The organism is Patescibacteria group bacterium, assembly GCA_041665345.1.
In the GTDB taxonomy this organism is placed as follows: Bacteria; Patescibacteriota; Patescibacteriia; order PEXW01; family PEXW01; genus JBAYJA01.
In genome coordinates, this window is the sequence record JBAYJA010000001.1 from 171,829 (window position 1) to 228,913 (window position 57,085).

The following is a 57,085-nucleotide window of genomic DNA, read 5'->3' on the forward strand; positions in this document are numbered from 1 at the left end:
GCTGTAAGCCTTTTTTCTTGTTATTGCGAGCTCCAGTAGGAGCGTGGCCTGTCTGCCGACGAGGCAGGCAATCTTGCGGTAATACGGAACCAAGAAGACTGACCGTGCTCTTTTTTCGCGCCTGGTTTATATAATAATGTCTCCTCGGTAAGGGTTACCACCCCCTACCCCCTCCTTATGCAAGGAGGGGACAAGTTTGCGGTTCATCCCAAACCCCACCTTCTAATTCCACTCGCCGCTACACCCAAACCCTCAACCCTGTTCGTAACAGGGTTGACGGGATGAGCGGGAACTCCTATCCTGTATGTACGAGTTATGGCGCTTTTTTCTACCCGAACTGACTACGCACTAGTGCTCCTCACTGCATTGGCACGCGAGGACGGTTTTGCGTCCCTGCGGGTGATTGCCAAACGGCATCGCTTACCCTACCGCTACGTCAGCCGATTAGCTGGGTCTTTGAAGCGGGCAAAAATTTTGAAAAGTCGGGAAGGGGTGTTGGGTGGGTACGCCCTGGCCAGGCCAGCCAAGAGTATTCGGGTAGCGGAAATTATTGAGCTCTTTGAAGGAAATTTTGGTCCTGTCCGGTGCATTCACTCGCCCGGTTCGTGTCCATTGGCCAAGGAGTGCACGTTGAAGCCACACTGGAAAGCAATGCACCAGCAGCTGATTGCCACGCTGCAGAAGTACACCATCGCGGATTTCGCCTAGGCGCGGCTATGGCGCTCGTCGTCACCAAACTCCGTGCCGGGGTGGAGGGTCGGGAGATTCTCCGCGATTTGTCGTTGACCATTCCCAGCGGGGAAGTGCACGCGCTCATGGGTCCTAATGGTTCTGGCAAATCGACCCTGGCAAATGTGCTCATGGGTCACCCAGGCTACACCCAAGCCGGCGGTATCATTGCGCTGGATGGAGTGTTACTCCAGGAGCTGAGCGCCGAAGAGCGTGCCAAGGCCGGACTTTTCCTCTCCTTTCAATACCCAGTAGAAATTCCGGGGGTGTCGTTTCTGCATTTGCTCCGTACAGCGTACGCTGCTTTGCATGGGGAAGGGATGTCAGCGGTGGAATTGCGGAAGCGAGCAGAAGCAGCCATGGAAGCCCTGGGTATGCCCGCGGCATTTTTGAAGCGGAGTGTGAACGAAGGTTTTTCGGGTGGAGAGAAGAAGCGCGCGGAAATTGTGCAGCTGGCTGTGCTGCAACCCAAGTACGCAATTTTAGACGAAACTGACTCTGGTCTGGATGTGGATGCTTTACGGACGGTGGCCGCCGGAGTAGAAAAGTTACGGGGGAGCATGGGGGTCTTGGTCATCACCCACTACTCCCGCATTTTGACGCACCTGAAACCCGACGCAGTGCACGTGATGGCGGACGGGCAGATTGTCCAAAGTGGCGGACCAGACCTGGCGCAGACCATTGAGCGGGAGGGGTATGAAAAGTACGTGCCCAAGACCTAACCATGAGTACCGCGCCAACCTTTACCGACGTCGCTAGCCAGCAACTGGCGCCCAACGCGACTGACAAGTACACGTACCTTAGCGAACCCGGCCTGTCCATACGGACTGTGGAGGCGATTTCCCATTTGAAAAATGAACCCGCCTGGATGCTGGAGATTCGGAAGCGCGCCTTGGCGACGTTCAACGCAAAAAACCTTCCCGCCTGGGGTGGACACTTAGCCGATTTAGATTTTCAAGCCATCCACTACTACATGCGGCCAACAGATGGGGTAGTGGGGAAGTGGGCCGACGTCCCCGCAGACATTCGGAAAACCTACCAAGCGCTAGGCATTCCCCAAGCGGAGCAGAAGTACTTAGCCGGGGTGATGGCGCAGTATGAGTCCGAAGCCGTGTACCACTCTTTGCGAACAAACCTTTCGGAAAAAGGTGTCATCTTTTTGGACATGGATACTGCGCTACGTGAACATCCGGACATTGTCCGGCAGTACTTTGGGACGGTGGTCCCGGCGGGGGATAACAAGTTTTCCGCTTTGAACACTGCCGTGTGGAGCGGCGGCAGTTTTGTCTACATACCCAAAGGTGTGAAGGTAGATATTCCACTGCAAGCGTACTTCCGCATCAATGCAGAGCGGGTTGGGCAGTTCGAGCGTACGTTGATTATTGCGGAGGAGGGGAGTTCGGTGCACTACGTGGAGGGTTGCACTGCACCGGTGTACGCTGCGGACAGTTTGCATAGCGCAGTGGTGGAAATTATTGTGAAACGGGGCGCACGCGTGCGATATACCACGGTGCAGAACTGGTCCAAGAATGTGTACAACCTGGTCACCAAGCGCGCCTTTGCGTACGAAGAGGCGACCATGGAATGGATTGATGGCAACCTGGGCTCCAAGCTCACCATGAAGTACCCCAGTATTTACTTGCTTGGCGAAGGTGCCAAAGGAGACGTTCTCTCTATTGCTTTTGCCGCTGATGGGCAGCATCAAGACGCTGGCGGGAAAGCTATCCATGGCGCACCAAATACCAGCTCCACCATCATTTCCAAATCCATTGCAAAAGGCAAAGGCCGCACCAGCTACCGCGGCATGATTCGCGTCCCCGTCGGCATGCGCGGGTGCAAATCTTCTGTGGTGTGCGATGCTTTGCTTTTGGATGAGCATTCTCGATCTGACACTTACCCAACCATGGATATTCGAGAATCGGACACGGCAATTTCGCACGAAGCCAGTGTGGGGAAGATTGGCGAAGAGCAACTCTTCTACTTACAATCCCGAGGCATTCCGGAAAATGTTGGACGGAGTTTGATTGTCCAAGGGTTCATTGAACCCATTGCCAAGGAACTTCCCCTGGAGTACGCCGTGGAACTTAATCGGCTTATCCAGATGGAGATGGATGGGAGTGTTGGTTAGTATGTCAGATACCCTACTCATCAAAGCAGGAGAAAGCATTTCCCGCATTGTGCCGCTGGTGGCGGGGGAAAAAGTTTTGACCATTGTGGTCGCCGAAAGTGCCGCCTTGGTACTCTCTCTACCAGGTGCAGTGGCAAATGGTGAAACGGCAAAGTGGCGCATTGAAGCGAAGGTTGGGAAGGACGCACAGCTCCACTGCATCACCTCACTTCTCCACGGCGCGGCAGTTGAAGTGGAAATCGTTATTCACCTCATGCAACCAGGAGCCGCTGCAAAAGTCACGGCTATGGCGCACTGCCGAGAAATGGAAACGCAAGTGTTCAATGTAACCATGCACCACCAGGCGCCGCACACCACCGGTGACATTGCCATTCGGGGGGTGGCCGAAGGGAAATCCAAAGCTACATTTTCTGGTTTAATAAAAATTGATCCAGTGGCGCAGCAGACCAAAAGCTACTTTCGGGATGATGTATTACTTTTGGATCAAGCGTTTGCTCGGTCACTTCCAACCTTGGAAATTGAAGCCAACGACGTGCGCGCCTCGCATGGATCCACCACCAGCCGGATCAATGCGGACCAACTTTTCTACTTGCAAAGCCGAGGGTTGGATGTGCTAACGGCTCGGCGGATGATCGTCAACGGCTTTGTGGCGCCAGTGCTGCAGCGCGTGCCAGAGGCTTTTTGCACGCCTTTTCAGGTGGTGACTGAAATTGGAATATAAAAAAGCAGGCCTGGAGTTAGCCTGCTGTAGGATTACGAGAGTTCTATTTGCAACGCGGCTCGTGCGTCACGCGGGGTTCTTGCAGTACGGACGGTGCCCTTGAGTATTTTTTGGAAGAAGTTGAGAGCTTCGTCGGTAGGCCTAAGCAAAATGACTGGTACACCAGCCTTTATTGCGAAGCACACCTCTGAAGCCGTGCCTGGGCACATGCCGACCACCAAGATGACCTTGCAGGAAAAGGCGTTGATGAGGTTACGCCCTTCGCCAAAAGTCGTGATGATGGGGATGTCAACGTACTCTGAAATGGGATGCGTTTCTGAAGGGAGTTTATGGGGTAAGATGCCAATCGTCATCCCACCTCTTTCTCGTGCACCCTTGCAGGCAGCATCCATAACCCCGTGCGCCACTCCACCGGTGAGGAGGATGCACCCGAGTTCAGCAACAATTGTGCCTAGCGCATGTGCGTCAGCTTGCTCTTCTTGCGTCGCGCTCCTTCCAGGTCCCATAATTCCAATGATCGGTTTTTGCATTTTGTCCTCCAAGTGTTTTGTACTCTTTTGCTTTTTTAGTGAATGAAGGTGCAGGATAGCAGTGTCATCGCGTGAGGTCAAACCTGGTAAAAAAGCCCCGGTTCTCGCTAGCTTTGACGGCTGGCGAGACAAGGAGTAGGTTGGAGTCAAAGAGCTATTTTTCAAGGAGGTACTCATGGGAGTCCCAAAATCTCTTGCAGCACACGCGCTTGTCCTGGGGGAAATGCCTGAGCCCGCGGTTCGGCCAACGTATGCCACAATCACGCAGTGGCACTGGCACCTGCCGTCAGCTCCTCAGCGCATTGCAGAGATCGTCGAACAAGTGGAAGCAACCCTGCAGAAGTTGCCTTTTGACACTTGGGCGATGAGCGATTTTGTCATCGCGGTTTCTGAACTCATTCAAAATGCTTTTCTGCACGCACCCGCGAATACGGAAACGCAGATTGAGGTGAGCGTGCTGTACGTCCCTACCGTTGGGGTGTTTGTGGGAGTCAGTGACGCGCTGGGCCCGGTTCCCCCAGAGGTCTTCACCCAGGATTTGCAGACGATGGATAGGATGGCAGAGCACGGCCGTGGCTTCCCCATCATGCGTACCTTTTCCTCGCTCCTGTTTTATAACCCGCACGGAGAGTGGAAGGAAATTATTTTAGGCCTTGCGCAAACGTAAAGTCATGAAGAGTACCGGTTGTCATCAGTGACGGCCGGTTTTTTGTAAATGAAAAGCCCTTCGGAAAGGAAGGGCCTGAAGAGCGTAGGATGAGCGAGCTAGCAGCTAAAAGTTGCATCCGCAAAAGTCAGATTTGCCTCGGCCAGGCGGGGCGTCAGGAAGGTAGCCAGCAGCTGGCGGAAAGTCGCTTGTTGCTTTTCGTCCAAGGGATTGTACAGTGCGCCCAATTCGACGCTGTGCTGCTCGTTGAAGTCGTAGCACTGCTGCCGGACAAACGCATCAAGGTTATCTTGGACGGTTCCTTTGGAGCGCCAAATTTTTCTGATGCTTGCGGCTAGGATAGGGACTACCATGGGAGTTCGCACCGTTACCTTGTAGGTTATTTCCCGCACCTTTGGGTTTGGCGTAATTGGCCGGACGGTCATCATTTTTGTCGTCATGCAAGCGCCCAAGGAAATGAAGGAATTATCTCTCCATGTCTTGTCTGAAACTTGAGTTTTTTTCTTGTATGTACGAATGAATTCACCACTCTGATTGAATTGGGCCGTGTTTGCTGGGGCCACTTCAGGGTCGAGGGTAGTAAAAAAACATACAAGAAAACCAAATAAACTGGCTACACACACGCTAAGCGCGATTGGCGTAATCAGACTCTCCTTCAGGCACATTGCTATGAACAATCCACCGAAAGCACAAAGGAACACCCATTGTGCTTGCCAAATTCTGTGAAATAGCATTTTTCCTCCTATATTTTTAGGTTTTTTCAATTCCGCTGAACCTATCTTAAGGCTAAACCCTTATTTGTCAAGAGAGTTGCCAGTCCTGGATTATTCGCTACACTACTACCAGTATGTCTGATCTTACTGCACTTCACCAAGATTTTCCCATCCTTTCCCGTGTCATCAACGGCAAGCCTTTGGTCTACTTGGATTCCGCCGCAACCTCGCAGCGGCCAGAAGCTGTGCTGAAGGCAATGGACGATCTGCAGCGCCACCACAACGCCAACGTGCACCGCGGCATTTACCAACTTTCCGAAGAAGCCACGGCTTTGTACGAAGGCAGCCGGGAGCGGATTGCCAAGTTCATCAACGCCAAGAGCACGCAGGAAATAATCTTCACCCGAAATGCCACCGAATCCATCAACTTGGTGGCCTTAAGCTGGGCACGCCAAAACCTAAAGACTGGGGATGAAGTGCTGACCACGGAAATGGAACACCACTCCAACATCGTGCCCTGGCAAATGCTGGCCAAGGAGCAGGGGATTGTTCTCAAATTTTTGCCAGCATTACCTGAGGCAGGAATTTTGGATATGGCCAGCCTGGATAGCCTACTCTCAGCAAAAACCAAGCTCGTCTGCGTTGGGCACATGTCAAACTTGCTGGGCACCGTCAATCCAATTAAAGAAATTGTGCAAAAGGCGCATGCCGTGGGCGCGAAAGTTTTGGTGGATGGTTGCCAGTCTGCGCCGCACATGCCCGTGGATGTCCAAGATCTTGGTTGTGATTTTTATGCGTTCTCCGGGCATAAAATGCTGGGCCCTTCTGGCATTGGCGTGCTGTGGGCACGGCAGGAAATAATGGAAAAGACGGAGCCAATTTTGGGCGGCGGGGACATGATTAAAGAAGTGACGAAAGAAGCGTCCACGTGGAATGATTTACCTTGGAAATTTGAAGCCGGGACACCGAACATTGTGGGCGTAGTGGGATTAGGCGCGGCTGTGGATTACCTTACGGAAATCGGTATGCAAAATGTTTGGCAGCATGAGCAGGACATAGCTGCGTACGTTTTACCGAAGCTTACGGCCATTGCCGGCGTTCGATTATTTGGCATTTCGCAACCAGACCCAAATCGCGGTGCTGCATTTTCTATTTGGATTGACGGCATGCACCCGCACGACATTGCCAGCATTTTTGACGAGCGGGGGATTGCCATCCGCGCCGGCCACATGTGCGCCCAACCCATGCTCGCCCGCTTGGGCAAACCCGCAGCAGCCCGGGCAAGTTTCTACCTGTACAACACCAAGGAAGAGGCTGATGCGTACTTGAACGCTATTGAAGATGCGAAGAAGGTGTTTGGAATGTAGAGGGAAGCCGCTCCGACGATTCGACGGGGTCGAATATCGGAGCCCCGACATCTCGCAAAGCGAGATCGTCGGGGTAAGCCGTAAAGCTGTAGGCCGTAAGCCAAGACCATCAAAACATCCAGAGCGGCTTTTCTAAGCCGCGGTGGTTATTTATTTCACAGAGCAGCAGAAATTTTGGTTCTCTAAAATACTTGGTTCGTGCAGACATAGTCCACCCGGTAAGGATTACCTCCCCGAACCCCTCCTTCGAAAGGAGGGGACGTGTTAGTGGTGGGATCCCAGCTCCGCCGGACGTGCTGGCACGTTGGTGGGGGAAAAATTTTGTGGGTAGTCCAAAGCCCTCGCTTTGGGTATTTGTTATGCAGTTTGAATGGGGACGTGGGTAGGTGAGGTCCCCCGCCTGCATCGCTTCTACGATTACGGCGGACAGGCTTGACCTCGCCTCACGGAGAACGCCCGGGTCAAGGGACCCGGGCTACCCATTTTTATTGACGTTTGTTCATGCTCGCACTATTCGTCCTTGACGGGACGCTTTTGATTGTGTAGATTCATGTGAATGCTCGTTGAAAATTTGTAAGGAAGGTATGGCGTGGAAAGTGGTTTTTTCTTTGGCTGGAATGCAGCGACTGTTGGTTTCATTGGGCTACTCTCGTGCACCGTCATTGAGGTATGGGGGTTGCTCCTGCAGGCGAAAACGATTTGGCGAAATCAGTCCGTACAGTCATTGTCTGTGTACATGTTGGGCTACCAGTTCATCTTTCTCATTATTGGGCTGGTGTACGGGTTTGCCATCGCGGATATTGGTGTAACCATCAACTCATTTTTGCTGGCTTTGTGCATGGCCATCATTCTCTGGGGTGTGCAGCTATTCCGAGGTTTTAGTGTAGGAGAAATTTTGTACCTCGCGGGTCTCATCGTCATACTTGTTGGTGTTACGTTACTGCCGCAGAAGGATATTTCCTTCTTCGTTTGCTCTATCGGTAGCATCCTCACCTTCTTTGCTCAACCGTACAAGATTTGGCGATGCAAGGATGCAGGTGTCGTAGAGGTGAAGCTGCTCTGGGTACTTTTCATCAGCACCGTGTTTTGGACGCTCTACGCATATGGAACCGATAACTGGGTGCTGAAAATCACTAGCCCAAGCTTCTTAGTTGTCTTGGGTCTTACTATTGGTATCTGGATTCGGTATCGCAATCCAAAGTACCGGTAGACGATGTACTACTGTTCCGTCATGTAACGGTACTACCGCGATCCCGACGGTTTCGGGTAAAACATGAACAATGGAGGTGTGCGATGAGTAATCGCATGTCTGCTGGTTGGCGACCGGACGCCCCGTCACCTGATCAGCTCAAAGAGTTCTACGCGCAGATTGCGTCTGGGCGAATCACCGCTGTTCGGTTACAGCGATTGCTAGCGGAGAAGGTTTATCAGTTTACCGTTGACGGCACTGAACCAAGTATGGATGAGCTGTTATCCAATGGTTTACAAAGCCCTCACTATCTTGGGTATACTTGTCCTTCTGCATTTCGGAAAGAGTGGGGGAAGGTTAGGGTTACCGCAATCCTGCATGAACCCAAGCGGCAGACGACGCTGCAAAGGCAGCGCGAGGAGTGCGAGGACTTAGGGCTGCCTGAACTTGATCTGGCAATGAGCGTACAATTTTTTAAGAGTTTTCGACATCAACTGCGAAAGGGGTTAGTGATTTGCCAGTGTCAAGGAGTCGGAAGTCACGCTGGTAATGACTATCAGTGTATTGTGCAGAAGAACGAAGGGTTGATGGTCATTCAGTCAACAAGTCTCGGAGTGGATTTTCCTCAGGGAGCAAGATTTGTTCGCCTCCTGGCATTATCCCTCTAAAGGATAAGTAGAATAGTATATTTTCCGCATCAACAAACGTTGGTGCGGTTTTTTATACTTGTGCATTTGGTTCGGGCCAAAGCGAGGGCTTTGGCCTACCCACGGGTGTGGCGCGTTAAGTAGACGCCCGGGTCAAACCTGCCTCGCCGGCGGGCGGGGGATCCGGGCTACTCATCTGCGTACCCTAGAAAGGGCGCTCTGGGGGTGGTAAGGTAGGAGAGTCCCTTCATGGCCTCCTTCGCTGCAGCAGCTTCGGAGGCCGAGCAAGTTCCCATCGTTGACTAGCATTCGTGTGCATCGGCGCTGAAAGGTAATCTATAACTCAATGTATTATGTATGACTCTTTGTTGTTAGATCACTACCACCACCCGCGGAACACGGGCAAAATAGACCCGGCTGATGCCCAGCACCGCGAACCTAATCCGCTGTGCGGAGATGTGATTGAAGTTTTTCTGAAGTTTGATGCAGACGGTAAAGTATTGGAAGTAAAATGGACGGGCGAAGGCTGCGCCGTGAGCCAAGCTAGTATGTCAGTAGTGTCGGATACGTTGGTTGGAAAAACCAAGACTGAATTGGGTAAGCTTGGTGTGCGTGATGTTGAGCAGGCTTTGGAAACGACCATCAACCCAGCGCGGCTGAAGTGTGCGACATTGGGTGTGGTCGCGGTGCAGAAAGCAGTGGAAGGGAAGAAGGGGTAGAGGTTTTTGTTTTTGGTGGAGGTATAGATGAATGGTTTTGGTTGATGGGTTGTATGCGGGGTCCGCTTGCTTAAAATGAATACCTCTATCCATACATCTATCTAGACCCAAACCCTCTATCTCTTTTGTACCCTGTATTGCACGCATCGGGTACATTCGCTATCCTTACCGTACTATCTCACCCTATTCGTTACATGTATGCCATTCAAGAGCATTGTGGTTGACCGGGAAAAGTGCATTTCTGCTGCAAGCTGCGTGGCCGTGGCGCCAGAAGTATTTGAATTAGATGGCGAAGGCAAGGCGATTATTAAAAATGCTACGGGGAATGATGACCAAACCATCATTGATGCGGCAAAGGCTTGTCCGACCCAAGCAATTATCATTGTTGATGAAGCTGGGAAGCAAATAGTTCCGTAGTTTCACTCTATCCTTCACCGCATATGCGTACGACCGCGCGTTTTGCCGCCGTACTCGTGGTTGGGAGCGTACTCTTGGTTGGCTGTACTGCAGCGAACACGAATTCGGCAACGAACACCATTGTTGTTTTGGATTTGGTCAATGAACCTGTAGTGAACGTGAATAGCCAGGTAAATGTGAATGCTGCGCTAGGGAACGCTAACAGCAGCGCGCAGAATAGCAATGTGCATGCAACAAACGTGAATTCTGCCCTGCAGAGTACAAAGAAAGTGACCATCACCGCTACAGGTTTTTCTCCTGCATCACTCACAATCGCGAAGGGCACGGCTATCACGTGGACCAACCGTTCAGGATCGCCCGCAAAGGTTGCGTCAAATCCTCACCCAACGTCTACAGACTTGCCTGGGCTTGTTTCCGCCATCCTTGCTGATGGTGAAACGTACAGCTATACTTTTACGCAAGTGGGCACCTGGGGGTATCATGATCATGAACATCCTACAGTGAAGGGGAGTATCATCGTTGAGTAAGTACTTCGTCACTAACCCAACGCCTATGGCATGCATCGACTGCGGCCACGAGCATGAAGCAGGAACACCGTGCACAGTAGAGGGGTGTACTTGCGGGAGTTAAGCGAAACGAACGAAAAGTGCTACGTTCCTTGGTGGACGTAGCCTTTTTTATCTCGTCGCATTGCCTTTACATGGTATACTTTGCACATGTTCATCCTTCGAGCCAAGCGTTTTGATTTGAGCACCGGCGGCCAACCTTTTGTGGTTGTACTGCGGAACGAGGACGGGAAGAATTTTGGCATTCACGCGGGTGATCGTATTGTCCTGCAGGTGGATGGGCAGAAGCTTACGGCGCAGGCTGACCTGACGCACCGGCGCGTGCGCGTGGGGGAAATTGGGTTATTCCGCGAAGTGTGGAAAGCGGGCAAGGTGAAAAATGGCCAACCCATTCGCATTGCCCCGCAAGGACGCCCGGCATCTATTGAAGCCATTAAAGCCAAGCTGTTGGGTAAGCACCTGCGGGAGCAGGACATGTTTGCCATTGTGCAGGATATCGTCAACCATCGAATTGGGACAACGGAACTCACGTACTTCGTTGCCTCCAGTTTCTTCCGGGAGTACACGCATGCAGAGCTGTACGCGTTGACGAAGGCAATTGCCGAAACCGGGGATCAGCTGCGCTTTGGACCCAAGATTGTGGCTGACAAGCACTCGGTGGGAGGTCTGGCTGGAAATCGGACGACCATGGTTGCCATTCCCATCATTGCTAGCTTGGGTATTTGCATTCCCAAGACATCGTCGCGCGCTATCACTAGCCCATCCGGCACAGCAGATACCATGGAAGTACTGGCCCCGGTTTCGCTGAGCTTGGAAAAAATTCACCGAGTGGTGAAGCAGCATCACGGCTGCCTTGTTTGGGGTGGGGGGTTGCAGCTCGCACCGGCAGACGACATTATCATCAAAGCCTCCCGCGCACTTTCCTTGGAACCGTACTCCAAGATGATTGTTTCCATTATGGCGAAGAAGGTTGCAATGGGCGTGACGCACTTGGTGATTGATATGCCGTATGGCCCAACCACCAAGATTCCTGACCTGCGTACTGCGCAACGTTTGGGGACAAAGTTCCGGTACCTGGGCAAGCGTTTTGGCATAAAGGTCCGCGTGGCAATGATTGAAGCACGGCAGCCGGTTGGCCAGGGGATTGGCCCAGCCCTGGAAGCGCGTGACGTACTCCGCGTGCTGCAGCAGAAAGAGTACCGACCCAAAGACTTGGAAGAGAAAGCCATTACCCTGGCGGGTATGCTCATTGAATTGGTTGGCATGGCGCGGAAGGGCACGGGCGCTAGCGTTGCTCGGGATCAGCTGGTGAGCCTCAAAGCCTGGAAGAGCATGCAGGGCATTATTAAGAGCCAGGGTGGGAAGGCGGATTTGGATTCTGAAGACGTGACGTTGGGAGCGAAGCGTTTGCGCGTGCACGCCACCCGTAGCGGGAAAATTCGTGCCATGAATAATCGAGCAATCGATGAACTAGCGCGCAGCTTGGGTGCGCCAGATGACAAGGTCGCTGGGCTGCACCTGCGCCATCGGTTGGGGGACAAGGTTGTGGCTGGTGAGGTGCTCTACACCTGCTACGCCAGTACCGCTGCTCGCCTGCAGTTAGCCGCTGCAGCAATGAAGCACGTGCGCGTGTATACCCTGGGGAAGTAGGGAATTTGACAAGCCGGTTGAGCTGCTACATAATGTAGTAGGCCTCTTCACTATTGCACACCTATGCAGGGAAAACGCACAGTTCCAGGGCTAGGTTCACTCGAAACCGTCATAATGGAAGCCCTGTGGAAAACCCAGGAAGCTTCGGTGCGGGACGTGCTGGAAGCAATTGGGAATGGGTATGCGTACACCACCGTCATGACCGTCATGCAACGCCTGCAAGAGAAGGGCGTGCTGCGTCGACGGCTGGTGGATGGTGCCTACCTCTACCAGGCAGTAGCAGCGCGTGACCAGTATGCGAAGGAGACGGTGCAGAAGATGCTCGACCAGCTCGTTGATGGTTTTGGTGATGTTGCCCTAGCACAATTCTTAGATACCCTAGACGAAGTATCACCCGAACGTTTGCAACGCTTGCGGACAAAGCTGCAGCAAGAAAAACGACGCAAATGAAGAGTACGCGTATACTCACATTGCAAGTCATGAGTGCTGGGTTACTACTCGGCACACTGCTTTGGTTGCTTGTGCAGTTTGTACCTCATGCTTGGACGACGCTACAGGATGTGTCGCACGGCATTGCGTACGCTTGTACTGCTGCGTGGGCGACAATCACCCAGCAGCAACTGATCTTCACCATTGTCGGCCTCAGCCTCATTGGACTTCTTGGTATTCGATTGGTAGTACAAGGATGGCAAGCAACCCGTCAGCAGCGAAAAGCATCCCCTGCGGAAGTTCCACCATCTGTTGATGTGCTGTCCGTTGCTGCTGATGCAGGTTTGGATGTGAGTCGGCTGGGCATTGTGGACGACGAGCGGCCATACGCGTACACGCGCGGCATTCGGTATCCAGAAGTTATGGTGTCTGTGGGCGCGTTGCAGCGTTTGACCCGGTCAGAATTGCGCGCTGTGTTGGAGCATGAAGGCCACCATCTACGAACTCGGGAGCCACTTCGACGTTTGCTCATTCACCTGGCAACCCGTTGGTTGCCAGTGCGTCCACTCCGGCGGCAGCTGCTCACCAGTTACGTCATTGCATCTGAGGTGGAAGCTGATCTCCAGGTCCACAACCAGCAAGCTCTGGGTGAAGCGATTCTACGTTTGGGTCAATTGCCCGGCATAGCAACAGTTACGGTTGCGGGTTTCAGCCCACTGGATGCCAGAATTGAACGGTTACTCGATGCAACGTACCGGCCATCTTCGGCACTTTCCATACGTTACGTCTTTGGGGCACTGGCTATTGCTATTGCGCTTGTCGTGGCTACTCCTAGTACACTGGCCGCATGGTTTGGCGGACAGCATATGCAGCAGACCTCTGCGCATTTGGCAGTCTGCAAGCAGGAGCATGAGCGGGCGCTCCAGTCCCAAGAGCGTGTGCAGACGTGTGGTCCGCAATCCACCCCACAATCTTGCATGGGTGTGCTTCACTAATTTCACTACACTTTCTGCGCATGCCTACAATTTTTAAACTCTCTGTTGGCAACCTGCACGATGCTGACCACGCAAAACGCATTGTTGAGCACCTACAACAGATGCCAGGGATCATGCGGGTTGATGTGAATGCCAGCAAAGGCTTGCTCCGCGTTGTCGCTGCAGCAGACGTGGTTTTTACGCAGGTGGAGCAGCGCCTCCAATCCATCGGAGTTGTGGCTACACTATTTGCATCGCCAGATATTGGTGAGCATCCCTCGCAAAAACTGGAAGTACGTATTGCCGGCATGCACTGCCGTAGCTGTGAGCTTCTGGTGGAGCGGGAATTTAAGCAGCTGCCGGGCGTGCAGAAAGTGCAGGTAAACGCAGATCGGGGGTACGCCCGTTTGACCTGTGATGCAGCTATTTTGCCTTCTCGAACTACGCTGAACAGCGTCATTGAGAAGCATGGCTACAAAGTCGCGGCGAAGCAGATTCAAAGCGAAGGACTTCCAGAAACAGAACGTCCGCGTTTTGGCCAGTTGCTTGGCATCTTTGCCTTGGTATTCGTCATTGGATTCATTCTGTCAAAAACCGGACTACTCCGCTTCAATGCTGATGTTGGCAACTCAACCGGGCTGCTCGCTATTTTCTTCCTTGGCCTCGTCGCTGCCACAAGTTCCTGCCTTGCTGTGTCGGGTGGGCTCATGCTATCGGTGGTGGCAAATTTTCGGGAGCGGTACAACCTCCAGGGTCGCGCCAGGCTTATCCCCACTGTAAGTTTTGTTGCGGGTCGAATCATTGGGTATGCCGTCTTGGGTGGAGTGATTGCTGGTATTGGTAAAGTGCTCTCGCCGTCACCACTCTTCACCGCCGTGATTACGATTATCGCGGCACTGTACATGTTCATTATGGGTTTGGATATGCTGCGCTTGGCGCCGAGTTGGCTGAAAGCGATTCTCCCCCGGATGCCCAAGGCTTTGGGTCACCGGGTCATGGACAGCAACAAGAATGTTCACTGGTTTTCCCCATTTCTCCTGGGGGCACTCACCTTCTTTTTGCCGTGTGGGTTCACGCAGTCCCTCCAGCTGTACGTCCTGACTACCGGAAACGTGCTTACTGGAGCATTGACGATGTTCGCCTTTGCTTTGGGAACTGCGCCGGCATTGCTCGCTCTCGGCTGGGTGTCACATTCACTCAAGGGCAAAGCGGGTCAGTTCTTCTTCCGGCTGGCTGGCGCAGCCGTTATCGTTCTGGGGCTGTACAATTTCAGTAATGGCTTGGCCATTGCCGGCTACCCAATTTCTTTTTCCCGTGGGTCAAGTCCTGAAACTGTGGTGCAAGGCAATGTCGCCGATCCGAACGTGATCTTTGATGGTACACGCCAAAATGTGAAGACGACCTTTACCGACTTTGGGTATAGTCCAAGCACCTTCACCGTGAAGGCTGGCGTGCCTGTGCACTGGGAAGTGGATTCTGCTGGGAAAGCGGGTGGATGTCGGTCATCTTTCCTAGTACCAAAGTTAAAGATTTCTGAATCGGTGGTGAATGGGGTAAGCATTTTTGACTTTACCCCAGACACGCCCGGCACGTACGCCTTCAGCTGTGGTATGGGCATGTACCGTGGCAGCTTCTCCGTGGTTTCTACCTAAGCATAGGTATGAAAATGCTTACCTTTCATGGAGAGTACTCGTACAACAAAGCAACCACGTATGAAGGTTTTGTCGCCCTTTGTCACTTTGAACCCTTTGATGATATTGATTTGATTCGGAAAGCCGCATTGGCGCTTGTGAAAAAAGCTGGTCGGGAGCAAATTATTGTTGTCCCATTTGCACATTTGCATAGCAAAGTTGCACCAAGCAAGGAAGGGAAATTTCTTTTTCAAACACTAGTGCACAGCATTTCTTCTCAACATCCGAAAACGGTGTCGGCACCATTTGCTGTAGAAAAAGCGTTGCATATATCTGTTCCAAAAAAAGATTCACTAATAAATTTTCTCAATTTTAAACCTACATACCTTCATGAAGTTCGGAGGCTCTATGAGGTCTACGCGGAAGATTACGATTTGCACATGATGAAAACCGGGCATTACAAAGCGCAAGAGAGAATTTATGAGGCCGTGAAGGCACACATTTATGAGCCGGTCATCGATGTTGCTTGTGGTCCTGGTTTTTTACTGACGCAAATAATGCGAGATTATTCAAAAGTGTACGCGAACGACATTTCCGAAGCAATGATTGCTCTTGCAAAAGCGCGAGTGAAAGGAAAGCATATTGCATTTTCAAAAGATGATGCGATGACCCTTGATTCTTTTGGTGGCAAAAGATTTGGAACAATTATTTCATCTAATCTTTTTTACTATATAAAAGACAGAGAAAAGGCAGTACAAGGGTGGAAAAAGTTTTTACAGGATAGTGGGAGCATTATTTTTATTGAGGAGTACCCGTTTATAAACACAAAATCGAAATATTTTGAGGGAAAAAGAAGCGGGATTACCAGTATTCTCTCACCAGTTTCACCCGATGAAATCACCGCGCTCATGAAGCACAATGGCTTTACACTGACGCTGAATACAAAAACCGCAATAGATAAACGACATGATTTATTTGGGTTGGTATTTAAAAAATAATCTATGCCTTCACATATTCCCTTTGACCCTGATTTTGACCAACCTGCACGCACGCCTTTCCCTGGGTTTCTCCGGGGCACAAGTGCACGAGTTGCGCTCATCCTCGGTATGACCATCGGAATGTCGGCCTTGAGTTTCATTGGCATTGTGCTTTTTCTGCTCTTGAAGCGTAACGGTTAGGTATGTATGTACAGCTTGTTCCATTACTGAACATGCACTGCGCGTCCTGCACAACATTGGTGCGGCTTACTTTGGAAGAAATGCCTGGCGTTATCAGTGCACAGGTTGATGAACGCGAAGCCAGGGTAGAGTTCGACCAGACGAAAGTTCGTCCAGAACAAATTACTTCTGCAGTCAAAGCGCTTGGCCACGCCTAAGTATGCAAATCCTAGGCATCATTCTCATTATTGTCATCGCTGGTCTCTTCTTCCTTTGGTTGCGTTTTCAACGTCAGCAGGAAGCAGCAGTGCAAACTTCGTCTGGGGTTCAGCAGCAAACAATTGTCGTACGTGCTGCATACAAACCGAACGTCGTATCCATTCGAACTGGCACACCTATCGAGCTCATTTTTGATCGTCAGGAGGACACGGAGTGTTCACGCTTCGTCACGTTTGAAGATTTGCACATCCGGCAAGATCTCCCCGCTTTTCAAAAAACGATCGTCAATTTACCCGCCTTACCAAAAGGGGAAGTCCTCTTTACTTGCGACATGGGTATGTACCAGGGAAAGCTCGTCATTTCTTAAACCAATGCAATCTTGCACCCTCTCACTTCGTGGTATGCACTGTGCTAGCTCGTTTCGAGCTGCACCCTTCGTGCCCGAGCTGCTGCTCGGTCACTCCGGGTTCCGCTCGAATCCTCGCTTGACCCCACAAACCCGTGCTCACTTCGTTCCGCTTCGTGTTTGTGGGGACCCGGAAGAATTTTAATATATGGCTGAGCAAATTGTACTCTCACTTCGTGGCATGCACTGTGCAAGTTGTAGTCAGTTGATTGAGTTGGCATTGCGGAAAACACCTGGCGTGCAAACAGCAACCGTGAATGTGGCTACCGAGCAAGCACACGTGGAGTACGATCCAGCTGCCGTTGACGTACCAACTTTAGAATCCGCAGTGCAGAAGATTGGTTACGGCGCTGAACGGGTAGTTGCAGCGGGGGTGGCCGCCAGTCACCAACGTGACCGTGTAGCGGAGCAGCGGAATCAAGATATGCGTCGGTTGCAGCGCTTTTTCTGGCTTGCCCTCAGCTTTTCCATCCCGGTCTTTGTCTTGAGCATGGGCATGTCGGTCTTGCCGGTTATTGAGGACATTCCTGGCCGTGCGTGGATTGTGCTTGGGCTGACGTTGCCAGTGCAGTTCTACGCGGGTTGGCAATTTTTCGTTGGGTTCTGGGGCGCCCTGCGTGCGCGAACGGCGAACATGGATTCGCTCATTGCTATTGGAACATCCGCAGCTTTTCTGTACTCACTCTTCGTGACGGTTGGTGTGGTGGAAGGGGAGCTGTACTTCGAAATTGCCGCTATTCTCATAACGTTTGTTCTCCTGGGGAAAATGTTGGAAGGCCGGGCAAAGGGGAAGGCGAGTGAAGCCATTCGGAGTCTAGCCGGCTTGCAAGCCAAGACTGCGATCGTCATCAAGAACGGGCAAGAGGTTGCGGTGCCAGTTGAAGCGGTGCAGGTTGGTGATGTGCTGCGGGTGAAGCCAGGCCAAAAAATTCCCGTGGATGGTATTGTCGAATCCGGTACGTCCAGCGTGGATGAGTCTATGGTTACCGGAGAAAGTTTGCCGGTGGAAAAGGGTGAAGGGGATGCCGTCATTGGTGCGACCATCAACGTCAACGGTAGCTTCACCTTCCGGGCAACCAAAGTCGGCGCTGCAACGATGCTCGCGGGTATTATGAAACTCGTGGAAGAAGCACAAGCAAGCAAGGCACCAATCCAGCGATTTGCCGATCGCGTGTCGGCGTACTTTGTTCCGGCGGTGATCGCGCTTGCTTTCATTACCTTTGTCAGTTGGTTTTTTCTGGCTGGTGAACCCTTTGTGGAAAGCCTGCTGGCGTTTGTCGCTGTCTTGGTCATTGCCTGCCCATGCGCTCTGGGACTAGCCACACCCACGGCGATTATTACTGGCACTGGCTTGGGCGCGCAGCGGGGGATCCTCATCAAAGGTGGTGAAGCATTGGAAGCCGCCCGGAAAATTGACGTGGTGGTGTTTGATAAAACCGGGACGCTGACGCATGGCAAGCCGGAAGTCACCGACACCCTCACTTTTTCCTCGCTGTTCACCAGTGCACAAGTCTTACGTTACGCTGCTGCGGTTGAAAAGCTATCGAGCCATCCCTTGGCTACCGCCATAGTCCGTGCCGCTGGGGAGTCTGCGTTGACACCGGAAGATTTTCAAACAGTACCTGGCCAAGGCGTGAAGGCAATTGTTGATGGACAGCACGTACTGCTTGGTAATCGGACAATGCTCTCCTCAGCACATATCGTGGTATCGTCTGAAGCCGAAACGCGCATCCAACACCTTGAGCAGGCCGGCAAGACCGTCATGCTCTTGGCTGTCGATAAGCACCTCGCAGGGAGTATCGCCGTTGCTGATACAGTAAAACCCTCGGCAAAGCCTGCCCTGGCAGCACTCCATGACTTGGGTATTCGGACCGTGATGATCACCGGTGATAACCAACGGACAGCCGAGGCAATTGCGGCATCGTTGGGGATCGGTGATGTGCAAGCCGAAGTCCTGCCCCAGCAGAAGGAGCAAGCCGTGGCGAAGTACCAAGCTCAGGGAAAGCGGGTGGCGTTTGTGGGTGATGGGATCAATGACGCGCCGGCGTTGGCGCGCGCAAACCTGGGCATTGCCATTGGCTCTGGGACAGATGTGGCAATGGAGACCGGGCAAATTGTGCTGGTGCGTGATGACTTGATGGACGTCGTCCGTGCCATCAAACTTGCCCGGGCAACCTTCCGAAAAATAGTCCAAAATTTTTTCTGGGCCCTGGGGTACAACGTCGCCGGCATTCCCATTGCCGCCGGCGCGTTTGCCTGGGCTGGCCTTACCCTGCGGCCTGAGTTTGCGGGTTTGGCAATGGCATTGTCGTCTGTGTCCGTGGTGAGTAATTCGCTGCTCCTGAAGCGTTGGAAAGGGTGAGAGGAAATGAAAATATAAACAATACTAGTAACCCTTTTGAGTAAAAGGATACTATTAGTATGGGGTTAGTATTTCTGTTAAAATGAGGCTGTTATGCACACCGAAAACCCCGGTTTCCTCAAGGAGAAGTACAGTAATTTCCACACCAGTGAGGAGGTGGAACGTGCTGCCGTGCGCACGGAAGGGCGAACCGGTGAGAAAGTCCCGCAAGACCCTGCAGCAAAGATCCAGAACTACCTTGGCCGTCTGGAACGACTGGCCATGGACTCGGAGAAGACCCAAGGCAAGAAGATGGTGGCGGGGAAATCCCGCCCCCGTGCTCTGTCTCTGCTGCGAGACATGGTCATGGAGAAGTACGTCCGCGCCAACAAGGACAAGCTGGCCGAAGGTGCGGCCCGGGTGGAAGAGCGGGCTGCCCGGAACCTAGGCATGGATGTACGGTACAACGAAGAAGCACTGGAACAGCGTGGTGAGATCGCCGTGGAAGACCTGGAGAAGTCCCTGGACAACTGGCTGCTGTACCTGTCTGATGCTAACGAGCCCTACCCCACCTGGTTCCGCTACTACGCCTTCCGGAATGTCCTGGAGATGGGTGACTTTGACAAGGACAAAGGTGAGTTCACGAAGCGTTCCCCTGGCACCACCCGTCTGTTCCCCGATGTGGACCACGGAGCCTTGGCGCACGTACAGCAGATGATCGAGGCCGCGAAAGACCCAGCTATGCTGGCACGCCTCCAGGACGCCCAGCGTGCTGCCGCGAATAACAACCTCCCCGCCGGTGAACTCCTCACCAAGGAGAAGGTCGCAGCCTTTGCCAAGCTCTCCTTTGCCAAGCAGTACGCCGAGGGTATCCGTCAGGCCGGAGAGATTACCCCAGAGATGAAGGAAGAAACCCAAGGCAAGTGGGTCACCTACCAAAAGGGCACTGACCCTACCGCCCTCTGGGCCTCCCTGCAGAATAAAGGCACGGCCTGGTGCACGAAAGGTTACGCGACGGCAGCAAAGCAGCTTGAAACAGGCGACTTCCACGTGCACTACACCCTAGACAGCCAAGGCAAGCCCACCATTCCTCGGATTGCCATTCGTATGGATGGTGACCAGATCGGCGAAGTCCGCGGTGTAGCAGACAACCAGCAAAATTTGGAAGGCAACATGATCACAATTGCCGAAGAAAAAATGGCTGGACTCCCAGGGGCAGAGGGGTACAAGAAAAAGTCTGCGGACATGAAAGCTCTCACAGAAATTGAGCAGGCAGTGAAAGCAAACAAACAGCTTACCAGCACCCAGCTCCGCTTTCTCTACGAAGTTGATTCGCCAATTGAGCAATTTGGTTTTAAACGTGACCCCCGCATCAATGAGTTGCTCGCTACAAGGAACCCTGAGGAGGATATACATCTTTACGGGTATGACATTGCACATCCAGACACGCAGGCGCTGAAGTTTATTTACGATATCGGTGATAAGCGCGTCCCTCGATCATTCCTTCCAACAATAGAAATACTTCGCCGAAGTCGTAACATCGAAGCAGACCTGCCTGTGGTGTTCGAGTGCATACCTGATCAAATCGCCCGAGATGCAGAGCATATTACCGAGGACACCAAAGCATACGTAGGGAAGCTCGTCCCCGGTATCTTCCAGATGCTCCCTGAAGGAATTGAGCATATTTACACTGCTTTCCCTGAAGGTCGGATTCGCCAAGATCCCGTGAACATTGGCGGCACAACGAAAGCAGACCTCCAACGCCAGCTGGAGGAGCAAGGTATTGGAAAAACATCCTTCGCCGATTACATGTTAGACAGTCGGGACTTTACCACGGGTACAGAAACCGAAACCGCTAACTTGGTTCGTCTTACTGTGGAGATGCTGGGCTTCCCGAAAGGCGCAACCACGAAGGAAATTTACGAGCGTGCAGAGGAGTTGGGCTTGGAACTCTGCCCTGCAGAAGTCGGCCCGCAGTACCGGCTGAAAAATACAAATCAACCGATGAATGAGTCGATTGTTATTGGCATGAAGCAAATTACAAGTTGGAACGGCAACCCGCACGTTTTCAACCTGGAGCGCGACGAAAACGGTCTGTGGTTGTACGAGAACTATGCGAAGTCTAACAAGGAGTGGAATCCGAAGTCCGAGTTTGCCTTCCGCCTCCGCAAGAAAAAGAAGGAAGCTGTGGATCAATCCGAGGTGGAAAAGTAACCCATGTCAAAAATCATTGTCGGTCTCTCAGGTGGAGTTGATTCGTCCGTAGCCGCGCTGCTCCTGAAGCGTTGGAAAGGGTAGGGCATAGTGGTACACTGAGGGCTGTGGAGACCAACACCGACAACCAACGCCACCCACAGCACGCCCAGATTCACCAAGAACTGCGGGGTGCCAGCGCGCAAGGAGGACCCGATAGTTCCGTGCTCATGCCCCCGCACGTGCACTGGTTCAAGCCGCTCATGCTTGGGTTGGCACTTTTTATCATTGTCTTCTTAGGTACAGTCATTGCCGTGGATGCCTACCGGGCGCGCCAGCAGAATGCAGATCCTTTTGCGGCTGCCACAAGCGGAACGGATGGGCAATCGACCGTGAGCAACATTCAGACTACCAATCGTTCAGCAATTCCAAAACTGGAAACCGCAGACGATCCGTTCCTGGGTCCGGAGAATGCGTCAGTCATTGTGGTGCTCTTTGCGGATTTCCAATGTCCATTTTGCAAAGAGTTTTACTCCACTTACCGGGAAGTTGCCGTGCAGTACCAAAACCGTGTGAAGTTCATTTTCCGGGACATGCCGCTTACGGATATTCACGACCGTGCGCAAGCAACGGCTGAAGCTGCAGGGTGTGCATTTGCGCAGAGTAATGAAAAATTTTGGGCATACCACGACCGGCTCTACCAAAATCAGGACGATTTGTCCGATGCCGCACTGCTCCGTGCGGCCACGCAAGTGGGTCTGGATGAAAAGCAATTTTCTGCCTGCGTTGCTTCGCATGAACGGAAAACTGAAGTGGACGAAGACTACCTGGATGGTGCGTCTGCCGGAGTTCGCGGCACGCCCACCCTGTTCTTCAACGGTCGGCGGGTGCAAGGGGTTATCCCAAAAGACAAGTTCACCAAGGCGCTGGATTTACTCTTATAATTGTAATGCTATACTGCACGCATGCTTTTCATCGGCGCTGATCACGCAGGTTTCGCCCTCAAAACCCACCTGAAAAAATTTCTCACCCGTCTGGAATACCAGGTGGAGGATGTTGGCGCGCATGCGTTAACGCCAGGAGATGATTACCCAAATTTTGCCACTGAGCTGGCCAAGCGCGTGCGCCGTACCACCGGCAGCATGGGCATTCTCATCTGCGGCAGCGGGGTGGGTATGAGCATTGTGGCGAATAAGTTCGCTGGCATCCGCGCGGTGAATGTGTGGACAGAACGGGTGGCGAAAATGGCGCGGGAAGAAGAAGATGCAAATGTGCTTGTCTTGCCCGCAAAGTTAGTGCCTCGCGCAACAGCAGAAGCAATTTGTCGGGTTTGGCTGCGCACGTCGTTCCGGCGGATTCCACGCTACCGTCGTCGCCTTAGTGAACTCGCCCGGATTGAGAATACAAATTAAACTGTATGCAAATTACACCAGCGATTTTGGAAACAGAAGCAGAAGAGTTGAAGCAGAAAGTTGCAATGGTGGAACACGCGGTGGACTTGATTCAGATTGATGTTGGTGATGGTACGTTCGTGCCAACAGTGACGGTTTTGCCGCGCGCATTGGGGGAGTTTCGACCGCTCACAGCTTTGGAAGTGCATTTGATGGTCCAACGACCAGACCGGTTTGCTGCAGACTGGGTGAACCTGGGTGCGACGAAATTCATTTTCCATGTGGAAGCGGATGGTGACTTGGAACGTTTCATTGCGCAGTGTCGGGAATTGGACTGCGACGTGGCCATTGCCTTGAATCCTGGGACGCCATTGGAGAAATTGGAACCATTCCTTGACCTGGTGGATGAAGTGTTTTTTTTGGGTGGGAAGCCTGGTGCCCAGGGGAATCCGTTCCAACCCGACGTGTTGGATGCCATCAAAGAATTTCACGCCTCGTTCCCCAGTATGCCCATTGCCTTGGATATCGGGGTGAATGAGGAAAATATACCAATGATTGCGGCAGCCGGGGTAACGCGAGTGTGCGTGGGTTCCACCCTCTGGAAGAGCGCAGACCCCGTGGCAGAATTGCAGAAGCTCAGCGCTATTCAGTAATCTATGCTCGCAACCTACCGTAACTATATCCAACGTGCATTCCGCCGACACTGGGCTGTGGGTGCGTTCAACATTTCTAACTTGGAGCAAGCCCAAGGGGTCATTTGGGCTGCCGAGAAGCTCAAAGCTCCGGTGCTGGTGAACGCCAGCGAGAAAGCGCTGGACTATGCTGGTTTGCAGCCGCTGACGGATATGGTTCGTGCGCTGGCAAAGTTGGCAAAAGTGCCGGTGACCCTCAACCTTGACCATGGCCGAACCTACGGTGTGGCCGTGCGCTGCGCCAAAGCTGGGTTTACCAGTTTGATGCTGGACGGCTCACGTTTTGGGTATAAGCAGAATGTGGCCATTACGCGGAAAGCAGTTGCGCTGGGTAAGAAGTACGGTATTCCCGTGGAAGGGGAACTGGGCGCATTGGGCGGCAAGGAAGATTACATTTCTGGACACGTGCAAATGACCGACCCCCAGCAGGCCGTAGACTTTGTGAAGCAAACTGGGGTGGACATATTGGCCGTGGCTATTGGCAATGCGCACGGCATTCAACCCGGCGAGCGCTTGGACTTTCCGCGTCTGCACGCCATTCATAAAGCCTTGCCCAAAATGCCCTTGGTGCTGCACGGAGCTTCTGGTACGCCGCCAGCAGACATTCGTCACGCCATTCGCCTGGGGGTGGTGAAAATCAACATTGACACTGACCTACGCCATGCCTTTAGTGATGCGCTGCGGAAAACTTTGGCGCATGACAAAAAAGTCTGGGATCCACGGGAGGTTGTGGCTCCAGCCCGGGAAGCCGTACAGAAAATTGTGGAGCAGAAAATCACCCTGTTTGGGAGTAAGGGGAAGGGGAGGTAGGTGTAAAGGTGTAGAGGTATAAAGCGGTAGAGATCCTGGAAGCCTGTAACAATCTGTCATTGCGAGGAACGAATCCGCGAGTGACGTGGCAATCCCGTTGTAACAAGGAACCAAGATGACTATCTGCGCTCTTTTTGCATTCCTGGTCATTTGATCCACGTCACCCCATCAGGGTTACCTCCCCCCACCCCCTCCTTGGAAAGGAGGGGAGGAGTTTGAGGTTCATTACAGACCAAAGTCTGTTTGTATCTGTCCTCCCCTTTCCAAGGGGAGGTAAGGAGGGGTAACCCTTACCGGCTAAATGTTTGTACAATATGAACCTGGCTTTTTTCAAATCAAAGCTACTTCCTCAATTTTCCCCCTCCCATTCCTATATTCGTAGCATTTTTTCGTAATTCGTAACCGTATTCGTAGAATTATAAAAAGGCACCCAGGTGAGTGGATGCCTTACGAATGATCGAATCTACTACTTAGCCAAAGGTGACTTCGACGTAATGATGTCTGTTTTTTCCCTTACCCCCATACTCCTCTACGAACCATTTGCAAGTTTTCTTATCCCAGCAAACGTGCACCAGATCCTGCAACATTATTGGTAACGTCGTCAGGTAGTCGAGGTACCTGTGAAGATGAATCGCAAATAGGTATCTGTTTCCATCCTCAAGCGCTGCCCAATGTACTGTCCCGGAGAGTTCCTTTGTTGACATACGAGGAATATCCGGAAACTTGACGAACACTGGCCGTCCAGCGGTGGGGAGGACGATATTGCACGTTGCTGGAACGAAGTCATCGTCCGAAACCTTTTTCAAGGCCCAATGCTGATTACAGCTATCGCAGATGAGAACGTCCCACTCTTCAGATGGGTGCTCCATTTTATCCATTGGTAACATAGCAATTTCAATCCTCATGCCGGGATTCTTATCAGAGCACCCTACCACTCTATACTCCGATAATGAATCATGTACAACTAGCACATGTTCACCTGGCAATGGAACATTCAATACCCAAACCATCTTTCCTCCTTAGGATTTTTTTCGTTGTATTTTGAATAGCTGACTGTACCATGTATACTTGGAAACGTCAAGCCTATGCCGCATTTCGACATCATCACCATTGGTTCAGCCACGCAAGACGTGTACTTGTTTGGCAAAGCCCTGCGCGTCAAACGTGATGCCACATCACCGACGGGTAGTACGTTGGCTGTTCCATTTGGGGCGAAAATTGAACTGGATCGGATGCTGGTGGAAGTTGGTGGTGGCGGTACGAATACTGCTGTCACGTTCTCTCGCCTGGGTCTGCGCACGGCTTGCGTGGTGAAAGTGGGTAATGATGCTGCTGGGGATCATGTGATCCGCATTCTACGAGAGCACAAAGTGTCGTCTCGGTTTGTGATACGGGACCATGATGATCCTACTGCTATGTCCACGTTCTTCCTGGCGCCAAATGGTGAGCGGACGGTGTTCGTTTTCCGGGGAGCCAGTGCAGACTTCCACGAGCGCATGGTGCCCTGGGCAGACCTGGCCGCACGTTGGTACTACGTGAGCTCCGTGGGCGGGGAACTCAATTTTATTCGACGAGCTATTGCCCATGCCAAGAAAACCCACGCGCACATTGCAGTGAATCCGGGCAAGCGTGAGTTGCAGCAACGGAGTGCAGCAATGCGCGTGCTGCGTGATGCAGACGTGCTGCTGGTGAACCAAGAAGAAGCACAGCTGTTCTTCCAGAAGAAAGGCCACGCACTCGTCAAAGCGATTTCTGCATGGCGGAAGGGGATTGTGGTGGTGACGAATGCGGAGAAGGGCTCCTGGGCGGTTACAGAGCGTGGCATGTGGCAGGTGCGCATCAAGCCGGTGAAAGCCGTGGATACCACTGGAGCCGGTGATGCCTTTGGCTCAGGCTTCGTTGCGGGTTTGGCAAAGCGGCCAGGGGATATTGCGTATGCATTACGTCTGGGTTCCATCAATGGCGCTTCGGTCGTCACGCAGCTGGGTGCCAAGCATGGTCTGATTACCCATCATATTCCACATGGTCCGTGGATGCGTGTAGTAGAACCAAAGTAAGCAATGGAAATCCTCATTATCGACATTCTGAATTTCCTCCTGAATCTAGTTGGTGCTGCAATCATAGTTTTTGGCGCTGGTGAAGCTCTCGTCAGGCTAGTGACCCAACGTCCAGCACCGTTGCAGCTTCCGCAACTTCCGCTGTTGGAAAATCTCCGCATCGCCTTTGGCCAGCGGATAATCTTTGGCTTGGAATTTTTGGTGGCAGCCGATATCCTGCGCACCCTTGAATCACGCACCTTGTCTGACTTGGCACAGCTGGGCATTCTGGTGGCTATCCGCACAACCCTGAGCTTCTTCCTGAACCATGAGACGCGTCACGCGCATACCCGGGTTATGGGTGGTTTGGCTCAGGCAACCCAGCGAAAGCCAAAGAAAAGCGGCCGGAAGCGCTAACTTGCGTGAATGCTACAGGGTGTAGTAGACTAACTGCATCGCATTTACCATACCCTTATGGACACGCCTCAGTTGCCGGAAAATCAGAGCATTTTCAACGCCCCACCCCGCACCATGTTTGCCCTGGGGATCATGGTTGGCGTTGCACTCATTAGTTTGCTTGGGTTTATCCTCTCTTTCTCCGCGTACCGCAATGCCACGTCTGACGGCACGAAGAAGGTAGCCGGCGCAGCAACGAATACGAACACTGCGGTTGCGAATACGAACACCGCTCCAGCCGGGCCAGTGGATGTTGAAGTGAAGAGCGACGACTGGATTCGTGGCAACAAGAATGCCAAAGTAACCTTGGTTGAGTTTTCTGACTTCGAATGCCCCTTCTGCGGACGTTTCAATCCAACCGTGGACCAGGTGCTGAAGGACTACAAAGATGACGTACGGGTGGTATTCAAGCACTACCCACTGACAACCATTCACCCCCAAGCGCAGAAAGCCGCGGAAGCAGCAGAATGCGCTGGCGCGCAAGGGAAGTTCTGGGAAATGCATGATAAAATGTTCACCAATCAGGCAACGCTTTCTTTGGAGAATATGAAGAAGTGGGCAAAAGAAGTTGGCGTGAAAGAAAGCACGTTCAATACATGCTTGGACAAAGGTGAAATGGCCAGCAAGGTCAGTGAAGACGTGCAAGTTGCAAACGGTTTGGGTGTTTCTGGTACGCCCACCAGCTTTGTGAACGGCATTGAAGTGTCTGGCGCGCAGACCTTTGACTACGTGAAGAGCATCATCGACCAGCAACTCGCCGCGACGTAAGATTTCTTCAGCGGAAGTTGCACCCTATGCTTGCTGCACCCCCAAGCGCGGAAATTCTCACGCTTGGTTCGGTGAGCATCCGGTGGTATGGCCTCATCCTCGCTGTCGCCCTACTCAGCGGTGTACTCCTGGCGCAACGGTTGGGAAAACGGGTGGGGATTGCTCCTGAGAAACTGGTTGACCTTGCCATCATCGCAGCCGTGTTGGGGGTTGTTGGCGCGCGGCTGGCCCACGTTGCCCAAACCTGGGGGTACTACCAAACGCACTTGCTAGAAATTCTGCAGCTTTGGAAAGGCGGGCTTGCATTCCATGGGGTTCTGGCAGGTGGACTCCTTGCGCTCTGGTTGTACAGTCGGCGACAAAGAATACCGTGGCGAACGCTTCTGGATATTTCGTTTCCCGCCTTGGCCTTGGGTCAGGTCATTGGCCGGTGGGGGAACTGGGTGAACCAGGAGCTCTACGGGCGACCAACATCCGTTCCCTGGGCACTGAACATTGATCCTGCTCACCGTTTGCCCGGGTACGAAGCCTTCAGTACTTTCCACCCACTGTTCTTGTACGAATCGCTTGCAAACGGCATAATTCTCATTATCCTGTTACTCATGTGGCGGAAGAAGGGTTTGCAGCCCGGCACAGTTGCCGCGGTGTATCTCATTCTCTCACCCAGTGTCCGGTTTGGCCTGGATTTCCTCCGCTTGCAGCAAACGCAGATCGGCACATTCACGGTTGCACAAATCCTTAGCCCCGTCCTCGTTGCTGCGGGTGTAGCGCTTCTCCTTTCGAATCGCTCCCATTCCAAAGATCAACTCTATGTCCAAAAGTAATTCCACATCACAATTTCGTTGGAAAGTTTGGGGGCCAGTCATCATCATTGTCCTCTTGGTGGGTGGCGGCATTGCTTGGGCAAGTACGCGCTCGGGTCCAGTGTATGACAATCCAGATAGTGCCCGGCCATTCCTGGGCAAAGCCGATGCGCAAGTAGTGTTGGTTGAGTTTTCTGATTTTCAATGTCCTGCTTGTGGGTCTGTGCAACCTGTGGTGAAGCAAGTGGTGGAGAAGTATGGAGACAAAATTCGTTTTGAGTACAAGCACTACCCGCTAACGAAGATTCACGTGAATGCCTACCGAGCAGCATTAGCCAGCGAATGTGCAAATGACCAAGGGAAGTTTTGGGAACTGCATGACAAAATGTTCGCCAACCAGAATGCGCTGGGGGTGGGGGATGTGAAAACCTACGCGAAAGACCTGGGTCTGGATACAGCAAAGTTTGATGCCTGTTTAGACAGCCGGGCAGAGAAGAAGATTGTGGACGCCGATATTAGCGAAGGGAATACCAAGAAAGTTGGCGGGACACCAAGCTTCTTCCTCAATGGACAGTACCTCCAGCTTGCTGCGTTCACAGATTTAGACAAAGCCGTCCAAGCTGCCTTGGGCGGGGTGCAGCAAGGGCCCGTGAAGTAGGAGAAGAGAGCCGTAAAGCCATAGAGCTGTAAGCTGCCTGCCCGCCGAAGCCTCCGGGCGTAGGAGGGTAGAGGTCTTTACGGTTACTTACGGCTTTTCCTTAGAGACTTAGTTAGTTCTGTTGAACAGGAAAAAGCCCCAACGGTCGTTGGTTGGACAGGATTCTGATTTGGTGCAGTATTTTTGAATTAGTCCGAACGCAATTCGCCGCCTGTGGCGGCGAGGAAATCCCCCTACGAAGATTCGGAAATGTGGCGGAGCCGCACCGCTAACAATTTCAAATTTTCTTTGGTGGTATTTAAAACAATTTCAAAGGAAAGAACAAAGTGCTTTTAAAAATTTATTTCTGAAAAGGTGCAAGTATTCTGCGAACTTTCATCGGTTTTTCATCAAAAAGTGTTTCGTAAATTACTTGCGCAACTTTCATTGGTTCGGCATAAATTGGTTCTTTACCGTCCCACATTTTTGTCCTTCTGCTAATTTCTTCAACTGCCTTTCTCGTGTGTGGGTTGTCGTACATTCCAGTATCTATTCCGCCAGGTCTTACATCATAAATTTCAATTCCTTCATCGGCAAGTTCTTTTTCAATCCCTTTGATGTAACCAACCAAAGCGTGTTTAGCTGCGACGTGTGTCGCCCCAAAGTGGTAACCACGCTCACCAGACATCGATGTGACCAGACAGATTTTTGCTTTTTGTCCTCTTATTAACTGTTCTCTGAAAATTGGTACCAATTTAAGCATTAGTTTGTGAGTCGCCGTCACAATTTGCAGTTCAGCATTAATTAGATCTGGAGAAATCTGTTCAAAAGGTAAATATATATTATCGTTTGGTACTTTATAAGCACCACCTCCCATGCCTATTGATTGCACCCAGTATATTTCTCGGTCTTTTGGCAAATTGTTGGTTAGTGTGGCAATGCCATCATCTGTTGTAATGTCGGTGGCAACATAAGAAATTAATTTATCATCGCAACCAAGCTCAATCAATCCTCGCTTAATTTTTTCAAGATTTTCAGCGGTGCGAGAAACCATAACAACCTCAAAACCTTTCTTACAAATACAATAAGCGGCGGCGGTGCCGATGTTCATTTTGTGTTCCTCGCCGTCAATTATAATTTGATTATGCGTTGGTTTTTCATCAAATTTATATATGTGAGCAATGGGCTTGGAGCCACATCCAGTTATTAAAATTATTGGTTTATTCATAAAAGCTTATGATTAATTTTTTTTCTCCTTTGGTGCCGCTGGTCGGAGTCGAACCGACATGGGTTTCCCCACACGATTTTGAGTCGTGCGTGTCTACCAGTTCCACCACAGCGGCGAGTTACAATTTTTTCCCTTGGGGACCCCGCAGACGAGGCGCGCAGTCCCGTTGCGGGACGAGCACGCGTCTGTGGGGCAAAGCGAGGCTTCGCACGACGGGCGGAGCGGAGACGCAGCAGCGTCTACGCGCAGCTCTGAGTGCGAAACGAGCTGGTACCGGGGGGCGGATTTGAACCGCCGACCTTGGGCTTATGAGTCCCACGCTCTAACCAACTGAGCTACCCCGGCAGATACAGCGAAAGCCGCATGGCTAGTATACCATCGTAGTACAAATGCGGAGGCTACCCCGACGATCCCGCTACGGGATGTCGGGGCTCCGACCGAAGCGTCGGAGCGGCTTTCAGCTTTCTCAAACATTCTTGGTCGCTGCTCAACGGTTTTACCGCTGAGCTGCGTTGGGTGCGGGAGCCCCGCGGCCGCGGGGCGACCTCCGGATCACCGAGGGTGAATAATCTTTCGAAAAATATCCCCGCCTTTTTGACGCTTCAGTTGCCGTTCTCTCTGGATTGCCAAAGCCCGGGATGAAAACGTTTCAGTATAAATAACTTTCCAAGGACGACGTCGGGCTGTCGATTTTACCATCCCAAGGTTATGACGGGAGAGTCGTTTAGATATAGACTCTGTTTGTCCAATGTAGTACCCCCCGTCTTTCAAACTTTGGAGGACGTATACGGTAAACATAGATTATCTGGTCACCCATTTGTGGTTTAGCCACATCTGGGTGTTGGGTGCGGGAGGGGGATTTGCACCCCCGACCTCCGGATTATGAGCCCGGCGAGCTGCTACTGCTCCATCCCGCGTAGAGCGTTTCCCTGATGTTTTCAGGAACGCTTGTATGCATATTTGTTGGGTCGTATGAGCCCGGTCCCGCGGCCGCGGGACTACTGCTCCATCCCGCGTAGGAGGGGGAGTCCCCTCAGCAATCGTAAGCAAGCGCAAATGCGCGTGTCTGTCTTTCACCATACGTAGGGCAAGCCAGATTGTCAAGCATTGACAGTCTTCTCTATGCACAGTAACGTACCAGCACTTGGGAGGTATGCATGCTAAAGTTCTTTGATTTCTGTGGGTACGTGGGAATACTTGGAGTGGGGTTCTTCCTCTTGCCAACTGCCTGGCTAACGCAGCTGGGTTGTACGGGGACAGTGTCCTTTATTGGTACGCTTTGCGCCGTCTTCTTCTTGGGCGTACCAACGTTCTTCAAACCCACAAAAGTAACATCAGAGCCTGGCACACGCTAGGCTCTTTTTCATTCCTATTTCCTTGATATTCTCTGCTATACTAAGCGTACTGTATGGCGAGAATCATTTCCGTGGTGAACCAAAAAGGGGGCGTTGGCAAAACGACTACTGCTATCAACTTGGCAGCAGAGTTGGCTGCTATGGGCAAATTCGTCTTACTCGTGGACATTGATCCGCAGGGGAATGCGTCCTCAGGTATTGGCTTAAACCACCGGCAAATTGAAAATGGGGTGTACCATGCCATCATTGGCGCGCAGCCTTTCCGCGATATTGTTCACGATACGTCTGTGGACGGATTGCGGGCCGCACCAGCCACAATGGATCTGGCCGGAGCAAACGTGGAACTAGTGCCCATGGAGCGGCGCGAGCATCGGCTGCGGGACAGTCTAGCTGAGGTACGCAACGAGTACGACTACATTCTCATTGACTGCCCGCCAAGTTTGGGTTTGCTGACGCTCAATGGCCTGGTGGCTGCCGAAGAAGTGCTCATCCCTGTCCAAACTGAGTACCTGGCTCTGGAAGGGGTTGGCCAGCTGGTGGAAACCATCAACCTTATTCGTGAGCACCTGCAGCCTGGCTTGCAGGTCTTGGGCGTGGTCATGACCATGTTCGATGAGCGGAACCGTCTGTCCCAAGCCGTGTTCCGCGATTTGTACCAGTACTTTCCAAACAAAATTTTTCGCACGGTCATTCCACGGAATGTCCGGCTAGCCGAAGCGCCAAGCTACGGCAAAGCCATCCGGCATTTTGACCCCAAGTCCCGGGGCGCTCGCGCGTACGAGAAATTAGCGCGGGAAATTGTGGAAACCGAAACTCTGCCACCTTCACCGTAACATTTATGCCAGGCACAACTCTTGGGCGTGGGCTCTCCTCGCTCATTCCGGGCGCGGATGCAAAAAACTACTGGGGCAAAGCAGACCAGAAAGCCGCTACAGCTGGTGAGCGCATTGAGCGCATCCCGGTCACCCGCATTGTGGCCAACCCGCAGCAGCCGCGCGAGCGCTTTGAGCGGCAGGGGATGGAAGACCTGGTGGCGTCCATCAAGCAGCATGGCATTCTGCAGCCCTTGGTGGTTACGGAAACGCCACGCGGGTACGAGCTCATTGCCGGTGAGCGGCGTTTGCGTGCAGCGAAGTTAGCAAACCTTCGAGAAGTCCCGGCAATTGTCCGTAGCGCTACCAACCAGGAGAAATTGGAACTGGCTTTGGTAGAAAATTTGCAACGCCGAGATTTGAACCCTGTTGAACGAGCTCGTGGCTACCAGCGCATGGTTGATGAATTCAACCTGACGCAAGATGAGGTTGCTAAAAAGGTTGGGCAAAGCCGGCCAGTGGTGGCAAACGGTTTGCGTATACTTCACTTACCCCCAGAAATGTTGGCCGCCCTGAGTGATGGGAAAATTGCGGAAGGCCATGCGAAAGTGCTCCTTGGCATCACCGATACCAAAGCCCGGCAGCAGTTATTCAAGAAAATGCTGGAGGAACACCTGAGTGTCCGCGCGGTGGAAGATCAATCCACCCAAGTGCGGGGTCACAAGCGCCGAGCCCCAGCGAGTGCCGAACTCAAAGCCAAAGCCAGCCGTATCGAAGGCGTGCTGGGGGCCAAAGTCAGCCTGAAGCCCAGCGGGAAAGGTGGGAAGATTGTCATTGACTACAACGACGCGGAAGAGCTTGAGGGGATTGTGCGGCGGATTGAACGGGGAACGTAGAACCCAGAACAGAGAACTAGAGGGGAGATAGATTGGTGTGGTTGAGGGTTTGGGATTTTGGTTGACGTACCCCTTACGCAGGAGTAGTCTTGGCGTACCGATAGTCCAGGAGGTTTTGTGGAATCGAAAGAACCGGCAAACGAAAAACCAAAAGTTGGAAAAGGGTTTTTCTGGCTCATCATTTTCGCACTTTGGGGTGTCATCATTTTTCTCCTTTGGCAGTTTCCTGAAGTTTTCAAGAGCGACATTCTCAATCATTAAGCGTACTTTCGCCCGCTTGCAAATAAGCGGGTTTTTGTTTGATTTTATTGGCCTTTTGCTGGGTAGCTCTTGACATATTTTCTGGTTCGTGTATACTCTCTGGTTAACATTCTGGGTAAGTAGGCCTAGCTACTGAACCAGCTTAACAGTTCTTTACAACCCCAACCTAGGAAGAAGGGAGTAGACATGGGAACACGTGCTGCGCCGCAAGGCACACATTGTTGCTCGGGCTTAAGAGCCGCGAGTCGTAATACCACCGAATATTCTTCGACCGCTTCGAACTGATCGCCGGCGCCGACCCAGACGCATTATAGCGTCCATGCATTGGGTCAAATGCCGACAGTTGTATACACAAACGATAGGATCTCACATGAAACGTCACTGGCGTGACAAGAAGCCATTCTACTAGCGACGCAATATGATAGAGCATCGCAAGAAGAAGACACGCCGGGTCTGAAAACGTTGAACGCAGCCTGGCATAACATTGGAGGATAGCGATGATCTTCTTCCCTTCAGGATTCGTCTAGGTTCGCACTACCAAAATTCACCTGTGCGAATACGCAAAATTTACTGCCCGAGTCAGCAATGGCTCGGGAGTTTTTTTATCCGCAGAAGAAGTGTGTTTGGATTTGCTTCGCCCTGAGTTTGGTTAAAAGGCATTCTTCGGAGATCCTTCGTCCTCGAAGACTCGTCCTCAGGATGACAGCAAAAACCTACTTCTTCCGCCCGCGCTTCTTCTTGGGTTGACCTTCGCGTTCCTTAATAAGTTCCAAGGCTTGCTCCAAGGTAATTGCCGACGGCTCTGTGCCGCGGGGGATGGTGGCATTGGTTTCACCATCCGTGACGTACGCACCAAAGCGGCCATTCTTCACTTTAATGGGTTTGCCAGAGTCTGGGTGGTTGCCCAGTTCTTTCATGGTAGCGCCACCAGCCGTGCGCTTGCGGTTTGCGGCTTTGGGCTCAGCCAAGAGCTTTTCTGCTTCTGCCAAGGTGAGGGTAATGGGGGACTGACCGTCGGTTAAGCTCCGGGTTTCCACTCCCGCTTTCACGTACGGACCAAACCTGCCATTCGCTACAACAATGTCTTCACCCGTTGGGTTTTGGCCCAGGGTTTTTGGCAGGCTCAAGAGCTGCAAGGCCTGCTCCAGGGTGAGCTCATCTGCTTTCATGTCCGGCAGCAGGGAAGCGCTCTTGGGCTTGGGTGCTTTCTCCTTCTTCTTGCCCTTCACCTTCTTGGGTGCTTCGGGTTTGTCACCCAGCTGCACGTAGGTGCCAAAGCGGCCAGTCTTCAGGTAAATAGGTAGTTTGGTTGTTGGATCTTCGCCCAGCACTTTTGCCTCAGGCAGGGGAGCGTGGTTGCCGGCTTTATCCAAGTTAATGGTGTGCTTGCAGTCAGGGTAGCCTGTGCAGGCTAGGAAAGTGCCGTAGCGGCCAAACTTCTTGATCATGGGCTTGCCGCACTTTTCACACACTTCGTCCGTGGCGCTCTCGGTCAGGTCTTTCTTGTCCAGTTCCGCGTCTTTGACCACCAGGTTTTTCTTGAACGGATCGTAGAATTCGTGGAGCACGGGTTGCCAGGCAATTTTGCCTTCGGCAATGTCGTCAAACTGCTGCTCCATTTTGGCCGTGAACTGGAAGTCTACAATGGAAGGAAAGTGTTTTACCAGGAGATCATTCACCATGTAAGCCACTTCGGTGGGTTGCAAGCGGCGCTCCATGCGCTCCACGTAGCCGCGGTCAATGATGGTGCTGATAGTCGGCGCGTAGGTGGACGGGCGACCAATGCCGTACTCCTCCATGGCCTTCACTAAACCGGCGTCGGAGTACCGCGCTGGGGGTTCAGTGAAGTGCTGAATGCCGTCAATCTTGTTGGCTTTTACACTGTCGTTGACGGCCATGATGGGCAGCAGGTTCTCCTTCACCCCGTCAGGGTAGACTTTCAGGAACCCAGGGAAGTTGATGGTGGAACCCGAGGCGCGGAACACTGCAGGGACGCTGGCTGCATGCACATCAATGCTCACGGCATCCATGATGGCGTCCGGCATTTGCGAGGCGACGGCGCGCTTCCAAATGAGTTCGTAGAGCTTTCGCTGGTCGTCTGACAAGTGCTCGGCAATAGCGTCTGGCGTGTGCTGCACATCCGTGGGGCGAATGGCTTCGTGCGCCTCTTGTGCGCCCTTGCTGCTGGTGCGGTAGTGCCGACCTTTGGGAACCACGTACTCCGAACCAAAGGTATGTTCCAAGTAGCCCCGGGTAGCAGTAACAAAGTTTTCAGAAAGTGACAGCGAGTCTGTACGCATGTAGGTAATCAACCCGGTCTGGCCTTTGCCACCCAGGTGCACACCTTCGTACAGTTGCTGCGCCAGGCGCATGGTGCGGCTGGCAGAAAAACCCAGGCGGCGGTTGGCATCCTGTTGCAAAGTTGATGTGGTGAACGGCGCAGCTGGGGAGCGCTTGGTCTGCTTCTTCTGTACATCACCAATGGTGTAGGTTGCACTTCGTAAGCGCGCCAGGACGCCATCGGCGGCTTCCTTGCTCCCTAAGAAAAATTTATCAACCGTCTTGCTGTCCAGTTTGGAAAGCCGAGCTGGGAAGTTTCCAGCTTTGTGTGCAAACTCCGCTTCCACGGTCCAGTACTCCTGGGGTTTGAAGGCTTGGATTTCTCGTTCACGTTCTACAATCAGCCGCACGGCTACAGATTGCACGCGACCAGCAGACAGCCCCCGCCGGACTTTCCGCCAGAGGAAAGGGGAGAGCTCATAGCCCACCAGACGGTCCAGGATGCGCCGGGCTTGCTGGGCATCCACGCGCTTCAGGTCCAGGGGTCTGGGTTTGGTAAAGGCGTGGCTAATGGCATCTTTGGTAATTTCGTGGAAGACCACGCGCTGCACCTTTTTGTCTGGAATGTGGAGCAATTCTGCCAGGTGCCAGGAAATGGCCTCACCTTCGCGGTCTTCGTCAGTTGCGAAGAAGACGTGGCCGGTTTTTTTGGCCAGTTGCTGCAGTTTTGCCACATGCGCTTCATCCTCCTTATCCACCACATAGGTAGGGGCAAAGTCTTTGTCCACATCCACTCCCATTTTGCTCTTGGGCAAATCCCGCACATGGCCGTAGGATGATTCCACGGCGTAGTCTTTCCCCAGGAAACGGGAAATAGTTTTGGCTTTGGTGGGGGACTCAACGATGACGAGTGCTTTGGGCATACAAACGGTTCACGGAGAAATTATTTGCGGACGTAGCGCAGGCTGCCAAGGTGTTTCACGCGGCCGCGCACTTCCAGCAACACTAAGGATGCGTTGATGACGCTTGGGTCAAGATCGCACAGTGCTGCTAATTCGTCAACGTGCATTGCCTGATCACGAAGGTTTTTGAGGATCGCGGCAATTTCTGGTGGATCATCTGGCTGGACGTCGGTAGCGCTGCGAGCAGAAGTTTTTTCAATGGCCAGCACGCGCAGGATGTCCTCAGCGCTGGTGATGGGCGTGGCGCCGTTCTTGATGAGCTCGTTGGGACCCACAGACGTTGGACGGGTAAAGTCGCCAGGCACGGCCAGCACCTCTCGGTTCTGCTCCAGGGCTTCACGCGCAGTCAGCAAAGCACCAGATTTCACCCCGGCTTCCACCACCAGTGTGGCCTGGCTCCAGCCGCAGACAATCCGGTTGCGGCGGGGGAAGGCCCCGGGTTCAGGAATCGTGCCGGGTGCAAATTCGCTGACCACTGCACCGCCGTGGGCAACAATTTCTGCCGCCAATTTGGCGTGCTGGGGTGGGTACAGCACATCCACCCCGCTCCCTAAAACCGCAACTGTTCTACCGCCAGCGTCCAAAGCCGCTTGGTGTGCGCAGCCATCAATTCCCAAAGCCAAACCGGAGACAATCACCACCTCCGCAGCTGCCACAGGTTCAATCAACTGCGCGGTGGCCACTTTGCCAAAGTTCGTGTACGCCCGTGTGCCCACCACAGCCAAGGCAGGGCGGTTGGGTTCTGGTACTGTTCCGCGAACATAGAGCACGGGTGGGGCAGCGTAAATTTCCTTCAGCAGCGTGGGGTAGTTTGCGTCGAGCAGGGTGAGAACCGACGCGCCAATTTTTTCCATCGCTGGGAGAATTGCATCCAGCTGGATTTCCTGCCGACCAGCAATGACTTCCTCCAAGCGTTTGCCTTCTAGTTCCAGCGCGGTGCGGAGTGCACTGGCTGGTGCCTGCCACGCTTCCAGCATGGAAGGAAAAGCATTGCGCAGCAAGGCAAAACGGCGTGGGCCAATGTGCGGCACGCGAAGCCACGCGCACCAGGCTGCGCGTTCTGTTTCGGTCATGGCTGGTTCAACCTCCATAGATAGGAGGAGGGTACCATAGGAGGTTGGGAGCGTGTCAAATGATAGTTACGAATTACGAAATAAAGATACGAAAATACGAATGTACGAAAGGGGATAGGAATGGGGAGAGGGAATGCAGGAAATGTAGTATTCCGAGTGCGGGTGTCCCTGCCTGCGCTCGACCGGGGATTGTTGAAAGGTGAGGGAGGTAGAGGTGTGGAGGCTTGTTTGGTCGGAGGTTTTGGGTTTGGTGGAAGAATGCAGGACACCCTCCTTCCATACCCTATACCCTAACGAGCGTCCATACCTTTTTCCGTCCCTTGACAAAACGCCCTTTTCCCCCTATACTCGGCAGTTAGAAAATCCTTTTTACCAAGGAGGGTTCCTTGCAAAAACAACCGTTATTCTGCTTAGTTTCGAACGGGACTGGAAGCATAATTGCGATTACCCGGGCGTATTCTGAGAAGCAAGCATTGTACGCCTTGAAACGTCGAGGGGTGCATGTGGACGAGTTGTCCATGGACATTTTTCCGGCAAACAAGGTGAGTGCGGAGAAGCTATTTGCTTTTCGTCGAAAGCAGCATCGTCAAATTGTTCGGGAGCATACAAAGCCTCCAACTGCTACGAAAAAGAAAATGCTCGGGCGCCAGCTGTCCCTTCTGGAAAACTAACGCCGTCCATTCCAAAAACTCACCATCTGCGGTGAGTTTTTGCTATTCCTTCTTTTTCTTCTTCGGCTCTTCCGGTGACTTCTCCTCAGCTTTCTTTTCGTCTTTGGTAAACACTTGGATAATCCGCTTGAGCGTTTCCAGCCAGTCTTTGCCCAGGTGTGGTTTATCAATTTTCACCTGATCCGCTGCCAGCTGCCAGCCCTCGGCAATGCTGAAGAGTGCAGGGAGAAACTTTGGGTCAATGGGCCGGAGGAAGCGGACAATCAAACGCTCGTTGGGCCCCAGGCGTACCAGCTGAATGTTGGTAATGTCTGTGTGCTGGGAGAGGAGTTTGAGTTCCAGGAGTTTGAAGAGGTCTTCCAAGCTCTGCGGGGCAGCACGTTCGCGCAGGAGCTGACCGTGGTAGCCCCAGAGTTCACCCACAGTGGTAATGTTTGCCAGATCCTGGTACATGCGCAGGCGGTTGCGCTCATCGGGTTCAAAGTCACGGGGGATGCCCACGGAGAGTGGCAGGTCAATGGTCACGTCATGCACGCGGGGGAGCGCAGCGCCAGATTTGAGTTCGGAAATTTCTTGGGCCAGCAAGCGGGAGTACAGCCCCAAGCCCAAGGCCGCAATGTGGCCGTGCTGCTGGCTGCCCAGAATGTTGCCTGTGCCGCGGATTTCCAAATCCCGTAAGGCAATTTGCATACCGGAGCCCAAAGCCTTGGCTTCTTCCAAACCCACCAGGCGCTGCTTCGCATCGGCCGTCAATTTCTGGCTGTGGTAGAGGAAGTACGCATGTGCTTGTCGGTCACCGCGGCCAATGCGGCCACGGAGCTGGTAGAGCTGCGCCAAGCCAAACTTCGGTGCTTGGTCCACCACCAGGGTGTTCACGTTGGGTAAGTCCAATCCGTTTTCAATAATCGTGGAGCATACTAAAAGATCCACTTTCTGCTGGTCAAAGTCGTGCATGACTTTTGCCAGTCCTTCTTCGGGCAGCTGCCCGTGCGCCACGGCAATGCGAATTTTGGGGAAGAGCTCTTTGAGTTCCGTCGCTTTTTCATGGATGGTTTCCACGTTGTTGTACAGGTAGTAGGCTTGGCCTTTGCGCGCAAACTCTCGGTCAAACGCCTCGCGGATAATCGTCTCGGAGAAGGGGGCGATGGTGGTTTCCACGGGCATGCGACCTTCGGGCGGGGTTTCAATCATGCTTACGTCACGCAGGTTGGACAGGACGAAGTTGAGCGTGCGGGGGATGGGCGTGGCGGACATGGTGAGGACGTGCGCTTGGAGGCGGAACTGCTTCAGGCGTTCCTTCTGCTCCACGCCAAAGCGTTGCTCTTCATCAATAATAATCAACCCCAGATTGCGGAAGGTGACGTCGCGCGAAAGCAGGCGGTGTGTGCCAATGACAATGTCCACGTCGCCGCGGTTCACGGCGTCAATCGTTTCCGCCTGCTCTTTGGAACTTTCGAACCGGGAGAGTAAGCCAAGCTTGGCTTTCATGCCTTGGAGGCGTTTGGTGAACGTGTCGAAGTGCTGCTGCACCAGGATAGTGGTGGGCGCCAGCACGGCAACTTGGTAGCCGTTCGCCACCGCCTTGTACGCCGCGCGGATCGCCACTTCGGTTTTCCCAAAGCCCACGTCGCCGCAGACCAGGCGGTCCATGGGCCGGTCAGTCTGCAAATCTGTAAACACTTCGGCAATGGCTCGGGACTGGTCTGGCGTTTCCTGGTAGGGGAAGGCGGCAGCCAGGGCGTGCTCCTCCTTACTCATGCTACCCATGGGCTTCACGCGCACCAGCTCTCGCGCGGCGTAGAGCTTCACCAAGCCTTTGGCCAAGGCGCGGGTATCTTCCCGCACCTTGCGCGTCACCTGGTACCAGTTGGAACCAGACAGCCGGTGCAGTGGGGGATGCGCCACCCCAATGTACTTGGAGAGTTTCTCGGCCAGTTCCACGGGCACGGACAAGCGGTCTTTCTCTGCGTACTCCAGCACGAAGTACTCCTTGGCCACGCCGTTCACCACATCCGTGCGCATCCCGCGGAAAATCCCAATGCCGTGGTCCATGTGCACGGCGTAGTCACCCGGGGTCAGTTCAGCCAGGAACGAGGTATCAATGCCTCGGGTACGGACGGCGGGGGCCTCACGCGGAAAAATTTCTCGGTCGGTGAGGACGGTGAGCTTCGCTGCCTTGGAGCTGAAGCCTGCCACCGGGGTATTGGGCGCAATGTCCCAGCATTCGGGTAAGGGGAGCTCGTGCTCTTTGAACAGCTCCGTGAGTTGTTTCTTCCGCGCTGTGAGAATGAGCGTGCGGTGGGGAGCCTTCCAGGTTTTCGCATCCGCCATCATGCGGGCATACTGGCCGGCGTACAGCGGGGCAGGTCGGGCATCCATCACCACATCTGCGTCCGTACCGCCAAAGGTCCGGACACTCAGGGTTGGTAAACGTCGAAGCGTGGCCAGTGCGGTGTCACGGTCAGAGCTGCCAGGGTCATCAGCATCTGTCACCACCACCAGAATGTCCGACGGGTTGGTGTGCAAGTAGTCGCGCAAGGTTGTATCTGGATCGCGGGCGGGCATGCGGGCGGGTGGTACCTGCGCACTGGCAATGGCTTTTGCGGTTTTGTTTGCATGGTCTACACCGTGCAAGCTCAGGAGTTCCCGGTCGCTGCATTCCAAGCGGAGTGGGCCAGTGCCGCCGACGGGGTAAATATCCACAATACCGCCCCGGCGCGCGAACTCACCAGGTCCGCCCACCATGGACTCGGCCATGTACCCGTGTGCCACAAAGTGCCGCGAGAGGTCCGTGGGGGTGGTGGCAATTCCGGGCCGAAGGGTGAGAATGCCGTTGCGGAAATTCTTTGGTGTGGGGAGGGGCGTGAGCAGAGCCCGGGGCGGAAGCACCAGTATCAGGGGTTGGTTGGTAACCAGGGCAGCGAGGGCAGGTGGGGTGAGTTCTGCGTACAGACTCCGGTCATGCGTCAGTCGCAGCGCGTGCAGGGCAGCAATGACGCGACGCTGGTGATCTTCATCATCCACCAGCCAAAGAAGGACGCGGTGGGGGACCAGGTGCAGGGCATCAGCCACCACAGCCACTTGCGCAGCAATTTCCGGCACGCCGGTAATCTGGACACGAGGAACTCCCTGCAGCTGCTTGCGGGCTGTAGGGGGAAGCGGAAGGCGAAGTGGCGCCAGAGTTTCGGGCATGCCAGAAAACGTTGCGAGACGCTCGTCCGGATAGACGCGCTAAGAAAAAAATTCAGTACTGTGGGGCTTGACAGAACGACTGACTGATGCTAGGTTAGTTGACTATCGCTGTGTATTGCCATCCTACGTCCACGTCGTGATCATGGGGTGACCCCTCCTAGAACCTCGTGGTGACTGTGAAGGATTGAACGGTTTACCGGCCAACTCTTCCTCGTGGGCGTAGGGTGCAAGTACAGAGCGAGCACCGTGAACACCGAAAGGGAAGCGCCGAAGGGCGCGTCGTGTCAAAAGCGTAGCATAGGCCAGCCCACGTGTCTACGCGGTTTTTGCGTTGATGGTGGTTGCCGCGCGTTCGGGCCCTTGGCTGAGAATCAGGGTGATGGCTTCCACAATTTTTGGCAGGAAGGCTGACTGGAGTTCGGCTTTTTGGTTAGCATCAAAATCATCCAGCACGTAGTCAGCACCGGTGTACTTGGCCATAGCCCATTCTCGTGAGTCCACCCGGCCGTCAGCATTGGTGTCCATCTGCTGTGCTCGGCCAATACCACACCGCACACGCCAGAAATTTTTGGTGTGCAGGGTTTCAATAATGGAGTCCACGCCGTTGTGCCCGGCAGCGGACGCGTTGCGTTGCAAGCGGATGGTGCCAAAGGGGAGGTCCAAATCATCATGCACCACCCACAGGTTATCTGGTGCAATGTGGTAGAAGCCGGTGAAGGCCTGCACGGACCGGCCGGAATCATTCATGTAGGTCGTGGGTTTCAGCAACCAGACGGTTTGCTGTGCGTCATTCTTGCTGGTGCTCTGCCCGTGAAACTGCTCTTGGTTCTGGAAAGCAGGCAGGTGCCAAGCCGTTGCCAGTGCATCCAGTACCATGAAGCCCAGGTTGTGCCGGGTGTTGGTGTGCTTGGCTTCTGGGTTACCAAGCCCCACAAAGCAAAAGGGTTTGCTCATACGCGTTTTGCATAAGGTTGTTGAAGGATAACTCGGATGGGTGTGCCGGGTAAGGGGAAGCTGAGGCGAATTTTCTTTTCCACGCTGCGGCGGTATGCATCGGGCAAAGCTTCGCGCTTCGTCGTGGTCAGGTGGAAGGTGGGGGGTGCCACACTCACCTGAATGAGTTTCGAAAGGATGGGCCGCTTCTTGCCCTTGCCTGCGCTGGGCCGAAGCTCGCGCTTCACGGTCCACAGAATGTGCTTCAGGGCTTCGGGTTCCACCCACTGCTGCCGGTTGTCATAGGCGGCAAAAGCCAGAGAGAGGACGCGGTGGAGGTTGTGGGGTTTGGTGGCAGACGTGCAGACCATGGGCGCCCAGCGAATGTACGGTAAATCACCCTGCACCACGCGTTCCAGCGCCACGGTCGAACGCGGGTCTTTGTACTTCGTTCGGTCCCACTGGTTGGCAATGAGAATCAGACCCTTGCCCTTCTTGGCTACTTCGCCAGCCAGGGTTTTCTCCACCAGTCCCAGGGGTTCATTCGCGTCCCACATGAGTAAGGCGACGTCTGCATTTTCCAAGGCCTCGTAGGTTGCCTTCAAGCTCATAGCTTCAATGCGGTTGGCGGTTTTCCCATGCGCGCGCACCCCGGCAGTATCAATGACCGTGCAAGTGCGCTGCTGCACGTTCAGCTGGAACGCTGCGGCATCGCGGGTGGTGTGCGGTGAATCAGCGACCACGCGCACTTCGTCTCGCAGCAAGGCATTCACCAGCGAGGACTTACCCACATTCGTCCGGCCAATGAAAACGAAGGTCGGGTTGGTACCCGGTTTTGCTATTGCCTGGGGCTCCCGAGGTCGGATGGCTTGAGCAACTGCATCCAGCAAATCACCAGAACCCCCACCATTTTTGGCCGACACTGGGATGACGGGTACCCCGCCAAAGGCAAACTTGGCCACCAGCGCATCAGCAGTCTGGCGGGCGGTGGGCTTGTCCACTTTGTTCACCGCGATGATCACCGGCAGCTTCTTCTTCAAAACGGTTTTCAGGAACGTGCGTTCCTCTGTGCGCAAACCTTGCTGGGCTTCCACTACCAAGATCACCGCAGTCGTCCCTTCCAGTGCGCGATCCACCTGCCGCAAGATTCCCGCACCAACCATGTCTGGCTTGCCAACGTCAAAGCCGCCGCTGTCGGTCAGCAAGAAGTGGGTGTGCTCCCAGGCAATCACTTCTTCTTGTAAATCGCGCGTGGTGTGCGGGGAGGGATCGGCAATGGCTAAACGGCGCCGGGTGAGCCGATTGAAGAGCGTGGATTTCCCGACATTCGTCCGACCCAGGAGCAGGACGCGTGGGGGGGTTGGCATACAGGCAGCTAGGTTGCGGAGGCGCGGGGCAGGGTCCGAGCAGCCGGAGAGAGAGTATTGTTGACGATCGTAATGGCACTTTGGCCAAGCACCACCAGCACCTCAGCTGGGCGCTGGGTGGCGGTGTTGCGGTTCAGCAGCGTTCCGGTTTGGAGCGTGAGATCCCCAGGCAGGGTTGTGGTAACGCTCGCACCAAACTTCTCTTTAAGCATGGCCACGGTTTGACTCGCGCGTCCGTTGGAGAGGTCCACAATCACCGACTGCTCGTACCGGAGGTCTTTGGGATTGGCAACTGACTCAACGTCAAAAGAGTAGGAGCGTAAGCTACGGCCCGCAATTTCAGCAATGCCGGTTTGGCCCGTGCCGTTCTGCAGCTGCACTGGAACATTTTCCTTTGCAATCGCATTGTAGGTGAAGATGTTCGTGAAGAGTTCGTGAATCTCTTGGTAGTTTCCAATGCCCAGCCGGGGCTGAATGATGTACGCCCCGTCTGTGCCGCTACTCGACTTCACCAGGCTATCAGCCTCCGTGGCATCCAGGACGCGCGTAGCAACTGCGCTGGCATTAAGGTTTTTCAGGATGCTGGCCATGCGCATGACCTCCCAGAGCTCCATGGAGCTGCCAACGTGGTTTCCTAAGGTACTTAAGAGATCAGAGATGCGGCCGGGGTTGGTGAGCGTTCCCAGTGAGAGCGCTTTTTCCCGGAAGGCGAAGAGGAGTTTCTGCTGGCGCAGGGAACGGGCAAAGTCGCTGCCTTCACCGTTCGACCCCTTGCGCGACCGGGCAAACTGCAAAGCTTTTTCCCCGGCCATTTTTTGCTCCCCAGCTTCAAACTGTATTGTTTGGTAGCCGTAATTATAGGTGGGGTAGGAGCTGTCCACAAATGGTGTATCCACGGTAATGGTAACGCCGCCCACATCATCCACCGCTTTCTTAAAACCCGTAAAGTCTACTCGGGCAAAGTAGTGAATGGGTTGGCCAATCACTTCGGACACGACACTGGAAATCAGCGCATCGCCTCCGTTTGGGTTTGCTTTGGTGCGGCCAAACGCCAAAGCGTTGTTTATTTTTCGGTAGCCGTAGTCTGGTAGGTTCGCAATGAAATCGCGGGGGATGGAGAGCGTCGCCACCTCACCTGTTTTTTGCTGCAGACTTGCCACGATGATGGTGTCGGCTAACCACGGACCTTCGTGACCATCACCACCGTGCCCAACCAGAAGAATGTTGGTTCGACCTTGGTCGTCTGCTTTCAGTTCACGATCCCCAGGCACAATGAGCCGGCCCAGTTGCTGCAGGGTCGAGCTGTTATCGTTCCCATGGAAAATGCGGGTTCCCGTGCTCACCATTTTCCAGCCAATGGCCATGATCATGAGCGCCACGGCAATGCCAGCACCTGCGGCAATGCGTCCCCAGTGGAAGTGCCAGGTGCGTTTGGTGGATTGTGACGTTGAAAGACCCGACGCAAGGTCGGGAGCGATTGGGGCTACTGGTTTGGACTGCACACCAGGCAATGCTTCGGATTGCTCCGGGGTGCGTTTTTGCTTTCTTGGCATACGGAAATATATTTGCACTGTACCGATTTTTTTTGCATTCGTCAACGCAGGGGTGAAGGAAAAAACGAACCGTTCGACCCCCTTGCGGATAGCTGTAGATGTGCTACAATTCCGCACATTCGCTAGGTTTTCTAAGGGTTTTTCCATTCGGCAGGCTTTGGTCGCTTCCTGTTGCTTCATACCTCGTTCACGTACGGGCGGGAAGCGAACGGCTGTAACATCCCCGGTACTCAGTAGGGACTTTCTTCAGGGCGCGTAGTCCCGTCCCGATGCCAGAGCATCGTGGACGTGGATCCTCGATTGCCTGCCGCAGGCAATCGGGACTCAGGCTCTCTATCCTTCAGCTGGATCGTCGGGATTGGTTAGTACATTCTTCAGGGCGCGTAGCTCAGCTGGTTAGAGCGTACGGTTCACATCCGTAAGGTCAGAGGTTCAAATCCTCTCGCGCCCACCACTCGACTCATCCCGCTGTGCGGGATTCGCTCGTGGTCTGCGACCGCTTGGTTCATAGAAACACGTTTCGTTCCATCACTCTTCGTCTGCTATGCCCACAACGTCTCCAACAAAAAAGTCCGACCTCATGACCGGTTGGCAGTTACTGTTTGAAGTGGTGAAGGTCGTTGTCATATCACTCGCAATCATTATTCCAGTCCGAGCATTCTTGCTGCAACCTTTCTACGTGAAAGGTGCGTCCATGGAACCAAACTTTGAAGACCGTGAGTACCTGCTCATTGATGAAATTAGCTATCGCATCCGTGACCCCAAACGGGGTGAAGTGGTGGTGTTCCGCTACCCCAAAGACCCTAGCCAATTCTTCATTAAGCGGGTCATTGGTTTGCCCGGAGAGTCCATCCACGTGGCGGATGACCGCATTGTGGTCAATGGCCGCGTTTTGGATGAGTCGGCGTACTTAGCCAGTGATGTGCTCACCAGCGGCACCGTGGATTTGACCCTTGGCCAAGATGAGTACATGGTTTTTGGTGATAATCGCATGGCCAGCCTTGATTCTCGAATATTCGGCGCTGTGCCGCGTTCGGACATTGTGGGGAAAGCGTGGATCCGCGCCTGGCCCTTCACCCGCATCTCGCATTTCAGTGCTCCAGTCTACCTTACCCAAGATCCCGCCGCTTCACTCCTGCGCGCCTATGCTACCCCGTAAAGCCCCACCAGTTCCCGAACCCCCAACCCCCCGAAAGGGGAAAGTGCCCGCATTGGTGCGCGGCATGAAAGATATTCTGCCTGTGGATTGGCCATGGTGGAATTTGGTTATCCAAAAAGTGATTAGCGTGGCGCAGGATTTTGGCTTTGAGCGCATTGAGACGCCGATTTTGGAAGAGCACAGCATGTTCGTGCGATCCGTAGGCAAGGAAACCGACATTGTGGAAAAGGAACTCTTCAATTTCGAAGACAAGGGCGGTGACCATGTGACAATGCGGCCAGAGAATACCGCAGGCATTGTCCGTGCGTACTTGGAGCACGGCATGGTGGCACTGCCCCAGCCAGTGAAGCTTTTCTACATTGGTCCCATGTTTCGGTACGACCGACCGCAATCTGGCCGCTACCGCCAGTTTTGGCAATTTGGCTTTGAATTAATTGGCGACGGGCATCCGGTGGTGGATGCAGAGGTGATTGCCATTGGCCACGCTATTTACCAAGAGCTGGGTATACCCACGCGCGTCCAGGTGAACTCCGTGGGGGACGCGCCCACTCGCCAAGCGTATGCCAAAGTGCTTACGGACTACTTCCGCACGCGGAAGAACCAACTCTGTGAAGACTGCAAGCGCCGGTTGCAGAAGAATCCCATGCGCGTGTTGGACTGCAAGCAGCCAGACTGCCAGCTTTTGGCGCAGGACGCACCGCCACTCATTGACCACCTGTCTGAAGCTGCACGGGAGCACTTTGTGAAAGTACTGGAGCATCTTGATGACATGGAAGTGCCCTACGATTTGAACCCGCGCATTGTCCGGGGGTTAGACTACTACACTCACACTGCGTTTGAGTATGTCCCTGCAGACGGGGTTGGCGCGGAAAAGCAGCAAGTGGCACTTGGGGGTGGCGGACGCTACGACGGGATGGTGGAATTGTTCGGTGGCCGACCCACGCCAGCCATTGGCTTTGCGGGTGGCCTGGAGCGCACCATCATGCAGCTGAAGGCGCGCGGGATACAGCCTGCTGCACCTCCACGGCCCGACGTCTTTTTGGCGCAGCTTGGTGATGGTCCGCGCAAAAAGGCAGTGAAGCTGCACCGAGAACTTCGGGCAATGGGAATTCGCGCCGCTGCAACGTTCTCCAAGACGAATATCAAGGGCCAATTGGAAACTGCGAACCGCTTGCGTGCTCCGTTTACCCTCATTCTGGGGCAGAAAGAGCTGGTGGATGGCACTATTCTGATTCGCGACATGGAAAACGGCATTCAAGAAGTGGTTGACTTCTCCAAAGTCATCTCCGAAATTCAGAAACGCATTGGGAAGACCAATGGGAATGGGAACGGCAGTGTGGTTCCAGATGCTCCAGCAGTTGCATGAGTACCCAAGATTGCATTTTCTGTTCGATTTCTGACCATGAGGCACCAGCGACAGTGGTTTGGGAGAATGAGGACGCCATGGCTTTTCAGGATATTCACCCTCGTGCCAAAGTGCACGTCCTGCTGATCCCAAAGCGACATTACACCAGTTTGGCCAACCTCAATGCGACAGATGCACCCTGGCTGGGCAAGTTGCTGGCGGCGGTCCCAGAGGTTGCGGAGAAGCTGGGCATCCGGGAGTCTGGGTTCAAGACCCTCATCCAAACAGGTGTTGATGGTGGCCAAGTGGTTGGTCACCTACACATCCACATTCTGGGCGGGGAACGGGTTGGGGAGTAGGTCTGGCATTTGACAATGTGCCCTATTCCGTGTCATATTTTGTTTACCGAATTTCTATCCAATAACACCTAAAGGAGGTGCCTGACCTGTGGTTGAAGTAAAGAAGAAAGACAACGAATCGAGCGAAAGCCTTATCCGCCGTTTCACGCGACGCGTGCAGCAGAGCGGTGTTTTGCAGCGCACGAAAAAAGCGCAGTACTTTACGGAAACGCCCAATGAGCGTTTGGTGAAGGAAAAAGCCATTCGCCGGTCCAAGATCATGGAAAAGAAGGAGTACTTGCGGAAAATTGGGAAACTGGATGACCTGATGGCGAAGACGAAAGGTCGTGGCCGCACACGTGGCCTTGTGAAACTCCTTGGCGTAAAACTGAAATAAGCATGAACCTCAAAGAACGCATTGACACAGATGTCATTGCTGCAATGAAAGCGCATGACGCAACGCGAGTTGACGTTTTGCGCTTCACGAAAAGTAGCTTGCAGAACGCGGAAAAGCAGAAGCGCGAACCACTGACTGATGCTGAAGTGGAAAAAACCTTGGCGTCGGAAGTGAAACGCAGGCACGAAGCAGCGGAGCAGTTTCGCGCTGCGAACCGCGTTGATTTAGCTGAACCAGAAGAACAAGCAGCTGCCGTACTGCAAACGTACTTGCCGCAACCCCTGACCCCTGCGGAAGTTCAGGCTATTGTGGATGAGTGCATTACTACCCTGGGCGCAAAGGGAAACCCTCAGGCCTTTGGGAAAGTTATGGGTGCGGTCATGGCCAAAGTGGGCACCCGGGCTGACGGCAAAACCATTCAAACAGCAGTCCGTTCTCTCCTCAACCCTTCCAAATAAAACCCGGCCATCTTGGCCGCGCATGTAGCTTGTCGGCACTGCGCATGAAACACAGCCAAAAAACTTTCTTCGCTTTCCTTGCGCTTGGCGTCATAGCCGGAGCGGCGCTGTTTGCGTTTGCACATGTCGCCCAAGCCCTTACGGTTGAGAATGTTGGCGGCACCCTCACTTTGGGTGACGCAGATTTGAAGCAAACAGTCATCAACGTCATCAAGTGGGCGTTGGGGCTCTTGGGTCTTGTGGCGGTCATCATCATGCTCTACGGCGGGTTCCTGTGGCTCACGTCACGGGGTGATGAAAAGCAAATTGATAAAGCCAAGCGCACGCTCATCAACGGTGCCATTGGCATTGTCATCATTCTCGTTGCCTGGGCAATTGTGCTCTTCGTCCAGCGGTTCATTACGGGGTCAACGGGCACGGCGAACGCAGCATCGTGTGGTCCAAATGTGGGTATAGGGTTTGGCCAATATGGTTGTAATGACTGCGTGGATAGCGCCCCCGTTGGGGATGGTGAGGGAATTCTTGTACCGAATCCAGCTTACTGTCAGGTACCTCCACCAGCAGATTACTGGCAATCAACGAGTCAAGTACCACCAAGGCCAACCGAAAATGTGAAATTATGTACTACCCCCACAGAGACATTTGGCGGATTACGGGATGAGGATGGTGATTCCACACCCGATGAAAACAATGCAGCAACTGGTGAATATACCGTCGAGCCACTCACGGATTTTGGTGGTGCGGTATCCGGGCCAGGAATTGTGGGTGTGACGAACAGGACGATAAGTCAATCTGCGGAGTTTATGCATATCGGTGCGGATTTCGCGAGAAACACTGTGTATCGTGTTACGCACAATACTTTTTCAAGCGCGACCGGAGCATTGCTTACTTTACCTGCCCAAAGTTGGGAGTTTAAAACAGGTGAAGAAACAGACCAAGAGCCACCCACTGTGGATGCGGTATTGCCAGATAATGGCGATACCATTCAATGCCTCATGCCAGAACTACATGTTCGATTTAGTGAGGCCATGCTTGCATCCTCAATGCATGTCGACAATGTGCGTGTAGTAGTAACCCCAGCACCACCAACACCCGTAGAACTAACTTCAATAACCCATTGGCCTGGGATGCTTGGTTTTACAGCAAATTTTGGCCAAGCACTCCCGGCAAACTCTACAGTAACGATTACATTAGATTCTCGTGAGGACACAATATTACAACCCGGGTCGCACGGTGGGCAGTATCTACCCGGATTGAAAGACGCGTGCGTGAACGCGCTAGATGGTGATGGCGATACTAACTCTGAGGGTCCGCCACAAGACAACTACTCCTGGACATTTACAATTGGAAATACAACGCAAGTAGCCTGTGATCCAAAGATTACGAATATCGAATCACCAGTATTCTACGGAAATAATGGTGCAGATGCACTACAATCTGTAACCATTTCAGGTGAAAATTTTGGCCTCAACCCCACTGTTCATTTTACGGGGATTGGAGTTATTGCAAATAACATAGGTGGTCCCACGAGCAGTTGTTTTGATGCGAATTTCAGACCCAAGCAGAATAATTCGGAACAGTGCATTCTCAATTCGAATAACAGCACGATACAGACACTCGTCCCGGCGGGACATACACCATCAGCCAATGCAAGTCTCTCAGCATCCAGTGGTGCGGTTGATGGATCTGTGGTGGTGCAGACGGGGAAGTACAGTCCTCCTTCAACTCCCATCGATGTGCAAAGCCCACATATAGACTGGGCGAATCCACCTGATGGCAAGGAAGGAACATTTGTAACGATCCACGGTTCACATTTCGGTAATAATGCAGGAACAGTGTATTTCCGCAAAGCTGATGGCTCAAGCGCGGTGAGCGCACCAATTCCAGCTTGTGCGGGAGCTAGTGGATGGACCGACACCGAGATAGTTGTACAGGTACCCGCAGGATTTGCTGTTGCCGAATTGGCCGATATTCAGGTTCGAAACATTTCTCTTCCTGAACCACGTGGTCGAAGTAATTTGTTCCGCTTTACAATTAACAATGTTGAGCATCCAGGCCTATGTTTTATTGATCCCGTATGTCACGCGTCTAGCGGACAGGAACTTGTAGCCACAGGAGAAGGATTTGGCAGCGATATAAATCAATTGCAAGGTTTGTACAATGCATTTGGCGATGCTGGTAAGAACTTTGTCTCCCCTGGTGTTGTGCGATTCAGTGCACCCGATACGCTGCCTAACAATTCGTATAATTTTGCGGTTCGGGTTGGGACCAGGGTAACCAACCCACGCTCCTACCGCATCCCGTGCGACCCGCCGCCGCAGGTGGTGGAGAGCGCGTCGTGCAGTGCCACCCAGGTGCCGTCACCCAACCCCCGGCCAAACAGCACGGACATGTGCCGCAACAGCATTATCCAGGCGGAGTTTAATGTGGATATGAATGTTGGCACATTGATTGCAGCAAACATGCAGGTGCAGGACTGCGGTGCAAACCCCACCTTTGACGGTTCATCGTGTGCCAATATTGCTGGAGATGTTACTGCACCATCGGACCGTATTATTCAATTTGCACCAGACGCGGCTTTACTTGGGAATCACTGGTACCAGGTAACTATAGGGCGTGGTGTGCAAAATGTGGGGCTAGCGAACATGAACCAAGATTACGTCTGGCACTTCCGCGTGCGAGATAGTGCGGAAAACTGTACAGCGCAAATGGTCACGGTGCAACCAAGCAATTGGCCGATGCTTACGGGTGATTCAAATAATTTTCAAGCTCAGGCAATGCTGAATAACTGCAATCTCTTGGATACAGATGCGAATTTTTCTTGGGCGACTTCGAATGTAGTTTTGACTAACAACGTCATTCCATTAGGCCCAGGTGGGAGTTTTGGGAGAATTACCATTCAACCGCCAACACCTGGTGAAACCGATCTCACTGCCGTGCTTACAGCACAAGCAGACGGAAAGCAAGGCCAAGCCATTGTGACGGTGCGACGCGGGGCGTGTGAAACCAACGCTGACTGTACAGCCGGCGGAACCATGTGTGCAGGTTCCATCTGCCAAGAAGTCTCACCGGGGAACAAGCGGTGTACGCCTTCCATTACGAGCATGACGAACACCGGACCAGCAGGAAATTTGGTGACTATTGATGGTTGCTACTTTGGGGCGTACAAGGGGAGTGGTACGGTTCGGTTTGATGTGAATGAAACTGTTGATCCTTCAGCCGTGGAAGGAAACTTTGCCATGTGCGGCCCTGGTGCGTGGACTGATACCCAGATCACTGTAGCGCATGAACCAAAGGACGCTGTGACAGGCTCAGTTTGGAAAGCCCAAGTGCAACCCGACGGCGCTGGCGTGAACCCAAGTCCATGGTTTACGGGGTACACCGTGGCAGGCTTGTGCCAGACGAACACTGGCGCGATGGTACCGGTTCCTGCAGATGGCGTCCCCCAGCTGTGCGGCATTTCACCAAGTATTGCCAAGGCAAGTCAGCAAATTACATATACTGGCGCTCGTTTTAACCCATCAAATGGCGATCCAACAAATGATAGCCGGGTGTTCTTCCAGCAAACGGCTGCTGGTGTGCCTCCTTGGACGCCAGCACAAAGCAGTGGGACTTTTTCAACGACGATGGGCACAGGGGTAGTAGCAGGTAATGCGGTTTACTCGCCTGGTCGTACTGTTGTTGGAAAACCTGTTACTGGGGCACCCGGACTGTACTGCCTTTCCAACCATAAAGATTTCACGCTTCGGTGTGACACCAATGCTGAGTGTGCGAGCGGGTGCTGCAGTGGGAACCAGTGCGCGCCGAATTTGAATGCTTGCACGGATAGCTTAGTTGATTCCGTTGATCCTGATAGTGGCACGCTTTCTTGCCGCAACGCGTCTTTCACCATTACCTTTACTCCAGACATGCAGGGGAGCACGCTCACTACAGCAAACATCAAGCTCCGGCTGTCACCTGGGGGTGCAGAGATTCCCACAGATTTGCACATCATGGGGAGTAAGGTCGTCAGACTGAATCCCAAAACACCTATAGCAAGGAATAGTGTTGTAGAAGTTATCATTCGTGGTTCGCAAATTGGCGTACTGTCTGTTGATGGAAAATTTATGGGGGGTGACTGGATTGCTGGGCCAGTGCAAGTTGCTGCTGATGCAACAATTTGCACAGTCAACCGGGTGGCAGTGGTTCGGTACTTCAATACGCCAATTACTGAAGACCTCTTTGGCTGCAGTGGGAATAATTGTAGCGGTGATATTGATGGTGCAAATGGAAATCAGCATGGGTACTTTGCTGTTGCCCTAAGCACTGGAGGTGAAATACTCACTGCAGAATCTCAAGTGTGGACGGAAGCAGATACCGGTGGTACTCCAGGGCAAACGAACACCTACACTGGTGGTTTGGATGCAGGGTTATGTAGGGGGGCTGCAACTGGTCCAGATCAGGTGTACTGTGCAACCGCTCTGAACGTAGCTAATGGTACGGAAAATTTGACCGTGCAGGTTACAGCCGCGAATAACGCCGGAACTGGCACAGCAACTTTTCCTATCCGTTCCTTCATGTGCGCTAACCCCTGGCCAGCACCACCGAACTACCCCTTCCGGGATTCGATATTCAATTTTGAAACATCTTTCTGCCGGGACAGCTTACCGGACTACACGCTCCAACCCGTGAATACCGGCAATGCGATCGACCCTGACATTTTGCAAGAGTACTTATTTACGGTCCAGAAGACTGGTGCGGGGACTGGCGATGCGCTTGGCATTCGGGTATACCTCAACCAAAACCACCTGTCGCCAGAGAAGTGGTACAAGCTGAAGCAGGGGGTCGCTCCTTCAGGTGGCGCAACCACCATTGATGGTTTCCCGGCGATTCGGGAAGGCCGCACCGTGTACGTCGGTGCTCCAAATTTGTTTAGCAATCAATACTACCCAAATATCTACGTCATTTCGCATACGGACAATGCGTCCAGTGAAACCGTGCAGATTTTTGAGAACATTCTGAAAAATTTTCGCTTAGCACTTTTCGCAGATGCAACGGAGAAAGTTGCTTTGCAACGGGATATGGTTCGTTTCCATAATTACTGGGATATTGTCTACGCGCTGGAAGATCGGCGTCTGAAGCAGGGGAGTTACCCCAAGTTAGAAACTGGGTCGTACCTCAAAGGTATTTCCACGACCCATTGGCCATCGTGGAATCAGGCATTCACCCAAGAGTTGGGTATATCACCACCCAAAGATCCACAAGATACCTGGAATCCGGGGATTCTAAACACGCGCTGTCCTGCTTCAAGTGGTTACGAGCAAACGACCTGCTGGAGCGAATCACTCAAGCGATTCCAGTTTCCCAACGAGCCGGCGAATAATCCACCGCTGTCCAAGGGGATTCTCTACTCGTACCCAAACACAGCGCTTTACGGAACCGTGGAAGCGGTGCAGCACCCCTGGGGGCAATTTACCCTCACGCGAAATTTTACGGGAGCCACTGTGCCTACCGATGATCCATGTAGTTCTTTCACCGGTTCACGTTGCAATGGGTTCAACGTCAAAATCCCAATGACATTATTTGCAGCCATTGTGAATGCGACTGTTGTATCGCAATCTGATACAACCGCTCCAACGGTGAGCATAACGTCACCAACCGCTGGTGGCGTCTCGGGCATGGTGTCCTTCATTGCGCAAGCGCAAGACAATGCAGCTGGAACCGGGATTGAAAATGTGACCTTCACCTTGCAAGGCCCAGATACCATTAGCCGTGTTGAAACCGTACCATTTGCACCTGGTCGGTACCGCTTGATTGTGAATACGCAGGGACTCACCAATGGGCCTTACCAGCTGACGGTCAGAGCGTTTGACCGGGCCGGGAATCCTTCCACCACTGCGCAGCGGTCATACACCGTGTCCAATACCAGCAGTACCCCAGACAACCAAGCGCCGAGCCTGAGTTTCACGCAGCCAAGTACAGCTGGAGCAGTCCTGGCAAAGAACGTAGCGAACACTGTAGCCGCTTTTGCCGATGATCAGCTCGCTGGAGGTTCTGGGATTGCTGCCGTCACCTTCTACCTTTCCCGTTCGTCCTCTTTCTCAGTCTCAGGGCCGCAAGCCAATGAACTACTTGGGCAGTCCCCAGGCACTGCCTGCGGCGGCGCGGCGTGCCCGCTGTTCTACACCGGCAGCGTGACCATTCCGCAGTCCACTTTGGCAACGTACACCAATGGGTCAAAAACCCTGCGGGCAGTAGCGCGGGATGTGGCCGGGAATACCCGCACGGTCGATCTGCTGGTGAATATTGAGACTACTGCAACGAATGACGCGCGGCCGATTATTACGGCGTTTACCCCAAATGGGAGCACGGCGCTGCCGCTGGGAGTACCCTCGACCATTCAGATCCAAGCGTCCGATGATCACGCCCTGGCTGGGTTGAGCGTTTCCGTGGTCACAGGATCGGAACCGTATACGAACGTCGATATTCCAAACGACTCTATTGCGTTCAACCCCACGCCCCCAACGCTGTCTGCCACCCATGCCTTTACCTGGACGCCAACGACAGTGGGGGTCTACTCTTTCACCTTTCAAGCAAATGACTTCGTTCCACAAGTTGCAGCGTTTAGCATCCTCGTCAGCGTGGAAGATCTTAATACTCCACCAGTCATCAGTATGAACCAACCGGGAAATGGTACGACAGTCCAGAGTGCAACGTTAGTGCCAATTCGTGCCACAATTTCTGACGCAAATAGTAACCTGAGTACCCTTGCAGTGCGAATTGATGATCTCACAACGCCTGCAGCTTCATTTGACTATCCTAATTTGACGAATTACTACAATACCTCCAGTACGAGCACGTGGAATCTCAATATTCCAGATTGGACACCCGCTGCAGCGCACAACTACCGCATACGGATTACTGCACAAGATGCCAATAGTGCCCAGGGACAAGTTGAGACGAATATTACCGTCAACGCGTCAGCGCCGGTACAGTGTGGTCCAGTCAGTTACGGAATTTCCTGTATGAGTGGCGTGCAGCAGTGCTGTGATTTCTCTGGTTGTAACAATACCGTTTTTTGCGCACCAATGTCTGGAAGCTGCGGCAACCCTGCCTGCTCGTAGATTTTTTATCCAATCACCATGGCAAAGATTCCTGAAGACATTTTCCAAAACGTTGACCAGCAACCTGCGGGTGGACCTCGTCCAGCAGTTCCTGTGCAGCCGAAGCCAGCAGCACCAGTTTTTCCTGCAGCACTTGCGCCCCAGCAAAAGTCACGGCGCTGGGTGCTCCTGTCACTCGTTGCTTTGGTGCTCGTCCTTGGGCTGGGCGTGGTGGCCATTACCCTGCAACGGAAGAACCAAAATCCTACTACGAATGTAGCTGGTTTGGCGCAAGTGAACACGAATGCAAGCCAAACCACCTCAGTTGGGGGTACCCCCAAAAATTTGACGGTACCTGAGACGGCTCCTGATGCAGACAAGGATGGGCTTACGGATGCGGACGAGCAAGCTGCCGGGACAGACGCGAAGAAAGTGGATACCGATAGCGATCAACTCTCGGATTTTGATGAAGTGCAAGTGTACAAAACCGATCCGCGAAAACCAGACACAGACGGGGATGCGAACCCAGATGGCGTGGAGGTAAAAAAAGGGTATAATCCAAAAGGCGCCGGTTTCCTACGGGATTTCCAAGGCGCGAAAAATTCTCTCACCAATACCAATTCTTAAACCCAGAAAACTATGTTTGAATCAATCACACCCGCAGCACAACCCACACCAGACGTACCTCGCGCCCCAGCACCTCCCAGCACACCTCTGGAGATTCACACCATGCCCGA

Annotated in this window: 55 protein-coding genes and 4 tRNA genes (1 of these 59 cut by a window edge); 45 read left to right on the plus strand and 14 right to left on the minus strand. The window is 53.2% G+C overall.

The window, feature by feature from the left end; genetic code table 11:
• Window positions 1-315 precede the first annotated feature (315 nt).
• Genes WCV85_00875 through WCV85_00890 form a run of 4 tightly spaced genes read left to right on the plus strand, consistent with a single transcriptional unit; the run spans window position 316 to window position 3,578 of the window.
• Complete coding sequence (locus WCV85_00875) at window positions 316-708, plus strand: Rrf2 family transcriptional regulator (protein MFA6473408.1); 393 nt, start codon at window positions 316-318, stop codon at window positions 706-708.
• Between the two features lie 8 nt (window positions 709-716).
• Entirely contained in the window at window positions 717-1,451 is a 735-nt protein-coding gene (sufC, locus tag WCV85_00880; GenBank protein ID MFA6473409.1) for a Fe-S cluster assembly ATPase SufC, read from the plus strand.
• A 2-nt stretch (window positions 1,452-1,453) separates the two neighbouring features.
• Window positions 1,454-2,857 (plus strand): Fe-S cluster assembly protein SufB, encoded by a 1,404-nt coding sequence (gene sufB / locus WCV85_00885; protein MFA6473410.1) that lies wholly within the window; start codon window positions 1,454-1,456, stop codon window positions 2,855-2,857.
• Window position 2,858: 1 nt separating this feature from the next.
• Complete coding sequence (locus WCV85_00890; protein MFA6473411.1) at window positions 2,859-3,578, plus strand: SufD family Fe-S cluster assembly protein; 720 nt, start codon at window positions 2,859-2,861, stop codon at window positions 3,576-3,578.
• 32 nt (window positions 3,579-3,610) lie between these two features.
• Here WCV85_00890 and WCV85_00895 read toward each other — a convergent pair whose 3' ends face one another.
• Entirely contained in the window at window positions 3,611-4,108 is a 498-nt protein-coding gene (locus WCV85_00895) for a cytochrome (protein MFA6473412.1), read from the minus strand.
• Between the two features lie 175 nt (window positions 4,109-4,283).
• Between WCV85_00895 and WCV85_00900 the strand changes: the two genes are divergently transcribed.
• Window positions 4,284-4,775 (plus strand): ATP-binding protein, encoded by a 492-nt coding sequence (locus tag WCV85_00900; GenBank protein ID MFA6473413.1) that lies wholly within the window; start codon window positions 4,284-4,286, stop codon window positions 4,773-4,775.
• A gap of 98 nt (window positions 4,776-4,873) precedes the next feature.
• Here WCV85_00900 and WCV85_00905 read toward each other — a convergent pair whose 3' ends face one another.
• Window positions 4,874-5,215 (minus strand): hypothetical protein, encoded by a 342-nt coding sequence (locus WCV85_00905; GenBank protein MFA6473414.1) that lies wholly within the window; start codon window positions 5,213-5,215, stop codon window positions 4,874-4,876.
• Window positions 5,216-5,622: 407 nt separating this feature from the next.
• Here WCV85_00905 and WCV85_00910 point away from each other — a divergent pair, with 407 nt between their 5' ends.
• The 21 genes from WCV85_00910 (at window position 5,623) to WCV85_01010 (ending at window position 24,286) form a co-directional block, all read left to right on the plus strand.
• Window positions 5,623-6,855 (plus strand): cysteine desulfurase, encoded by a 1,233-nt coding sequence (locus WCV85_00910; GenBank protein MFA6473415.1) that lies wholly within the window; start codon window positions 5,623-5,625, stop codon window positions 6,853-6,855.
• A 589-nt stretch (window positions 6,856-7,444) separates the two neighbouring features.
• Complete coding sequence (locus WCV85_00915) at window positions 7,445-8,065, plus strand: hypothetical protein (GenBank protein MFA6473416.1); 621 nt, start codon at window positions 7,445-7,447, stop codon at window positions 8,063-8,065.
• Window positions 8,066-8,148: 83 nt separating this feature from the next.
• The gene (locus WCV85_00920; protein ID MFA6473417.1) at window positions 8,149-8,712 is read left to right on the plus strand and encodes a hypothetical protein; all 564 of its coding nucleotides are present in this window, start codon (window positions 8,149-8,151) and stop codon (window positions 8,710-8,712) included.
• 332 nt (window positions 8,713-9,044) lie between these two features.
• Window positions 9,045-9,410 carry an iron-sulfur cluster assembly scaffold protein gene (locus tag WCV85_00925; protein ID MFA6473418.1) on the plus strand — a complete coding sequence of 122 codons (366 nt, stop codon included), beginning with the start codon at window positions 9,045-9,047 and terminating at the stop codon, window positions 9,408-9,410.
• A 198-nt stretch (window positions 9,411-9,608) separates the two neighbouring features.
• Window positions 9,609-9,827 carry a ferredoxin gene (locus WCV85_00930; protein ID MFA6473419.1) on the plus strand — a complete coding sequence of 73 codons (219 nt, stop codon included), beginning with the start codon at window positions 9,609-9,611 and terminating at the stop codon, window positions 9,825-9,827.
• A gap of 23 nt (window positions 9,828-9,850) precedes the next feature.
• The gene (locus WCV85_00935; GenBank protein ID MFA6473420.1) at window positions 9,851-10,354 is read left to right on the plus strand and encodes a cupredoxin domain-containing protein; all 504 of its coding nucleotides are present in this window, start codon (window positions 9,851-9,853) and stop codon (window positions 10,352-10,354) included.
• Window positions 10,355-10,543: 189 nt separating this feature from the next.
• On the plus strand, window positions 10,544-12,043 hold the full coding sequence (locus WCV85_00940; protein ID MFA6473421.1) for a thymidine phosphorylase: 1,500 nt from the start codon (window positions 10,544-10,546) through the stop codon (window positions 12,041-12,043).
• A gap of 63 nt (window positions 12,044-12,106) precedes the next feature.
• Window positions 12,107-12,493 (plus strand): BlaI/MecI/CopY family transcriptional regulator, encoded by a 387-nt coding sequence (locus tag WCV85_00945; GenBank protein MFA6473422.1) that lies wholly within the window; start codon window positions 12,107-12,109, stop codon window positions 12,491-12,493.
• Entirely contained in the window at window positions 12,490-13,467 is a 978-nt protein-coding gene (locus tag WCV85_00950; GenBank protein ID MFA6473423.1) for a M56 family metallopeptidase, read from the plus strand. Before WCV85_00945 ends, WCV85_00950 begins: the two co-directional genes overlap by 4 nt.
• A 20-nt stretch (window positions 13,468-13,487) precedes the next feature.
• A complete protein-coding gene (locus WCV85_00955; protein ID MFA6473424.1) occupies window positions 13,488-15,098 on the plus strand; it encodes a sulfite exporter TauE/SafE family protein in 1,611 nt (536 codons plus the stop codon).
• An 8-nt stretch (window positions 15,099-15,106) separates the two neighbouring features.
• Entirely contained in the window at window positions 15,107-16,075 is a 969-nt protein-coding gene (locus tag WCV85_00960; GenBank protein MFA6473425.1) for a class I SAM-dependent methyltransferase, read from the plus strand.
• A 3-nt stretch (window positions 16,076-16,078) separates the two neighbouring features.
• Window positions 16,079-16,255: a hypothetical protein gene (locus WCV85_00965; GenBank protein ID MFA6473426.1), complete on the plus strand. Its 177-nt coding sequence runs from the start codon at window positions 16,079-16,081 to the stop codon at window positions 16,253-16,255.
• A gap of 2 nt (window positions 16,256-16,257) precedes the next feature.
• A complete protein-coding gene (locus WCV85_00970; protein MFA6473427.1) occupies window positions 16,258-16,452 on the plus strand; it encodes a cation transporter in 195 nt (64 codons plus the stop codon).
• Window positions 16,453-16,454: 2 nt separating this feature from the next.
• Window positions 16,455-16,820 carry a cupredoxin domain-containing protein gene (locus WCV85_00975; protein MFA6473428.1) on the plus strand — a complete coding sequence of 122 codons (366 nt, stop codon included), beginning with the start codon at window positions 16,455-16,457 and terminating at the stop codon, window positions 16,818-16,820.
• 187 nt (window positions 16,821-17,007) lie between these two features.
• Window positions 17,008-19,221 carry a heavy metal translocating P-type ATPase gene (locus tag WCV85_00980; protein MFA6473429.1) on the plus strand — a complete coding sequence of 738 codons (2,214 nt, stop codon included), beginning with the start codon at window positions 17,008-17,010 and terminating at the stop codon, window positions 19,219-19,221.
• A 93-nt stretch (window positions 19,222-19,314) separates the two neighbouring features.
• Window positions 19,315-21,414 (plus strand): hypothetical protein, encoded by a 2,100-nt coding sequence (locus WCV85_00985; protein MFA6473430.1) that lies wholly within the window; start codon window positions 19,315-19,317, stop codon window positions 21,412-21,414.
• 3 nt (window positions 21,415-21,417) lie between these two features.
• Window positions 21,418-21,498 (plus strand): hypothetical protein, encoded by an 81-nt coding sequence (locus WCV85_00990; GenBank protein MFA6473431.1) that lies wholly within the window; start codon window positions 21,418-21,420, stop codon window positions 21,496-21,498.
• 23 nt (window positions 21,499-21,521) lie between these two features.
• On the plus strand, window positions 21,522-22,337 hold the full coding sequence (locus WCV85_00995) for a DsbA family protein (GenBank protein ID MFA6473432.1): 816 nt from the start codon (window positions 21,522-21,524) through the stop codon (window positions 22,335-22,337).
• Between the two features lie 21 nt (window positions 22,338-22,358).
• A complete protein-coding gene (locus WCV85_01000) occupies window positions 22,359-22,805 on the plus strand; it encodes an RpiB/LacA/LacB family sugar-phosphate isomerase (GenBank protein ID MFA6473433.1) in 447 nt (148 codons plus the stop codon).
• A gap of 5 nt (window positions 22,806-22,810) precedes the next feature.
• Complete coding sequence (locus WCV85_01005; protein MFA6473434.1) at window positions 22,811-23,437, plus strand: hypothetical protein; 627 nt, start codon at window positions 22,811-22,813, stop codon at window positions 23,435-23,437.
• A 3-nt stretch (window positions 23,438-23,440) separates the two neighbouring features.
• The gene (locus tag WCV85_01010) at window positions 23,441-24,286 is read left to right on the plus strand and encodes a class II fructose-bisphosphate aldolase (protein ID MFA6473435.1); all 846 of its coding nucleotides are present in this window, start codon (window positions 23,441-23,443) and stop codon (window positions 24,284-24,286) included.
• Window positions 24,287-24,756: 470 nt separating this feature from the next.
• On the opposite strand, the gene WCV85_01015 is transcribed toward WCV85_01010, so the two are convergent.
• On the minus strand, window positions 24,757-25,296 hold the full coding sequence (locus tag WCV85_01015) for a hypothetical protein (GenBank protein ID MFA6473436.1): 540 nt from the start codon (window positions 25,294-25,296) through the stop codon (window positions 24,757-24,759).
• 75 nt (window positions 25,297-25,371) lie between these two features.
• On the opposite strand from WCV85_01015, the gene WCV85_01020 reads away from it, so the two are divergent.
• From WCV85_01020 to WCV85_01040, 5 genes are read left to right on the plus strand one after another with little or no spacing between them, the layout of a single operon-like run.
• On the plus strand, window positions 25,372-26,343 hold the full coding sequence (locus WCV85_01020) for a carbohydrate kinase family protein (protein MFA6473437.1): 972 nt from the start codon (window positions 25,372-25,374) through the stop codon (window positions 26,341-26,343).
• Between the two features lie 3 nt (window positions 26,344-26,346).
• Window positions 26,347-26,739 (plus strand): DUF1622 domain-containing protein, encoded by a 393-nt coding sequence (locus tag WCV85_01025; GenBank protein ID MFA6473438.1) that lies wholly within the window; start codon window positions 26,347-26,349, stop codon window positions 26,737-26,739.
• A 57-nt stretch (window positions 26,740-26,796) separates the two neighbouring features.
• Window positions 26,797-27,546, plus strand: coding sequence for a thioredoxin domain-containing protein (locus tag WCV85_01030; protein ID MFA6473439.1), 750 nt, complete (start codon window positions 26,797-26,799; stop codon window positions 27,544-27,546).
• A 26-nt stretch (window positions 27,547-27,572) separates the two neighbouring features.
• A complete protein-coding gene (gene lgt, locus WCV85_01035; GenBank protein MFA6473440.1) occupies window positions 27,573-28,370 on the plus strand; it encodes a prolipoprotein diacylglyceryl transferase in 798 nt (265 codons plus the stop codon).
• A complete protein-coding gene (locus tag WCV85_01040) occupies window positions 28,357-29,007 on the plus strand; it encodes a DsbA family protein (protein MFA6473441.1) in 651 nt (216 codons plus the stop codon). The genes lgt and WCV85_01040 overlap by 14 nt, the downstream gene beginning before the upstream one ends.
• A gap of 340 nt (window positions 29,008-29,347) precedes the next feature.
• Here the strand turns inward: WCV85_01040 and WCV85_01045 are convergent, their stop codons facing one another.
• The 5 genes from WCV85_01045 to WCV85_01065 form a co-directional block, all read right to left on the minus strand.
• Entirely contained in the window at window positions 29,348-30,214 is an 867-nt protein-coding gene (locus tag WCV85_01045; GenBank protein MFA6473442.1) for an SDR family oxidoreductase, read from the minus strand.
• Window positions 30,215-30,244: 30 nt separating this feature from the next.
• Window positions 30,245-30,329: transfer RNA gene (locus WCV85_01050), tRNA-Leu, on the minus strand.
• Window positions 30,330-30,482: 153 nt separating this feature from the next.
• Window positions 30,483-30,559 (minus strand) — tRNA-Met (locus WCV85_01055).
• Between the two features lie 207 nt (window positions 30,560-30,766).
• Window positions 30,767-31,012: a GIY-YIG nuclease family protein gene (locus WCV85_01060; protein MFA6473443.1), complete on the minus strand. Its 246-nt coding sequence runs from the start codon at window positions 31,010-31,012 to the stop codon at window positions 30,767-30,769.
• Between the two features lie 44 nt (window positions 31,013-31,056).
• A tRNA-Met gene (locus tag WCV85_01065) sits at window positions 31,057-31,131 on the minus strand.
• A gap of 240 nt (window positions 31,132-31,371) precedes the next feature.
• Here WCV85_01065 and WCV85_01070 point away from each other — a divergent pair.
• The 4 genes from WCV85_01070 to WCV85_01085 all read left to right on the plus strand — a co-directional run bounded on the left by WCV85_01070 (window position 31,372) and on the right by WCV85_01085 (window position 33,538).
• Window positions 31,372-31,569, plus strand: coding sequence for a hypothetical protein (locus WCV85_01070; GenBank protein MFA6473444.1), 198 nt, complete (start codon window positions 31,372-31,374; stop codon window positions 31,567-31,569).
• Window positions 31,570-31,622: 53 nt separating this feature from the next.
• Window positions 31,623-32,402 (plus strand): AAA family ATPase, encoded by a 780-nt coding sequence (locus WCV85_01075; GenBank protein MFA6473445.1) that lies wholly within the window; start codon window positions 31,623-31,625, stop codon window positions 32,400-32,402.
• A gap of 5 nt (window positions 32,403-32,407) precedes the next feature.
• Entirely contained in the window at window positions 32,408-33,277 is an 870-nt protein-coding gene (locus WCV85_01080) for a ParB/RepB/Spo0J family partition protein (protein ID MFA6473446.1), read from the plus strand.
• Window positions 33,278-33,394: 117 nt separating this feature from the next.
• The gene (locus WCV85_01085; protein MFA6473447.1) at window positions 33,395-33,538 is read left to right on the plus strand and encodes a hypothetical protein; all 144 of its coding nucleotides are present in this window, start codon (window positions 33,395-33,397) and stop codon (window positions 33,536-33,538) included.
• A gap of 713 nt (window positions 33,539-34,251) precedes the next feature.
• Here the strand turns inward: WCV85_01085 and topA are convergent.
• Window positions 34,252-36,741 carry a type I DNA topoisomerase gene (topA, locus tag WCV85_01090; protein MFA6473448.1) on the minus strand — a complete coding sequence of 830 codons (2,490 nt, stop codon included), beginning with the start codon at window positions 36,739-36,741 and terminating at the stop codon, window positions 34,252-34,254.
• 20 nt (window positions 36,742-36,761) lie between these two features.
• A complete protein-coding gene (gene dprA / locus WCV85_01095; protein MFA6473449.1) occupies window positions 36,762-37,853 on the minus strand; it encodes a DNA-processing protein DprA in 1,092 nt (363 codons plus the stop codon).
• Window positions 37,854-38,239: 386 nt separating this feature from the next.
• Here dprA and WCV85_01100 point away from each other — a divergent pair, with 386 nt between their 5' ends.
• Window positions 38,240-38,524: a hypothetical protein gene (locus tag WCV85_01100; GenBank protein ID MFA6473450.1), complete on the plus strand. Its 285-nt coding sequence runs from the start codon at window positions 38,240-38,242 to the stop codon at window positions 38,522-38,524.
• Window positions 38,525-38,566: 42 nt separating this feature from the next.
• On the opposite strand, the gene mfd is transcribed toward WCV85_01100, so the two are convergent.
• The 4 genes from mfd to WCV85_01120 all read right to left on the minus strand — a co-directional run bounded on the left by mfd (window position 38,567) and on the right by WCV85_01120 (window position 45,569).
• Window positions 38,567-41,716 (minus strand): transcription-repair coupling factor, encoded by a 3,150-nt coding sequence (gene mfd, locus WCV85_01105; GenBank protein MFA6473451.1) that lies wholly within the window; start codon window positions 41,714-41,716, stop codon window positions 38,567-38,569.
• 315 nt (window positions 41,717-42,031) lie between these two features.
• Window positions 42,032-42,670, minus strand: coding sequence for an aminoacyl-tRNA hydrolase (gene pth, locus WCV85_01110; protein MFA6473452.1), 639 nt, complete (start codon window positions 42,668-42,670; stop codon window positions 42,032-42,034).
• On the minus strand, window positions 42,667-44,016 hold the full coding sequence (gene der / locus WCV85_01115; protein ID MFA6473453.1) for a ribosome biogenesis GTPase Der: 1,350 nt from the start codon (window positions 44,014-44,016) through the stop codon (window positions 42,667-42,669). Before der ends, pth begins: the two co-directional genes overlap by 4 nt.
• 8 nt (window positions 44,017-44,024) lie before the next feature.
• On the minus strand, window positions 44,025-45,569 hold the full coding sequence (locus WCV85_01120) for an LCP family protein (protein ID MFA6473454.1): 1,545 nt from the start codon (window positions 45,567-45,569) through the stop codon (window positions 44,025-44,027).
• 377 nt (window positions 45,570-45,946) lie between these two features.
• Here WCV85_01120 and WCV85_01125 point away from each other — a divergent pair.
• From WCV85_01125 to WCV85_01165, 9 genes are all read left to right on the plus strand, one after another.
• Window positions 45,947-46,023 (plus strand) — tRNA-Val (locus WCV85_01125).
• A 90-nt stretch (window positions 46,024-46,113) separates the two neighbouring features.
• Entirely contained in the window at window positions 46,114-46,728 is a 615-nt protein-coding gene (gene lepB, locus WCV85_01130; GenBank protein ID MFA6473455.1) for a signal peptidase I, read from the plus strand.
• Window positions 46,715-48,094, plus strand: coding sequence for a histidine--tRNA ligase (gene hisS / locus WCV85_01135; protein MFA6473456.1), 1,380 nt, complete (start codon window positions 46,715-46,717; stop codon window positions 48,092-48,094). Before lepB ends, hisS begins: the two co-directional genes overlap by 14 nt.
• Entirely contained in the window at window positions 48,091-48,432 is a 342-nt protein-coding gene (locus WCV85_01140) for a histidine triad nucleotide-binding protein (GenBank protein ID MFA6473457.1), read from the plus strand. Before hisS ends, WCV85_01140 begins: the two co-directional genes overlap by 4 nt.
• Before the next feature lie 88 nt (window positions 48,433-48,520).
• Window positions 48,521-48,808 carry a 30S ribosomal protein S21 gene (rpsU, locus tag WCV85_01145; protein MFA6473458.1) on the plus strand — a complete coding sequence of 96 codons (288 nt, stop codon included), beginning with the start codon at window positions 48,521-48,523 and terminating at the stop codon, window positions 48,806-48,808.
• Between the two features lie 2 nt (window positions 48,809-48,810).
• A complete protein-coding gene (locus WCV85_01150) occupies window positions 48,811-49,266 on the plus strand; it encodes a GatB/YqeY domain-containing protein (protein ID MFA6473459.1) in 456 nt (151 codons plus the stop codon).
• A gap of 44 nt (window positions 49,267-49,310) precedes the next feature.
• On the plus strand, window positions 49,311-56,369 hold the full coding sequence (locus tag WCV85_01155) for an Ig-like domain-containing protein (protein ID MFA6473460.1): 7,059 nt from the start codon (window positions 49,311-49,313) through the stop codon (window positions 56,367-56,369).
• Window positions 56,370-56,387: 18 nt separating this feature from the next.
• Window positions 56,388-56,975, plus strand: a complete 588-nt coding sequence (locus WCV85_01160; GenBank protein ID MFA6473461.1) for a hypothetical protein — start codon at window positions 56,388-56,390, stop codon at window positions 56,973-56,975.
• A 12-nt stretch (window positions 56,976-56,987) separates the two neighbouring features.
• Window positions 56,988-57,085 carry the start of a hypothetical protein gene (locus WCV85_01165; GenBank protein MFA6473462.1) on the plus strand. The gene runs 1,048 nt beyond the window's last position, so 98 of the gene's 1,146 nt are visible here — the first part of the coding sequence; it begins with the start codon at window positions 56,988-56,990; its stop codon lies off the right edge, out of view.

What these genes read in the sequence shown, in the direction of transcription:
- pth (MFA6473452.1), bottom strand. Translation starts at nt 42,670, where the DNA reads ATGAGCAAACCCTTTTGCTTTGTGGGGCTTGGTAACCCAGAAGCCAAG.
- WCV85_00960 (MFA6473425.1), top strand. Translation starts at nt 15,107, where the DNA reads ATGAAAATGCTTACCTTTCATGGAGAGTACTCGTACAACAAAGCAACC.
- WCV85_01080 (MFA6473446.1), top strand. Translation starts at nt 32,408, where the DNA reads ATGCCAGGCACAACTCTTGGGCGTGGGCTCTCCTCGCTCATTCCGGGC.
- WCV85_01160 (MFA6473461.1), top strand. Translation starts at nt 56,388, where the DNA reads ATGGCAAAGATTCCTGAAGACATTTTCCAAAACGTTGACCAGCAACCT.
- WCV85_00895 (MFA6473412.1), bottom strand. Translation starts at nt 4,108, where the DNA reads ATGCAAAAACCGATCATTGGAATTATGGGACCTGGAAGGAGCGCGACG.
- WCV85_01075 (MFA6473445.1), top strand. Translation starts at nt 31,623, where the DNA reads ATGGCGAGAATCATTTCCGTGGTGAACCAAAAAGGGGGCGTTGGCAAA.
- WCV85_00935 (MFA6473420.1), top strand. Translation starts at nt 9,851, where the DNA reads ATGCGTACGACCGCGCGTTTTGCCGCCGTACTCGTGGTTGGGAGCGTA.
- WCV85_00980 (MFA6473429.1), top strand. Translation starts at nt 17,008, where the DNA reads ATGGCTGAGCAAATTGTACTCTCACTTCGTGGCATGCACTGTGCAAGT.
- WCV85_00990 (MFA6473431.1), top strand. Translation starts at nt 21,418, where the DNA reads ATGTCAAAAATCATTGTCGGTCTCTCAGGTGGAGTTGATTCGTCCGTA.
- lepB (MFA6473455.1), top strand. Translation starts at nt 46,114, where the DNA reads ATGCCCACAACGTCTCCAACAAAAAAGTCCGACCTCATGACCGGTTGG.
- topA (MFA6473448.1), bottom strand. Translation starts at nt 36,741, where the DNA reads ATGCCCAAAGCACTCGTCATCGTTGAGTCCCCCACCAAAGCCAAAACT.
- WCV85_00920 (MFA6473417.1), top strand. Translation starts at nt 8,149, where the DNA reads ATGAGTAATCGCATGTCTGCTGGTTGGCGACCGGACGCCCCGTCACCT.
- WCV85_00910 (MFA6473415.1), top strand. Translation starts at nt 5,623, where the DNA reads ATGTCTGATCTTACTGCACTTCACCAAGATTTTCCCATCCTTTCCCGT.
- WCV85_01030 (MFA6473439.1), top strand. Translation starts at nt 26,797, where the DNA reads ATGGACACGCCTCAGTTGCCGGAAAATCAGAGCATTTTCAACGCCCCA.
- sufB (MFA6473410.1), top strand. Translation starts at nt 1,454, where the DNA reads ATGAGTACCGCGCCAACCTTTACCGACGTCGCTAGCCAGCAACTGGCG.
- WCV85_00985 (MFA6473430.1), top strand. Translation starts at nt 19,315, where the DNA reads ATGCACACCGAAAACCCCGGTTTCCTCAAGGAGAAGTACAGTAATTTC.
- WCV85_00945 (MFA6473422.1), top strand. Translation starts at nt 12,107, where the DNA reads ATGCAGGGAAAACGCACAGTTCCAGGGCTAGGTTCACTCGAAACCGTC.
- WCV85_01155 (MFA6473460.1), top strand. Translation starts at nt 49,311, where the DNA reads ATGAAACACAGCCAAAAAACTTTCTTCGCTTTCCTTGCGCTTGGCGTC.
- WCV85_00975 (MFA6473428.1), top strand. Translation starts at nt 16,455, where the DNA reads ATGCAAATCCTAGGCATCATTCTCATTATTGTCATCGCTGGTCTCTTC.
- WCV85_00900 (MFA6473413.1), top strand. Translation starts at nt 4,284, where the DNA reads ATGGGAGTCCCAAAATCTCTTGCAGCACACGCGCTTGTCCTGGGGGAA.
- WCV85_00970 (MFA6473427.1), top strand. Translation starts at nt 16,258, where the DNA reads ATGTATGTACAGCTTGTTCCATTACTGAACATGCACTGCGCGTCCTGC.
- WCV85_01060 (MFA6473443.1), bottom strand. Translation starts at nt 31,012, where the DNA reads ATGTTTACCGTATACGTCCTCCAAAGTTTGAAAGACGGGGGGTACTAC.
- WCV85_01040 (MFA6473441.1), top strand. Translation starts at nt 28,357, where the DNA reads ATGTCCAAAAGTAATTCCACATCACAATTTCGTTGGAAAGTTTGGGGG.
- WCV85_00930 (MFA6473419.1), top strand. Translation starts at nt 9,609, where the DNA reads ATGCCATTCAAGAGCATTGTGGTTGACCGGGAAAAGTGCATTTCTGCT.
- WCV85_01020 (MFA6473437.1), top strand. Translation starts at nt 25,372, where the DNA reads ATGCCGCATTTCGACATCATCACCATTGGTTCAGCCACGCAAGACGTG.
- WCV85_01045 (MFA6473442.1), bottom strand. Translation starts at nt 30,214, where the DNA reads ATGAATAAACCAATAATTTTAATAACTGGATGTGGCTCCAAGCCCATT.
- WCV85_01140 (MFA6473457.1), top strand. Translation starts at nt 48,091, where the DNA reads ATGAGTACCCAAGATTGCATTTTCTGTTCGATTTCTGACCATGAGGCA.
- WCV85_00890 (MFA6473411.1), top strand. Translation starts at nt 2,859, where the DNA reads ATGTCAGATACCCTACTCATCAAAGCAGGAGAAAGCATTTCCCGCATT.
- WCV85_01015 (MFA6473436.1), bottom strand. Translation starts at nt 25,296, where the DNA reads ATGGTTTGGGTATTGAATGTTCCATTGCCAGGTGAACATGTGCTAGTT.
- WCV85_01000 (MFA6473433.1), top strand. Translation starts at nt 22,359, where the DNA reads ATGCTTTTCATCGGCGCTGATCACGCAGGTTTCGCCCTCAAAACCCAC.
- hisS (MFA6473456.1), top strand. Translation starts at nt 46,715, where the DNA reads ATGCTACCCCGTAAAGCCCCACCAGTTCCCGAACCCCCAACCCCCCGA.
- WCV85_00940 (MFA6473421.1), top strand. Translation starts at nt 10,544, where the DNA reads ATGTTCATCCTTCGAGCCAAGCGTTTTGATTTGAGCACCGGCGGCCAA.
- WCV85_01005 (MFA6473434.1), top strand. Translation starts at nt 22,811, where the DNA reads ATGCAAATTACACCAGCGATTTTGGAAACAGAAGCAGAAGAGTTGAAG.
- WCV85_00955 (MFA6473424.1), top strand. Translation starts at nt 13,488, where the DNA reads ATGCCTACAATTTTTAAACTCTCTGTTGGCAACCTGCACGATGCTGAC.
- dprA (MFA6473449.1), bottom strand. Translation starts at nt 37,853, where the DNA reads ATGACCGAAACAGAACGCGCAGCCTGGTGCGCGTGGCTTCGCGTGCCG.
- WCV85_00905 (MFA6473414.1), bottom strand. Translation starts at nt 5,215, where the DNA reads ATGACGACAAAAATGATGACCGTCCGGCCAATTACGCCAAACCCAAAG.
- lgt (MFA6473440.1), top strand. Translation starts at nt 27,573, where the DNA reads ATGCTTGCTGCACCCCCAAGCGCGGAAATTCTCACGCTTGGTTCGGTG.
- WCV85_01120 (MFA6473454.1), bottom strand. Translation starts at nt 45,569, where the DNA reads ATGCCAAGAAAGCAAAAACGCACCCCGGAGCAATCCGAAGCATTGCCT.
- WCV85_00950 (MFA6473423.1), top strand. Translation starts at nt 12,490, where the DNA reads ATGAAGAGTACGCGTATACTCACATTGCAAGTCATGAGTGCTGGGTTA.
- WCV85_01070 (MFA6473444.1), top strand. Translation starts at nt 31,372, where the DNA reads ATGCTAAAGTTCTTTGATTTCTGTGGGTACGTGGGAATACTTGGAGTG.
- der (MFA6473453.1), bottom strand. Translation starts at nt 44,016, where the DNA reads ATGCCAACCCCCCCACGCGTCCTGCTCCTGGGTCGGACGAATGTCGGG.
- WCV85_00965 (MFA6473426.1), top strand. Translation starts at nt 16,079, where the DNA reads ATGCCTTCACATATTCCCTTTGACCCTGATTTTGACCAACCTGCACGC.
- WCV85_01025 (MFA6473438.1), top strand. Translation starts at nt 26,347, where the DNA reads ATGGAAATCCTCATTATCGACATTCTGAATTTCCTCCTGAATCTAGTT.
- sufC (MFA6473409.1), top strand. Translation starts at nt 717, where the DNA reads ATGGCGCTCGTCGTCACCAAACTCCGTGCCGGGGTGGAGGGTCGGGAG.
- WCV85_01150 (MFA6473459.1), top strand. Translation starts at nt 48,811, where the DNA reads ATGAACCTCAAAGAACGCATTGACACAGATGTCATTGCTGCAATGAAA.
- mfd (MFA6473451.1), bottom strand. Translation starts at nt 41,716, where the DNA reads ATGCCCGAAACTCTGGCGCCACTTCGCCTTCCGCTTCCCCCTACAGCC.
- WCV85_01010 (MFA6473435.1), top strand. Translation starts at nt 23,441, where the DNA reads ATGCTCGCAACCTACCGTAACTATATCCAACGTGCATTCCGCCGACAC.
- WCV85_00875 (MFA6473408.1), top strand. Translation starts at nt 316, where the DNA reads ATGGCGCTTTTTTCTACCCGAACTGACTACGCACTAGTGCTCCTCACT.
- WCV85_00925 (MFA6473418.1), top strand. Translation starts at nt 9,045, where the DNA reads ATGTATGACTCTTTGTTGTTAGATCACTACCACCACCCGCGGAACACG.